General features: G+C 41.6%; 50 protein-coding genes and 1 other RNA gene (1 of these 51 running past the window's edge). 28 read left to right on the top strand and 23 right to left on the bottom strand.

The genetic code is table 11. The annotated features are described in order from the left end of the window. Positions 1-316: the 5' portion of a ribosome silencing factor gene (rsfS, locus tag G4D82_RS13585; protein WP_166337841.1), read on the bottom strand. The gene continues 56 nt to the left of window position 1, outside the view; only the first 316 of its 372 coding nucleotides appear in the window; it begins with the start codon at positions 314-316; its stop codon lies beyond the left edge, outside the window. A gap of 48 nt (positions 317-364) precedes the next feature. Here rsfS and G4D82_RS13580 point away from each other — a divergent pair, with 48 nt between their 5' ends. Next, positions 365-1,138 (top strand): biotin--[acetyl-CoA-carboxylase] ligase, encoded by a 774-nt coding sequence (locus G4D82_RS13580; protein WP_317167579.1) that lies wholly within the window; start codon positions 365-367, stop codon positions 1,136-1,138. On the opposite strand, the gene G4D82_RS13575 is transcribed toward G4D82_RS13580, so the two are convergent. From G4D82_RS13575 to pyrE, 6 genes are all read right to left on the bottom strand, one after another. Then, positions 1,135-3,123 carry an O-antigen ligase family protein gene (locus G4D82_RS13575; RefSeq protein ID WP_166337840.1) on the bottom strand — a complete coding sequence of 663 codons (1,989 nt, stop codon included), beginning with the start codon at positions 3,121-3,123 and terminating at the stop codon, positions 1,135-1,137. The two genes, G4D82_RS13580 and G4D82_RS13575, sit on opposite strands and share 4 nt — an antisense overlap. A 55-nt stretch (positions 3,124-3,178) precedes the next feature. Further along, positions 3,179-4,504 (bottom strand): TolC family protein, encoded by a 1,326-nt coding sequence (locus G4D82_RS13570; RefSeq protein ID WP_166337839.1) that lies wholly within the window; start codon positions 4,502-4,504, stop codon positions 3,179-3,181. 4 nt (positions 4,505-4,508) lie between these two features. Then, on the bottom strand, positions 4,509-5,738 hold the full coding sequence (locus G4D82_RS13565; RefSeq protein ID WP_166337838.1) for an HlyD family efflux transporter periplasmic adaptor subunit: 1,230 nt from the start codon (positions 5,736-5,738) through the stop codon (positions 4,509-4,511). Beyond that, positions 5,692-8,106, bottom strand: coding sequence for an ABC transporter transmembrane domain-containing protein (locus G4D82_RS13560; RefSeq protein ID WP_166337837.1), 2,415 nt, complete (start codon positions 8,104-8,106; stop codon positions 5,692-5,694). The genes G4D82_RS13565 and G4D82_RS13560 overlap by 47 nt, the downstream gene beginning before the upstream one ends. Before the next feature lie 231 nt (positions 8,107-8,337). After that, positions 8,338-8,730: an SRPBCC family protein gene (locus tag G4D82_RS13555; protein ID WP_166337836.1), complete on the bottom strand. Its 393-nt coding sequence runs from the start codon at positions 8,728-8,730 to the stop codon at positions 8,338-8,340. 50 nt (positions 8,731-8,780) lie between these two features. After that, a complete protein-coding gene (pyrE, locus tag G4D82_RS13550; RefSeq protein ID WP_166337835.1) occupies positions 8,781-9,428 on the bottom strand; it encodes an orotate phosphoribosyltransferase in 648 nt (215 codons plus the stop codon). An 8-nt stretch (positions 9,429-9,436) separates the two neighbouring features. Between pyrE and G4D82_RS13545 the strand changes: the two genes are divergently transcribed. Next, positions 9,437-10,045 (top strand): NUDIX hydrolase, encoded by a 609-nt coding sequence (locus G4D82_RS13545; protein WP_166337834.1) that lies wholly within the window; start codon positions 9,437-9,439, stop codon positions 10,043-10,045. A 1-nt stretch (position 10,046) separates the two neighbouring features. On the opposite strand, the gene coaD is transcribed toward G4D82_RS13545, so the two are convergent. Together coaD and G4D82_RS13535 are read right to left on the bottom strand one after the other, a co-directional pair. Then, positions 10,047-10,502, bottom strand: coding sequence for a pantetheine-phosphate adenylyltransferase (gene coaD, locus G4D82_RS13540; RefSeq protein WP_166337833.1), 456 nt, complete (start codon positions 10,500-10,502; stop codon positions 10,047-10,049). A 390-nt stretch (positions 10,503-10,892) separates the two neighbouring features. Beyond that, positions 10,893-11,870 carry a D-alanine--D-alanine ligase gene (locus G4D82_RS13535; protein WP_166337832.1) on the bottom strand — a complete coding sequence of 326 codons (978 nt, stop codon included), beginning with the start codon at positions 11,868-11,870 and terminating at the stop codon, positions 10,893-10,895. A gap of 430 nt (positions 11,871-12,300) precedes the next feature. Between G4D82_RS13535 and G4D82_RS13530 the strand changes: the two genes are divergently transcribed. Next, on the top strand, positions 12,301-12,915 hold the full coding sequence (locus tag G4D82_RS13530; protein ID WP_166337831.1) for a PASTA domain-containing protein: 615 nt from the start codon (positions 12,301-12,303) through the stop codon (positions 12,913-12,915). Further along, positions 12,902-13,945 (top strand): RluA family pseudouridine synthase, encoded by a 1,044-nt coding sequence (locus G4D82_RS13525; RefSeq protein ID WP_166337830.1) that lies wholly within the window; start codon positions 12,902-12,904, stop codon positions 13,943-13,945. The genes G4D82_RS13530 and G4D82_RS13525 overlap by 14 nt, the downstream gene beginning before the upstream one ends. On the opposite strand, the gene ypfJ is transcribed toward G4D82_RS13525, so the two are convergent. The 7 genes from ypfJ to panB form a co-directional block, all read right to left on the bottom strand. Continuing rightward, positions 13,942-14,802 (bottom strand): KPN_02809 family neutral zinc metallopeptidase, encoded by an 861-nt coding sequence (gene ypfJ / locus G4D82_RS13520; RefSeq protein ID WP_166337829.1) that lies wholly within the window; start codon positions 14,800-14,802, stop codon positions 13,942-13,944. The genes G4D82_RS13525 and ypfJ overlap by 4 nt on opposite strands. A gap of 31 nt (positions 14,803-14,833) precedes the next feature. Next, on the bottom strand, positions 14,834-18,883 hold the full coding sequence (locus G4D82_RS13515; RefSeq protein ID WP_166337828.1) for a PAS domain S-box protein: 4,050 nt from the start codon (positions 18,881-18,883) through the stop codon (positions 14,834-14,836). Positions 18,884-19,011: 128 nt separating this feature from the next. Continuing rightward, the gene (locus tag G4D82_RS13510; RefSeq protein ID WP_166337827.1) at positions 19,012-19,791 is read right to left on the bottom strand and encodes a DUF2189 domain-containing protein; all 780 of its coding nucleotides are present in this window, start codon (positions 19,789-19,791) and stop codon (positions 19,012-19,014) included. Between the two features lie 45 nt (positions 19,792-19,836). Next, a complete protein-coding gene (locus G4D82_RS13505; protein WP_166337826.1) occupies positions 19,837-21,165 on the bottom strand; it encodes an aldehyde dehydrogenase in 1,329 nt (442 codons plus the stop codon). 100 nt (positions 21,166-21,265) lie between these two features. Beyond that, a complete protein-coding gene (locus G4D82_RS13500) occupies positions 21,266-22,636 on the bottom strand; it encodes a DUF5723 family protein (protein ID WP_166337825.1) in 1,371 nt (456 codons plus the stop codon). 74 nt (positions 22,637-22,710) lie between these two features. Beyond that, positions 22,711-23,403: an RluA family pseudouridine synthase gene (locus G4D82_RS13495; RefSeq protein ID WP_166337824.1), complete on the bottom strand. Its 693-nt coding sequence runs from the start codon at positions 23,401-23,403 to the stop codon at positions 22,711-22,713. 109 nt (positions 23,404-23,512) lie between these two features. Then, positions 23,513-24,331, bottom strand: coding sequence for a 3-methyl-2-oxobutanoate hydroxymethyltransferase (gene panB, locus G4D82_RS13490; protein ID WP_166337823.1), 819 nt, complete (start codon positions 24,329-24,331; stop codon positions 23,513-23,515). A 91-nt stretch (positions 24,332-24,422) separates the two neighbouring features. Here panB and G4D82_RS13485 point away from each other — a divergent pair, with 91 nt between their 5' ends. Beyond that, positions 24,423-24,863 carry a nuclear transport factor 2 family protein gene (locus tag G4D82_RS13485; RefSeq protein ID WP_166337822.1) on the top strand — a complete coding sequence of 147 codons (441 nt, stop codon included), beginning with the start codon at positions 24,423-24,425 and terminating at the stop codon, positions 24,861-24,863. A 263-nt stretch (positions 24,864-25,126) separates the two neighbouring features. On the opposite strand, the gene G4D82_RS13480 is transcribed toward G4D82_RS13485, so the two are convergent. After that, a complete protein-coding gene (locus tag G4D82_RS13480; protein ID WP_166337821.1) occupies positions 25,127-26,218 on the bottom strand; it encodes a serine hydrolase domain-containing protein in 1,092 nt (363 codons plus the stop codon). A gap of 174 nt (positions 26,219-26,392) precedes the next feature. On the opposite strand from G4D82_RS13480, the gene G4D82_RS13475 reads away from it, so the two are divergent. From G4D82_RS13475 to G4D82_RS13455, 5 genes are all read left to right on the top strand, one after another. Continuing rightward, the gene (locus tag G4D82_RS13475) at positions 26,393-27,505 is read left to right on the top strand and encodes a sensor histidine kinase (protein WP_166337820.1); all 1,113 of its coding nucleotides are present in this window, start codon (positions 26,393-26,395) and stop codon (positions 27,503-27,505) included. After that, positions 27,498-28,184 carry a response regulator gene (locus G4D82_RS13470; RefSeq protein WP_166337819.1) on the top strand — a complete coding sequence of 229 codons (687 nt, stop codon included), beginning with the start codon at positions 27,498-27,500 and terminating at the stop codon, positions 28,182-28,184. The genes G4D82_RS13475 and G4D82_RS13470 overlap by 8 nt, the downstream gene beginning before the upstream one ends. 93 nt (positions 28,185-28,277) lie before the next feature. Beyond that, positions 28,278-30,215, top strand: a complete 1,938-nt coding sequence (locus tag G4D82_RS13465; RefSeq protein ID WP_166337818.1) for a KUP/HAK/KT family potassium transporter — start codon at positions 28,278-28,280, stop codon at positions 30,213-30,215. A gap of 11 nt (positions 30,216-30,226) precedes the next feature. After that, complete coding sequence (locus G4D82_RS13460; RefSeq protein WP_166337817.1) at positions 30,227-31,582, top strand: outer membrane beta-barrel protein; 1,356 nt, start codon at positions 30,227-30,229, stop codon at positions 31,580-31,582. Positions 31,583-31,635: 53 nt separating this feature from the next. Continuing rightward, on the top strand, positions 31,636-31,989 hold the full coding sequence (locus tag G4D82_RS13455; RefSeq protein ID WP_166337816.1) for a DUF2200 domain-containing protein: 354 nt from the start codon (positions 31,636-31,638) through the stop codon (positions 31,987-31,989). A 336-nt stretch (positions 31,990-32,325) separates the two neighbouring features. Here G4D82_RS13455 and G4D82_RS13450 read toward each other — a convergent pair whose 3' ends face one another. Both G4D82_RS13450 and G4D82_RS13445 read right to left on the bottom strand, forming a co-directional pair. Beyond that, positions 32,326-32,685 (bottom strand): ribosomal maturation YjgA family protein, encoded by a 360-nt coding sequence (locus tag G4D82_RS13450; RefSeq protein WP_166337815.1) that lies wholly within the window; start codon positions 32,683-32,685, stop codon positions 32,326-32,328. Between the two features lie 54 nt (positions 32,686-32,739). Continuing rightward, positions 32,740-34,167, bottom strand: coding sequence for an L-serine ammonia-lyase (locus tag G4D82_RS13445; protein WP_166337814.1), 1,428 nt, complete (start codon positions 34,165-34,167; stop codon positions 32,740-32,742). 125 nt (positions 34,168-34,292) lie between these two features. Between G4D82_RS13445 and G4D82_RS13440 the strand changes: the two genes are divergently transcribed. The 3 genes from G4D82_RS13440 to G4D82_RS13430 all read left to right on the top strand — a co-directional run bounded on the left by G4D82_RS13440 (position 34,293) and on the right by G4D82_RS13430 (position 38,179). Beyond that, positions 34,293-35,177, top strand: coding sequence for an EamA family transporter (locus G4D82_RS13440; protein ID WP_166337813.1), 885 nt, complete (start codon positions 34,293-34,295; stop codon positions 35,175-35,177). Positions 35,178-35,525: 348 nt separating this feature from the next. Continuing rightward, the gene (dnaK, locus tag G4D82_RS13435; RefSeq protein WP_166337812.1) at positions 35,526-37,412 is read left to right on the top strand and encodes a molecular chaperone DnaK; all 1,887 of its coding nucleotides are present in this window, start codon (positions 35,526-35,528) and stop codon (positions 37,410-37,412) included. A gap of 176 nt (positions 37,413-37,588) precedes the next feature. Further along, a complete protein-coding gene (locus G4D82_RS13430; protein WP_166337811.1) occupies positions 37,589-38,179 on the top strand; it encodes a hypothetical protein in 591 nt (196 codons plus the stop codon). Between the two features lie 430 nt (positions 38,180-38,609). On the opposite strand, the gene G4D82_RS13425 is transcribed toward G4D82_RS13430, so the two are convergent. After that, a complete protein-coding gene (locus G4D82_RS13425) occupies positions 38,610-39,653 on the bottom strand; it encodes a glutaminyl-peptide cyclotransferase (RefSeq protein WP_166337810.1) in 1,044 nt (347 codons plus the stop codon). Positions 39,654-39,740: 87 nt separating this feature from the next. On the opposite strand from G4D82_RS13425, the gene ffs reads away from it, so the two are divergent. From ffs to fsa, 5 genes are all read left to right on the top strand, one after another. Further along, positions 39,741-39,839, top strand: an RNA gene (gene ffs / locus G4D82_RS13420) — signal recognition particle sRNA small type. Positions 39,840-40,160: 321 nt separating this feature from the next. After that, on the top strand, positions 40,161-40,562 hold the full coding sequence (locus G4D82_RS13415) for a hypothetical protein (RefSeq protein WP_166337809.1): 402 nt from the start codon (positions 40,161-40,163) through the stop codon (positions 40,560-40,562). Positions 40,563-40,829: 267 nt separating this feature from the next. Continuing rightward, complete coding sequence (locus G4D82_RS13410; RefSeq protein WP_166337808.1) at positions 40,830-41,633, top strand: SDR family oxidoreductase; 804 nt, start codon at positions 40,830-40,832, stop codon at positions 41,631-41,633. 372 nt (positions 41,634-42,005) lie between these two features. Then, on the top strand, positions 42,006-42,494 hold the full coding sequence (locus G4D82_RS13405) for a hypothetical protein (protein WP_166337807.1): 489 nt from the start codon (positions 42,006-42,008) through the stop codon (positions 42,492-42,494). A gap of 322 nt (positions 42,495-42,816) precedes the next feature. Beyond that, a complete protein-coding gene (gene fsa, locus G4D82_RS13400; protein ID WP_166337806.1) occupies positions 42,817-43,473 on the top strand; it encodes a fructose-6-phosphate aldolase in 657 nt (218 codons plus the stop codon). A gap of 107 nt (positions 43,474-43,580) precedes the next feature. Here the strand turns inward: fsa and G4D82_RS13395 are convergent, their stop codons facing one another. Continuing rightward, on the bottom strand, positions 43,581-44,987 hold the full coding sequence (locus G4D82_RS13395) for a TlpA family protein disulfide reductase (RefSeq protein WP_166337805.1): 1,407 nt from the start codon (positions 44,985-44,987) through the stop codon (positions 43,581-43,583). A gap of 152 nt (positions 44,988-45,139) precedes the next feature. Between G4D82_RS13395 and G4D82_RS13390 the strand changes: the two genes are divergently transcribed. The 9 genes from G4D82_RS13390 (at position 45,140) to G4D82_RS13350 (ending at position 54,231) form a co-directional block, all read left to right on the top strand. Next, entirely contained in the window at positions 45,140-46,756 is a 1,617-nt protein-coding gene (locus tag G4D82_RS13390; protein WP_166337804.1) for an ABC-F family ATP-binding cassette domain-containing protein, read from the top strand. A 287-nt stretch (positions 46,757-47,043) separates the two neighbouring features. Further along, entirely contained in the window at positions 47,044-47,610 is a 567-nt protein-coding gene (gene pyrR, locus G4D82_RS13385) for a bifunctional pyr operon transcriptional regulator/uracil phosphoribosyltransferase PyrR (protein ID WP_166337803.1), read from the top strand. Next, on the top strand, positions 47,607-48,533 hold the full coding sequence (locus G4D82_RS13380) for an aspartate carbamoyltransferase catalytic subunit (RefSeq protein WP_166337802.1): 927 nt from the start codon (positions 47,607-47,609) through the stop codon (positions 48,531-48,533). The genes pyrR and G4D82_RS13380 overlap by 4 nt, the downstream gene beginning before the upstream one ends. A 57-nt stretch (positions 48,534-48,590) precedes the next feature. After that, a complete protein-coding gene (locus tag G4D82_RS13375; RefSeq protein WP_166337801.1) occupies positions 48,591-48,923 on the top strand; it encodes a ribonuclease Z in 333 nt (110 codons plus the stop codon). A 131-nt stretch (positions 48,924-49,054) separates the two neighbouring features. Continuing rightward, entirely contained in the window at positions 49,055-49,960 is a 906-nt protein-coding gene (locus G4D82_RS13370) for a ribonuclease Z (protein ID WP_166337800.1), read from the top strand. Between the two features lie 42 nt (positions 49,961-50,002). Further along, positions 50,003-50,647: a pyridoxamine 5'-phosphate oxidase gene (pdxH, locus tag G4D82_RS13365; protein WP_166337799.1), complete on the top strand. Its 645-nt coding sequence runs from the start codon at positions 50,003-50,005 to the stop codon at positions 50,645-50,647. Between the two features lie 287 nt (positions 50,648-50,934). Further along, entirely contained in the window at positions 50,935-51,435 is a 501-nt protein-coding gene (locus G4D82_RS13360) for a CAP domain-containing protein (RefSeq protein WP_166337798.1), read from the top strand. Positions 51,436-51,779: 344 nt separating this feature from the next. Next, positions 51,780-52,280 (top strand): CAP domain-containing protein, encoded by a 501-nt coding sequence (locus G4D82_RS13355; protein ID WP_166337797.1) that lies wholly within the window; start codon positions 51,780-51,782, stop codon positions 52,278-52,280. 97 nt (positions 52,281-52,377) lie between these two features. After that, complete coding sequence (locus G4D82_RS13350) at positions 52,378-54,231, top strand: BamA/TamA family outer membrane protein (RefSeq protein ID WP_166337796.1); 1,854 nt, start codon at positions 52,378-52,380, stop codon at positions 54,229-54,231. Between the two features lie 8 nt (positions 54,232-54,239). On the opposite strand, the gene G4D82_RS13345 is transcribed toward G4D82_RS13350, so the two are convergent. Continuing rightward, positions 54,240-56,039, bottom strand: a complete 1,800-nt coding sequence (locus G4D82_RS13345; RefSeq protein WP_166337795.1) for a gliding motility-associated C-terminal domain-containing protein — start codon at positions 56,037-56,039, stop codon at positions 54,240-54,242. A 135-nt stretch (positions 56,040-56,174) separates the two neighbouring features. On the opposite strand from G4D82_RS13345, the gene G4D82_RS13340 reads away from it, so the two are divergent. Beyond that, positions 56,175-57,449, top strand: coding sequence for an O-antigen translocase (locus G4D82_RS13340; protein WP_235924361.1), 1,275 nt, complete (start codon positions 56,175-56,177; stop codon positions 57,447-57,449). Positions 57,450-57,501: 52 nt separating this feature from the next. On the opposite strand, the gene G4D82_RS14580 is transcribed toward G4D82_RS13340, so the two are convergent. After that, positions 57,502-57,671: OmpA family protein (locus G4D82_RS14580; RefSeq protein WP_394352293.1), on the bottom strand; the 170-nt coding region annotated here is incomplete at its 5' end.

The following is a 57,671-nucleotide window of genomic DNA, read 5'->3' as shown; positions in this document are numbered from 1 at the left end:
TGTAGTATTCACGAATGTGTTTCTGGAAAACATGCACCACAATATTGACATAATCCATAAGCACCCACTCGGCATTGTCTGTGCCTTCAACGTGCCACGGTTTGTCTTTGATTGCTTTTGAAACTGTTTTTTGGATGGAGTTAACAATTGCGTTAACCTGAGTATTTGAATTTCCGTTGCAGATAATGAAATAGTCACATGCGGAATTATCTATTTCTCTTAGATCTAAAATGTCAATATCGTTTCCTTTTACTTCCTCGATTCCTTTGATGATGTTTGCTAGTAACACATCGTTATTACTCGTCTTTTTCGCCATTTATTATTTTATATATGTGTGCAAAGGTATCATTTTTTGTCATTAAATTTGAACCTTAACATAAGATTAAATTCCTATTTTCAATTCATTGCGATGCGGCTTGTCAAACTCGATGCCATAGATTCTACAAACGATTTCCTGAAGTATTTTTCACGTCGGGAAAATCTGGAGAATTTTACAGTAGTCACCACTGAAAATCAAACCAATGGGCGTGGTCAAATGGGCTCGGTTTGGAATTCTCAGGTTGGTAAAAACCTTATAATGAGTGTTTTGATTAAAGATTTTATACCTGACGCTAGTTTAGTTTTCAACTTGAACATTGCAGTATCTTTAGCCGTAATTCAAAGCCTTCAAAAGCTCGAAATACCTGAGTTGTGCATCAAATGGCCCAACGACATTATGTCAGGGAATAAAAAAATTGGCGGAATTTTAATCGAGAATAGTTTCAAATCAGACCAAGCAATAGATTCAATTGTAGGCATTGGCATTAACGTCAACCAAACTGAATTTGAAAATTTGCCGCAAGCTTCTTCGCTGATTTTGCAAACGGGCGTCAGTTTCAATAAAGATGAATTGCTTTTGGGTATCATACAGGAACTAAAAGCCATTGTCGAAAATTGGTCCAAAGCATCAGAAGACTACAAAATACACTATGATAATCTGTTGTTCAAAAAAGGCGAGCCAATGATTTTTCAAAAACCAGATCAATCAAACTTTGTAGGAGAAATTATAGGGGTAAATGCTAGTGGACGGCTACAAATTCTTAACGAAAATAGCCATATTGAAGACTTTGATCTTAAAGAAATAAAACTGCTTTTTTAAAGCACAATATCCTTATCTTTCATTGATAATACCATGGTTTTAAAGCTCACTTTTTGTTGTTTTGACAGATAGTAAAGCCGGAAAATATGATAGCTGTTGGTGATTTTTTTAGCTACTTTTTTGTACAGAACAGGATCGTTATTTCGGGTAAGTATCAGATTTATTTCTTTCTGAAGAATGGGCATTATGTATAATTTATATTTTTTATTGGTGTTAATGACCTGCATTTTATCAATGGTTTCAAAAGCCAAATCATATTGTTTGTTGTTGTAATACACTGCCGCTAAGTTCAGCCTTGCCTCTTCAAAATTACTCGATATTTTCAAAGCTTTTTGATAACATTCAATTGCTTTTTGTCTTTGATTATAATTTTCGTAGGCGGTTCCTAAACTCAGGATTACCTGAATTTGATAGGGCGCTTGGGCATAAGCACTTTCAAAATAACGAACACTTTGACCAAAATCGTTCTTATGGAAACAAGCCGTTCCTTTGTACCAATCTATGGGCATACTGGTCGGGTCGATACTATAAAAACGATTCTCAGCATTTTGAGCGTGAAGCAGTGTTTTTTCCCAAAGTTCGTTGTCTTTGGCGCGATACATTTTGACAGTTTCTATTTCGCCTTTAAAACGGGAAACACCTACAATCAGAGCAAATAGACCAATAGTTGCGGTACTGTATATTAAAATTTTACACTCAAGTTGCGAGGTAGGATTTTCTTTTTTAAAGGTGTAATATTCTGTTGTTGTTATTGCAAAAAGCAACATCAGAAAGATTTGATGCTCGATACGTTCCAGAGGGAAATCAAAGAGAGCAATGACAAAATATCCAGCAATGACGCCGAAGATTAGCACGAATTTGAATTGTTGCGATGAATCACTTTTTCGAATTAAAAAGATGAGTTGATAAAAAATAATCCCGAAAATCACTAAATAGGTGAGAAGTCCGATCAATCCATTTTCGCACAATATGGTCAAGAAGTCATTGTGGGCGCGTTGAACGGTTTGCCAACCATTGGTAATACTCATTTCATCAAAGTGGTCGAGTCCATATTTCGGAAATTCCACTTGCCAATTTCCGGCACCAACACCGAGCCAAGGGTTTTCTTGCCACATTTGAATAGAATTCTCCCAAAGTTGCATTCTTGAGGTTAAAGTTTTGTTGTTGCTCACACGCTGAATGTATCTTTCTATGCCTTTGAGAGGTATAGTCGATTCATTTGATTTCGATGAAATGCCCCAAATTGCAGCTACCAATATTAGAATTAATAAAGTCGAAATCGCTAGAATCAAAGTTGTTCTTCTGATGCTCAGGCGTTTGCTGAGAAAGTAGCCCAGCAGAATTATTCCGAAAACTCCTAGTGCCAGAAAAACAGTTCTTGTGCCCAAAATCATCAATACTGGGAATGTGCCTATTAGCGCAACTAAAGCCAATATGCGCCATGGTTTTGATTGTTTTAAACCCATCACCAAAAAGGGAAGACACAAGAATAGGAAAGAAGCCAACAGGTTTTTATTGGCAAAAAAGCTATCGATTGTCGTGGCTTTGTTCCATAAATCTTCAGCAGAATAACATTCGTAAAAAGCACCTAACAAGGCAATTGTACTAACGCCGATGCAGGCTTTTACAATCGTTCCAACGTTTAGCAAACCTTGATCAAGCGCGTAAATGCTCAAAGCCAAAAACGCAAAAAGCAACAATTGTTTCGATAAGGTATAATAGCTTTCGGAGTTGAATCCGCTGTAGAACGAACCCAATGCCATGAAAAGGAAATAACCAGCAAAACTCAGAAATAAAGAGTTTTTCAGAGGAATTGAACCCAGAGTATCATTTCTAACTAAAAGCCCAATACTCAACACTAGAACAAAAACCGAAAGATATACTTGGCGCGGAACCAAAACCGGATCCACGGTATTTGAAAAGTGAACCAACGGCAACAGCAGCAAAAAAAATAAATAACTTCTTTCGATGATTTTGGCTTTCATTCTAATGACTTTGAGCCAAAGATATTAAAAGACTGCTGATTTTTCCCGACTAATTTTACAGCGAAAAAGCTTCGCCCAAATAAAACTTAATCAGCGCATTGTTGTAGAGCAATTCGTATTTAGACTGAATGAGTTGCGCTTGCGAATTATTGTAGTTGGCTTTGGTGACATTGAGTTCGTTGGTATTGATTTTACCCAATTCGAATTTCAACAAATCGGCCTCAAAACTCTTTTGTGAAAACTCGAAAGCTTTCGCCGAAGCTTCATTTTTCTTGAGCGAGGTTTTGGTATCGGTAATCGCTTTCAAAACGGTTTTAGAAAGTTCGTTTTGTTTAATTTGCGTATCGATTTTAGATTGTTTGTATAGAATTCTCGAAGTCTTGATCTTAGAGCGGTTGTCAAATTGGCTGAAAATAGGAACAATTAAGTTGAACCTGAGAATGTTGACTTCATTGTTACGAATTTGCTCGCGGAAATCCAGTAAATCTTCTTCGTTGTCTTCATAATCGGTTTTGGTGTATTGCGTACCGTATTGCGCGCGCATGGACAGTACCGGATATCTCGAAGCTCTAGCCAAGGCCAATGCTGCTCTGGCTTTCTTTTCACGGAATTTACTCATTGTAATCGCCGGATTCAAATCGAGTGCTTGTTTGATGATGCCATATTGATCTTCCACGTTCACATTTGAGTCGAGTTGCAAAATCGGTTTGACCAAAGTGATTTCTTTTTCCAACGGCAAGTTCATGAGTTGTTTGAGGCTGACCATATTGTCGATCAGGTTATTTTGGTGGGTAATCAAATTCAGCTCTTCAGAAGCTTTTTGCGATTTGATTTTAAACACTTCACCTTCGGGAATCGAACCGGCTTCGAATTTCAGTTGGGCCAATTCGAGTTGCTTCTGGCTGGCTTCAATCTGTTTTTCGTTGGCAGCGATAATTTCTTGCAGATACAGAATTGTGATGAACTTTTCGGCCAGATCAATCGTAATTTCGTTCTGCACTTTTTGCACGTTGGATTGGTTGATGCGGTATTCCTGTTTGTTCAATCGAATCGTGTTTAGCGTAGTAAATCCGGCGAAAAGGTTATAAGTCGCATTGATGTATCCTACATAATTCTTGATATCGGTATTGATGAACAAGTTCGAATTCGGATCAATATCACGGCCCCAAGAGTTTTTATTCTCCGCTGTTCCGTAAAGGTTGGGCGCCAATTTTCCGTAGCTCGAACGGTATTGTGTTTTGGCAATTTGTTCTTGGTTGAGTGCAGTTTTAAGATCGAGGTTGTTCTTCATGGCCAATTCCAGACAATCCTTAAAAGTCATCAGGTCTTGGGCTAGGCACAGTTGGGGCAGTATTAGCAGTAGAAGTAGGTGTTTTTTCATTGTATCAATTCATATTATTGTCAATCTTGTTGAACAATTTTTTCATGATATATTGGTAAAGCTGCATGCGTTCGATAATGACTTCACCTTTAAGTTTGTAACCGGCCTTGAGGTTGATGTTCGGATTGTATTTGCGAATGTCAGCCAAACAGTAAAAAGTTTTTTCTACATCTGAAGGAGAAACATAAGTGATTTTACCTTTAATCGCTCCGTAACGATAGTAATTGTAAGCATCAAGTTTCAGGTTGATTTCTTGTCCGTTTTTGACATAAGCCAAATCCTTTTCGTCCAAAATCACCTTGGCGTAGAACTTCTCTTTTTTCGGAGCCAATATACCAAGCAATTCGCCTTTACCGAGCAATTCTAAGTTTTGACGGGCGTTAAACAGGTTCGAAATGGTTCCGTCAACCGAACTGGTAATCACGAGTTTGTTAAGTTCGTCGGCGATATAGGTCAGGTTGTGTTTTCCGTCTTTGATTTGGGTTTCGAGTTCCACTAAATCGTTCTTGTAGCCTTGTAGTTCGTTATCTGCCTCAATGATGCTGCGCTGCAAATCGTTTCTCGACCGTTTGTAATTGTTGGTCAGGTTCTCAAAATCGTAATTCTTCATGCCGTAAGTCGATTTCACATCCACCTGCGATTTCTTGACATCGATGTTGCGGTTCTTGGTATCGGTCATCTCGTAACGCGAAATAGCACCTTTGGCATACAGCAGCGAATCGGTCTTGAACTTGTCATTCAGGATCGAGCCTTGCTGTGAAGAAAGGTTCAACTTGTTATTAAGTGCTTCAATTTCGATAGCCGTTTTCTTGCGGTCGGTTTTGTAAATACCCGACTGGATTTTAAGCAATCGCACCAACGAAGCTTTACGCTCTGTAGTGTTGGCAATAAGTTTCTTGATGATTTCGATTTTGTGCGTTTTCGATTCCAAATCCGTGTTCAATACGTCGTAATCAGAACGGGTTTTCTTGTTCTCCAGAACGAAAAGCGTGTCGCCTTTTTTTACTTCCTGACCTTCGCGAACCGCCACTTTCAAAACCTTGACATCGTTCGGAGCGTTGATCTTCATTTGTGGGGTATCAGAATAAATCTGGCCTTCCTTAAAAGTCACAGTATCGTTTAACCGCAAGGCAAAAATCAATACTACGACAACAATCAGGAACGCTACAAGAATCTTATTAAGTATCTTAATAAAATTGATCGACCTCGTGTTGTAATAGGTAGAGTTCTCCATTGGTTATTTTATATTTTTTCGTGAAGTTAATATTTTTGATTGGTTCGTGAGAAATGATAATGAACGTCTTGTCATTGTCATTGTCGATAAGCGATTCTACTTTGTTGCGCGACTCGATGTCCATGCCCGAAAGCACTTCGTCTAGAATGACGATTTCGGTCACAGCGAACAATGCTCTAAGCAAAAGAATTTTCTTGCGTTGGCCGGTAGAAAGGTTTTTCCCGTTCTCGTTGATGATAAAATCCAGGCCGTCTTCTTTTGAGGCAATAAAATCGTAGAAGTTGATTTCCTTGGCCTTGTCGAGAATTTCGGTGAATTCAATGTTTTTGCCCAGTGCGATGTTGTTGTAAATCGTATCGTTGAACAAAATGTCTTCGTTGGTCACCAACAGGATTTTCTCGCGCATTTTCTCTTGATCGTAAAACTTGTTGTCGCGGTTGTTGATCATGATGGTGCCTGCTTCGGGCTGATAAAGCGTCGTGAGTATTTTACTGAACGTTGATTTTCCGGAACCGTTCTGGCCTTCAATCTTGATTTTTTCGCCTTTTTTAATCTTGATGTTGATGTCTTTCAACACATATTCGTTCGGCATATAACTGTAGTGAATGCCTTGGAATTCAATTTTGTCGATGGTGAAATCTTTGATGCCTTTGCTGTTGCGCACTTTGGTGTCTTCGTCAAAATCGAGGTATCGTCTAAGAATTACTTCGTTTTCCTGCAGCGTCATGTTGTCGTCGAGAATGCCTTTCAGCGATGAGAAAATCTTAGAAGACAAAGCAATGAAAGTTACAATTTGCCCCAAAGTGATGATTTGAGTTTCAATCGCCGATTTGGTCAAGAATACAGTAATGAGTACCGATGAGAGAATAATAATCAGCGCCACCACGACTTTGTTGATAATGTCGATATGGCCGTTGCGCAACTGGATTCTAAGGTAATCGTTGATACTCGAATAAATTTTGTTCGAATGGAAACGCTCGATTTTGAAGCTTTTAATGACTTGGATACCTTCGACTTTTTCCATCATTTTAGAGATGAAATCGGCTTTTCTGATGTAGCGCAATCTTTCGTTTTGTTTCAAATAAGGCGTGATGAATTTGAACCAGAAAACAAACAGAATCATTACTCCGAGTACAATCAAGGTCAGTTTCGCATCGATGAAGAACAGAATCATCAACGAATACACCGATACGCTCAAATCCACCAGAATTCCGGTGAAGAATTTCATGAAGAACGTTTTGAGTTTCATCGAGTCGCTCACACGTTCCATCAAATCTCCTTTTTTATACGAGTGAATGTAAGCCAACGAAGAGTTGTTGATTTTTTCATCAAACGAGAACAAGAAGTAACGGTCTAGCGCATTGCCCAAGTGGATGCTTACGTAATTTTTGTACAAGGTCGTGAACAAATCGAAAATCTTGTATATTCCTAAACCAATCGCGAAAAGAATGAGCGTGTTCAGGTTGTAAGTCGGCAATACGTTGTCGATTAAGATTTGGTTGGTAAAAACCGCAATTTGCGCCGTGGTAGCCGAGAACAAAGCAGCAAAAATATAGACGTACCAAAGTTGTTTGTAATCGCCCAATTGCTTGAATAGCTGCCAGTACAAACTTCTTTTGTCTTCCGACGGATAGCTCACTTCGGCTTCTTTCTGCTCATTGGATTGAATGGAAAGAATCAGCGGCGCTTTGTTTTTGATTTTGCCTTTGTCGAGTTCGAGTGTTTTGAAATTGTTCGGAATACTCGAAATTTCTTGGTTTTTCAGTAAATCTGACAGGAAGTTTTTCTCGGCATCGAAATCTTTGAAACCAAAACTTTCTTTGAGGTATTTAAAATAGGTCAGTTTGTTGAATACTGCGGCGTGACCATTTTCAGTAATTACCTGATCGATATTGATTTTGTATTCTTGGAGTTCTTCGTTGCAAATCGCGACGATTTTATCTTCGGTTTGGGCGAAATCCCAGTCGGTTTTGTTTTGCACCGCGCGGTTTTTCATTTCCTGAAGCGTCAAGAAATACTGGCTGCCTTTGCTCGGATCGTATACTTTAAACTTTTTTCCTTTGAGTTCGCTCACCACAATGTAGCGCGAACCGCTTTTGTGCTTGACCGGCATAATAAAAGGAAATAGTTCTTTGATGTTGGCTTCGTTGCCCACGATGTAATTCACATCGAGCAGTTTGAACGAAGCATCGAAACCGTTGGCATCGAGGAAGGTTTTTAAATCGGCGAGGCGAGAACCTTTCTGGTCTAGCGGAATGTTCTCTTCAATATAGTTCCGGGAAATGCTCTTCTCGAATATATTGAACACCGTTTTAATCGCACTGATTCCGCAATCATTGCTTTTGAGTTGTTGGTCTGTTTTTGGCATAGATTTGGGGTTTATCTTATCCAATGTTGATGTATTATTTTAATGCTATCAAATTGTTAATCAAATAATTCTTAGCAAGATTAATTATATTTATTTACTTGGCACAAAATTTTCCTTTGATTAACCGAAAAAAACGATGAAACGTTAAAATGTGCCGGTATTTCCAAAATTATTAAAATGAAAAAGCCTCCGAGGGTTGTCGAAGGCTTTTTTGTTATTTTTTTATTAACGTTAAAGCTTGTGCATATTACCAGCCAAGGTTTCAAGGAACTTTCCGATAGGACCTTTAATCATCATGGCCATCATGGCGTTGAATTCTCCTTCAAAGAACAATTGCACCTCTGATTTTTTCTCGCCAACCGAATCGATTTTAGCCGTTAATGTGAAAGGCAATTTGTCACTGGCAGCGCCCAAAACTAGTTTGTTTGCTGGTGTTTTCTCTTTCATTTTGAGCTTGATTTCAGGCATTCCGTTGAGGCCGAAAACAAACATATCGTCTGTGAGTACTTCAAATTTGGCGATGTTTTCCGGCATTAGTTTTTCGAAATTCTTGACATCAGATAACGAATCGAAAAGATGCTGAGCCGATTGGTCAACGCTTACTTTAGGGCTTTCTAAATTCATAGGAGTTTTGTTTATTTTGATAGATCCAGTATAGATAGGATGGACTTTATTTACACTTCAATTCCCCAAGAGTCTGGTGCCACACTCCATTCTTTGAGTGCGCTTTGTTCTTCTTCGGTAATGTATTTTTTAGTAACAGCTAAATTCAATAAATGTTGGTAATTGCTCAGCGTATACAAATCCACTTTTGCATTTTTGAAGTTTTCCTCAGCGATTTCAAAACCATAAGTAAAGATCGCGACCATGCCTTTCACGTTAACGTTGGCTTCTCGTAAGGCTTCCACCGCGAGCAAACTACTTTTCCCGGTACTGATTAAATCTTCAACTACGACAACGTTTTGTCCTTTTTGCAGGAAACCTTCTACTTGATTCTGACGACCGTGCTTTTTGGGTTCCGGGCGAATGTAAACAAACGGCAAGCCCATGTATTCCGCAACGAGCATTCCGATGCCAATTGCTCCGGTAGCCACACCAGCGATTACGTCTGGTTTTCCAAATTGTTTTTCGATATTTTTTGAAAACTCTTCGCGGATATAATTTCTAATCGCCGGAAAAGACAACGTGAGCCTATTGTCACAGTAAATAGGCGATTTCCAACCCGAAGCCCAAGTAAAAGGATTTTTCGGATTCAATTTAATTGCATTTATTTGCAAAAGCAATTCGGCGGTTTTCTCGGCGGTGTCTTTATTAAAAATCATAAGCACAAATGTATAAAGTTTTTGTCAACGATAAACCATTTTTTTTGACCAATCAGATTGTTAAAGAGACTGATTTCAAAATGTTTTTACTCGAAAGTACTGACATTAAAAAACTTGTCATCAAGATGTATAACAACAAGATCAAAAAGTGCTATCTGTATTATCCCGACGAAAAAGTGATGTTCCAGAAACTCAAGGAGAAAATCCCGATGCAACGCGCCGCCGGTGGTTTGGTCTACAACAAAAACGGCGAAGTGCTTTTCATCTTCCGCAACGGAAAGTGGGATTTGCCCAAAGGCGGCAAAGAGAAACGCGAAAAGATGAAACTCGCGGCGATGCGTGAAGTAGAAGAAGAAACCGGAGTAACAGGTTTGAAAGTCACCAAAAAACTCCAGAAAACCTACCATATCTTCAAACGCAACGGCATCTACAAATTAAAAATCACGCGTTGGTATGAAATGCGCACTGACTTTGAAGGCATTCCAGTTGGTCAAGCCGAAGAAGGTATCGAAAAAGTAGCATGGCTTAATCCGGAACAAATTCAGGAAGCGCTTCAGAATTCCTACGAAAACATCAAATTGCTTTTTGAGGCGGAACAGCAAAAGGTCTTAAAGTAAATTATTTCACCACCACCGATTCCGGCACCAAAACCGTATAATCGCCGCCGTTTCTAATCACATCACGCACAATGCTCGAACTGATGTAAGAAGTTTTCGCTGCGGTCAAAAGAAAAACCGTCTCAATTTTCGAGAGTTTGCGGTTCGTGTGGGCAATGGCTTTCTCGAATTCGAAATCAGCAGGGTTGCGCAAGCCGCGCAGGATAAAGTCGGCTTTGAGTTTGCGACACAAATCAATCGTCAGGCCTTCATAAGTCACTACTGAAACTTTTGGCTCGTCTTTAAAGGCTTCTTCGATAAACCGTTTTCTTTCCTGAAGCGGAAACATGTATTTCTTATCGGCATTCACACCAATGGCCACGATGACTTCATCGAACAGCGAAACGCCGCGTTTGATAATATCGAAATGCCCAAGAGTTATAGGGTCGAACGAACCGGGGAAGATGGCTTTTTTCATTTTTTTTGGAGTGCCTTAGTGCCTGAGTAGCTGAGTGCCTTAGTATTTTGAACGGCTAAGATAAGGAGTTTTGAAGTGCTGGAGTAGCTCAGTGGCTGACTTTTTTTCAGAAGCCGGGAACCTGCTGTACGCTATATCTTTTTTGTTCGTTCCTCTCAAAAAAGGATGCCGCTTCCATCAGGGCTAGGAAGTGCCTGAGTACCTTAGTGCCTGAGCTTTTTTTGGTGCCAAGAAGTAGTGTACGGAAACTGAAGTAGGTAAGTACTTTAAAAGTTCTTTTTTATATAACAGTTAAATGCTACGGAATCAAGTTAGGTTACTTCCCTGTGCCATAAATGCTAAACATCAGTCAGTTCAACTTTCCGAGTTTAAACTCAGGCACTCAGCAGCTTAGGCACTTCCCAGAGCCAACTCAATCGCATTAGTAAACAAATCTTCCAGAGAAATCCCGGCGGCGCGTGCTTGTTGCGGAATCAAACTTTCGGTGGTCAGGCCCGGAATGGTGTTCATCTCAAGCATATAAGGTTCGTCATTCACGATGATGAATTCACTTCTGGAAAAGCCTTTCATTTTCAAAATTTCGTAGGCGCGTTTGGCTACGGCGTTGACTTTTTCGGTGAGTTCGGGTGAGATTCTCGCGGGTGTGATTTCTTGTGATTTGCCCAGATATTTGGCTTCGTAATCGAAGAAGTCGTTCTCGGAAACAATTTCGGTCATGGGCAAAACGGTGATTTTTCCCTGATAATTAATTACACCGACTGAAACTTCAGTGCCATCGAGGAAACTTTCGATGATGATTTCGCTGTCTTCTTTGTAAGCGACTTCAATCGCGATGGGCAATTCGGCTTCGGTTTTTACTTTAGAAATTCCGAAACTAGAACCCGATTTGTTGGGTTTTACAAAGCAAGGCAAACCGACTTTTTTGACAATCGCAGCAGTATCGATGTGTTCGCCTTTGTTGAGGTAGAACGATTCGGCGCATTTGATTCCGTAGGGTTTCAAGACTGAAAGCAAATCACGTTTGTTGAAAGTGAGTGCAGCCTGATAATAATCGCAGGAAGATTGCGGCAAACCAATCAAATCGAAATAGGCTTGCATGAGTCCGTCTTCCCCGGGCGTGCCGTGAATCGCGTTGAACACCGCGTCGAATTTGATTTTCTCGCCATTTACGGTGATTGAAAAATCGTTTTTGTCGATCGGGAATTCGTTGTTGTTGTCATCGACATAAACCCATTTTTCTCTGAAGATGTGGATGCGGAACCCGCGGTATTTGTTTTTGTCTAAATATTGGTAAACGACGTTTCCGCTTTTGAGCGAAATCTCGAATTCGGAGGAATAGCCGCCCATGATGATGGCAATGTTTTTCATTGAAGGGATTTTAAGATTTTTGGATTTTAAGACTGTAGGATTTTAGGATTGTAAGATTAGGTCTTACAGTCTTACGATCTTATCGTCTCATTGCCGACAGCCCTAGCCCCGATTACCTCACTTTACTCTTATTTTTTATAGGAGTTCGGTGAACACTACGTGTTTGTAGTGGAAATCCTTTTGCGCCGGGGTTCGGCGTGAAAGATTGCAACGGATAGCGGGAATCAGCTTCTGCTAAAAAATTTAAACAAAATTATCATTTTTTTTGAAACGTAAATGAGCGCTACCAAGACATTCCAACATTAAATGAAATCATCGAAACGCGAATTACATTTGACCTTAGAAAAACAATGAAAAAGACAAATGAAACCTTTATCTTTGCCGTGCTTGGGCCATGAGGCTTAACCCACCGAAGTTAACGATTTTTACTATGGAATTGAAGGAATATCTGAAAAGCCGGGTGTTTTTTACTCAGGTTTTTATTGGCTTGGCGATTATTGCCGTGCTGAGTTACCTGTTTTTTCACTGGCTGACCTTTACCACCGATCACGGCAACGAGATTACGGTTCCGGATTTGCGCAAACTCAGTGAACTACAAGTAGAGGAGAAGCTAGACGAATTAGACCTCGAGTATGTGTTGCTCGATAGCGTCGATTTCAACAAAGATTTCCCAAAACACAGCGTGGTGGAACAAGATCCGATTGCCGGTTCGAAAGTCAAGAAGCACCGGAAAATTTATATCAAAATCAATTCTTCAGGTTTTACTATGGTCAAAATCCCGAATTTGATTGAGAAAACCTATCGTCAAGCGGTTCCGACCTTAAAATCTTTAGGACTTGAAGAAGGCACCGTAACTTATAAACCGTATCTCGGCAAAGACATGGTCTTGGAAATGCGCTGGAACGGCAAGAAACTCAATCCGGGCGACAAGGTTTTCAAGTCTTCGAAAATCGATTTAGTGCTCGGTGACGGCAAGGTTGGTTTTGATGAAACCGAGCTGGATACGATTCCTGTAACTGAAACTCCGGTAGATGCAACAGAATGATGAAAGTCCGGAATTAGAGGACGAATTGTATGAGCATTTCCGAGTAGAAGTGCCCAAAGGCCAGGATTTGTTGCGTATTGATAAATTTCTGATGCATTTCATTGCGAACTCGAGCCGCAACAAAATCCAGACGGCAGCCGACAATGGCGATATTTACGTGAACGATGTACCGGTGAAATCCAATTATCGTGTGAAGCCGTTTGATGTAGTGCGAATTCTTTTGGCGCATCCGCCTTTCGAGAACCGCGTCGATCCTGAGAATATTCCTTTAGATATTGTATACGAAGACGAAGCTTTGCTGGTCATTAATAAACCGCCGGGTTTGGTAGTGCATCCGGGTCACGGCAATTATACCGGAACTTTGGTGAATGCCTTGGCTTACCATTTTGAGAACTTACCGATGAACTCCAGCGAGCGTCCAGGCTTGGTGCACCGCATAGACAAAGATACTTCAGGCCTTTTGGTGATTGCTAAAACCGAAGCCGCGATGACACATTTGGCCAAACAGTTCGAAGCCAAAACTTCTGAGCGTGAATATGTTGCTATCGTTTGGGGCAACCTTAAAGAAGACGAAGGCACGATTGAAGGCAACATTGCCCGCCATTTAAAAGACCGCATGCAAATGGCCGTTTTCGCCGATCCGAACGTGGGCAAACCGGCAGTAACGCACTATAAAGTTTTAGAGCGTTTTGGTTATGTGACGATGGTTTCTTGTGTTTTAGAAACCGGACGAACGCATCAAATTCGCGTGCACATGAAACACATCGGCCATCCGCTGTTCAATGATGCGCGTTATGGAGGCGATTTGATTTTGAAAGGAACGACTTTTACCAAATACAAACAGTTCATCGACAACTGTTTCAAAATTCTACCACGCCAAGCGCTTCACGCCAAGACTTTAGGTTTTGTGCATCCGACCACGGGCGAAATGATGCGTTTCGATACCGAACTTCCAGACGATATGCAACAACTTATCGAGAAGTGGCGGGCTTATGCCAAATCGAATACGGCTGGTGAAGACGAAGATTAATTCAGTTCTCCTTTAAAAGTATCGCCTTGCCCGATGTCACCTGATTTGAAACCACGGTTGAACCAATGCATCCGCTGTTCTGAAGTACCGTGCGTGAAACTGTCAGGCTCAACGTGGCCTTGCATTCGTTTTTGGATGGCATCATCACCTACGGCATTTGCGGCACTGAGCGCTTCTTCGATGTCGCCGGGTTCGAGTACTTGGTTCATCTGTTGGTTGTAATGTGTCCACAATCCGGCGTAGAAATCGGCTTGAAGTTCTAGGTTGACCGAGAGTTTATTGGCTTCGGCTTCTGATTTTCCTTGTTGCATTTGACGCATTCTGGTTGAGGTTCCTAGCAAATTCTGAACGTGATGCCCGACTTCGTGCGCGATGACATAAGCAATAGCGAAATCACCGCCTTCTGCTCCGAAACGCGATTTGAGTTCTTCGAAAAATGCCAAATCCATATAGACTTTTTTGTCGGCCGGACAATAGAATGGCCCTGAAGCTGAAGTCGCTGAGCCACAGCCCGTGTCGACGTTGCTGGTAAACAAAACCATTTTGGGTTTTTCATAAGTGAGCCCGTTTTCGGCAAATATTTTCGTCCAGACATCTTCGGTATCGGCAAGAATGGTTGCGCAGAATTCGCCCATTTTCTGATCTTCGGCAGAAAGTTGTTGCGTTGTTTGTTCGGTAGTTTGGCCTTGCTGCAATTGCTGGAGCATCGGAGTAAGTTGTTGGGCATTTTCACCGCCAAAAATATTGACCAGTAAAATAATAATTCCGATAAGCCCACCGCCGAGCGCTACTTTTCCGCCCGACATGCCACGGCGGTCTTCCATATTATCGCTTTGTCTTCTGCCGATCCATTTCATGAGATTAGATTTTTAGAGTTTGAATATAGAGTTAAACCTTCATCCACTTGGCAATAATCATTTCTAAAGTGTCTTTAATAATCGGCTTTGAGGCGTAATCGTCCATGCCGACTTCGATGCATTTTTCACGTTCACCCACTACAGTTCCTGCCGTAAGGGCAATAATCGGCACGTGGCTTTTCTGGATTTCCCTGATTTTCTGCGTCGCTACATAACCGTTCATAACCGGCATTTGCACGTCCATAAATATAATATCGACTTCGTTTTGCTGGAATTTCCCCACGGCATCTTGGCCATCTACTGCTTCAATTAAAGTGGCGTTGGGCAGAATTTGCTTAATGAGTGTTTTGGCCAGCAGCATGTTGATTTTGTTGTCTTCGACGATGAGCACTGTAGCCGGAATCACCAAATCGTTAGTTGCGGTAGATTCAGACACGCTTTCAGTAGCGGTATCTTGACCTGTTTTCATCGCTTGGTCGTGTGCGATTTTCAACTCTACATCGAAGAAAAACTCGCTGCCTTGACCATAAGCACTGATGAGTTGCAAGTGGCTTTGCATTAAATTGAGTAGTTGGTTGCAAATCGAAAGCCCGAGCCCGGTGCCGCCGAATTTTTTAGTAGTCGACGTATCTTCTTGGGCAAATGCCTCGAAAATCTTTTCTTGATTGCTTTTCTTAATACCGATACCGGTGTCTTTAACCGAAAAACGGAACATGGCGGTATGCGCGGTTTTGCGAATCACCAGAATACTGAATTCAATTTTTCCTTTTTCGGTGAATTTTACCGCGTTGCTCAAAAGGTTGATTAAAACTTGTTTGAGTCGGATGTAATCAATGTAAATGTATTGCGGAACGGCTTCGTCGATATCGACTACCAATTCGATGTGCTTGAGGTTCGAGTCGTATTTGATAAGTTCAATGACTTGGTGTGATAAATCGACGATGTTGTATTTCTCTATGTTGAGCTCCAATTTTCCGGATTCGATTTTAGAAAAATCCAAAATGTTGCTAATGACTTCCATGAGCAAGTTGGCCGATTGGTTGATTGTGTTCATGTACTGCTTCTGGAATTCCTCGAGCTTGGTTTTCATCAACAAATCTGTGAAGCCGATAATACCGTTGAGCGGCGTACGGATTTCGTGGCTCATATTGGCCAGGAACTCTGATTTGGCTTTGTTCGCGGCCTCGGCGATTTCCTTTTCTTTGAGGATATTCTCGGCGAGTTTGCGTTCGGTGATGTCGATAAAAATTCCGCCGACGAATTGGATTTCTCCGTCTTTAAGAATTGGTTCGCCAAACTCTTCGACCCAAACGGTATGGCCGTCTTTGTGGATGATGCGGTAGGTCAGGTGGATTTTCTTTCTTTCATTGAACAGCTTTCGCGCCACGGAAAGAAATTCATCTTTGTCTTCAGGATGCACTAAATCAATATAGAACCGCTTGTTTTCTAAAAACTCTCGTTTAGGATGACCGGTAAGTTTTTCAATTTCGTCGTTGAGGTAAATCTTTGACCATTTCTCATCGTAGTTTGAAAGGTAAACCGTGCCGGGAATGTTATCGGCGAGCAAACGGAATTTTTCTTCACTTTGCTGGATTTCTTCCTCATTCTCGAGTCGTTCCATTGCCGAGATGATGTTGTTGGTCAGAATTTGCAGTAAGTTGATTTCGTCTTCAGACCAGTTTCGTTCCTCTCCAATGACGTCTAAGCCAATGAATCCGGTATACTTATCTTTAACATATAAAGGAAAAATCAGTACCGATTTGATTAAATTGTCGGCCAACAGTTTTTTAAGTACGCCTTCTTCAAGTTTTCTGGTGTGGGCTTTGAAAAACTTGCGCTGTTTGCCTTTGCTAACAATCTCGTGGAAATCTTCATGCGAAAAATACCGCAGTGGCGTAATTTGCAATTCCACATGATTCTGGCCCCATTTGTATTTTTGTCGGAAGAGTTGTGTGTTCGGGTCGTTTTCGTAATAATACAAATGATCAACTTGGGTGACTTTACCAATAATAGGAAAAGCTTCCTGAAAAATCTGGATTTTCTCTTTGGTCTTGATGAATTTATCGGTGAACATTAACATGGCCGAGAGCAATTCACTTTTGTAAACCAATTTTTTTTCAGCTTCCAGACGGAGTTTAGATTCGAGTGCTACCACAATCAAATCACTAACTGATCGGGAAAAGGCTACGTCTTGATTGTCCCAGTTTTTCAGTTTACCGACGGTTTCGAAGCACAGAATACCGTGTAACTCACCGTTTACGAAAATAGGAGTGTCAAGCAACGAACGGATTTGATTTTTGGGGATATAATCGGCGCAGAGTTCTTGGGTGATAGGATTCGAATTTACATCCGAAGCAATAATCTGCATCTCATTTTCTATGGTCTGAAAGTAATTCGGATAGTCGTCACGTTTGAGCACAAAACCTTTTTCGAACTTATTTTTGTTTACTTCATACAAATTCTCACAACGAATTTTATCAGGGTGAAAATTCCAGAAACTCGCACGATCGATTTCCAGAGTCATAGATGCTGTTTCCAAAATTTCTCTCAGAATGCTATCAAAATCTTCGTGCCCGGAATAACTTTTGGCCATAAATTTCTTGAGCGTTTCGTTGAATTTTGTCAGTTTTTCTTGGGTCTTGATTTTGTCTGTTTCGATATTTTTAATCGCGGTAATATCGCGGGCAATGGCTGAGTATCCGATGATTTTACCGGCGCTGTCCTTCTTGGCATTGATTTTCTGTGAAACCCAGTATTCCTCACCGTTTTTCTTTAGCCCGGGGAATTCGATGATTTCGTTGTCGTTTACTTGAAAATTCGCATTCTTGATAAATTGTACCACACTGCTGACATAATCTTCGCGAATGTATTTTGTAAAATGACTGCCGATGACTTCTTGCGAATCATAGCCAAGTGTGCGTTGGCAGAATTCGTTGATAAAGGTAAAACGGCCATCGAGATCGGTTTCAAAAATAATGTCGTTGGCCGAATGGATTAGGTTTTTGTATTGGTCTTTTACCTGAACTTGCTCGGTCACATCTTGTCCGGTACCGATAACGAGATTTTCGTCGAATTTTTTATCTTTCCATTGGATGTACTTATATTCACCGTTTTTGCATTTAAGTTTGCGAGTGTGCAAGCGGTTATCAATATATTCTTCGTGGTAATCCTCGCCGATGAAGTCTGGATCTTCGGTTAAAATCCAAAATCCAAAACCGAGCATTTCTTGTGGTGTATACCCTAAAATTTCAGTTACTGATTCACTGCAAAATAGCACTTCGCCTTTTTTGTTTGTTGCGATAGTAAGTGAATTTCCTTTGTTGACGATTTCATGTGTGAACCGAAATTTGTCTTGTGTATTGAGCCATGAAATGTGTTGGATGTAATGAATGAACATCATCAAAAAGCAATAATTCAGCAAGATGAGGGTTAGGCGCAACGGCAACCAATGCATCGCTACCGACAGGCACAGAAAACCAATCACCAAGCCGGTAAAAATCCAATAATATTTTATCGGTTTGAAAACGTGAAACGAAAAGAAGAAACTCACCGCAAAACCCAAAATCGGTATCAAATCAGGTTGGTGCGCGACCAAATTATGAGCAATAAAACCGAAGTAGAACAGGAAAAATACCATGAAAACCGCGTGGTTGTTCCGGTTAAAAAACGCATTTTTCTTGGTCAGGAAATACAATGAAATCAATATTGTCCCTACGAAAAAGCTTGAGACCAGTAAGCTTTTTGGACGAACAGAATAAATTTCAAAAATGATTTCGAAAATTGGCAACAAAATGCCCAGAAACAAAAAATATAACTGATATTCCTTATCAAACGACTCTAATTTCATGTAATCTTGAGTCTGTTTGTGGAAAAAGCGGTTGTTGACCTTGAAGAAATTGAAAGCCAAGACACCCAACAAAAAAAGCAGTAGTGGAAGGATTACCCAAAAAAACGCACTGCTTTTGGCTATTAATTCTGAAAAACTAATACCTTGGAATAAATCATTACTGCCAATCAAAGAAGTGGTAACCTTCATTGATAAATTGGCTAGAATGCCGACATCAAGTGGTATCAATTGCATTATTTATTCGCTTTCAGTAGCAATCAGTAGTTGCTGTTTTTTCGATTAGAAATATAGGAAAAAAAGTTAAAGGCAATAACAAATCAGCGAATCAATCTATTGTTTTTTTTCATGTATTTATCAACACACTATAAGGTCGTGAGTGTATCATTTGTATCGGTTTGTGGATGGTCTGTAAAAATTTCACGATAGATGATATAATACATCGAATACATAAAAGGCATCGTGAAGAAAATTCCGACACAGAACCCAATGAATCCAAGCATGACAAAAATAAAACCTACAATCAGTAAGGCAAACAATAACAAGAATTGCTTGGAAACAGCGACAATGCTTCCTTCAATAGCTTCCATAGCATTTAAGTTGCCAAAAATGATGAGTGGTAAAGTCAGAAAAGTTAAAATTGACACCGAGAAACTAATCAGCATTCCCAAAATCGGAAAGCCAACCCATTGCAAGCCCATCGATAAAGTTGTCGAGAAAAAAGTAATCACGACTGTTGCCATGACAATTTCTTTAAAATATGGTCCACGGTAGTAATCGAAAATTGTCAAGACCGAAAAGGCTTCTCCGTGTTGCGCCGAGCGGGCCATTTTAATCAATCCGGCATTGATTGGGCTGGCTAAAATGCAAAGCACCATGATAAAAAACAAATATCCGACAAACCAAATCGGGGAAAGATTTTCTACTTTAAAATCGGCCATGGTTTCAGCAGAAATGGCCAGTCCAAAAACACCAACAGCCAAAATTCCGAAGAAGAAACAAAATAGAATCGTTAGCAAAATCATGGCAAGCCCAGAATTTAATGCAATTTTTTTATAGTTTTCGAAAGTTTGGTTAAATACAGCGCTAAAATCTAACGGATATCCATTGGTTTTAATTTGTTGAATAGTGTCCTTGGTGTTCATGGGTTTCATTTTAAGGTTAACTCAATAATACGATTTATTTTAATACTAAAACCAGTCAAGTAATTTTCTGATCAGACCGATTTTGTTTTGATATGGCGCATACCGAAAGGGCAAATCGAGCCAATTGTATTTCCTGACGATGGCTTTCCGATGGGTAAAAGTTTCAAAACCCCAACGCCCGTGATAAGCGCCAATTCCTGAATGCCCGACACCGCCAAAAGGCAATTTTTTATTGGCAAACTGCACTACCGTATCGTTAATAGCGCCACCGCCAAAGGCAAAATTCGTCAGGATTTTTTGGATGAATGTTGGGTTGTTCGAAAACACATAAAGCGACAAAGGTTTTTCGTATTGCTGAATGATTTCGGCCAGCTCATTTTCGTTTTTGTAGCTTAAAATTGGAAGAATAGGGCCGAAAATTTCTGCTGTCATTAAACTGCTGTTTCGGTCGGGTTGATCGATTAAGGTCGGCGCTAGGTAAAGCTCTTCTTCGATGAATTGCCCACCATAAAGGATATTTTGTCCGTGTAAGGAACCTGTGAGCCTTTGCCAATTTTTGAAGTTGATGATACGGCAAAAATCTGAGGAATTGTGCGGATTTTCGCCATAGGCTACTTGAATTTCTCGAATCAAGTATTTGACTAAATCAGCTTTTACTTTTTCATGCACTAACAGATAATCTGGGGCGATGCACGTTTGACCGGCATTGAGGAATTTTCCCCAAACAATGCGTTTGGCGGCCAGTTCCAAAGAAGCAGTATTATCGATGATGCAAGGGTTTTTTCCGCCGAGTTCTAAAGTGGTCGGCGTGAGATTTTTTGCTGCAGCTTCGGCTACTATTTTGCCGACACCAACACTTCCGGTAAAGAAAATATAATCCCAACGCCGGGAAAGTAATTCTTGTGCTACGATTGAATCTCCTTGAACAACTTGCGCTTGATGGGTTTCAAAAACTTGCGATATTATTTCAGTGATTATCCCGGCGGTATGCGGCGTGAGCTCTGAAGGTTTTAATACAACTTGATTTCCGGCCGCAACGGCTGATATTAGCGGCACCATAGCCAACTGAAAAGGATAATTCCACGGCGCAATAATCAGTACTTTTCCGTAGGGCTCGCGGTAAATATAATCGCGCGACGGAAAGTTCAATAAAGACGGCCACACTGGCTGCGGTTTTGCCCAACGATTCAGGTTTTTAATAGCCAATTTCAACTCCGATGTCACCAAACCGGTTTCAGTCATCACGCCTTCAAAAAACGGCTTTTTAAAATCGTTGTGCAAGGCTTGAAGAATGGCTTGTTCGCGCTTTTCGATTTCGGTTAACAACCGGATTAATCCGATTTTGCGTTTTTCAATATTGGTTTTATAGTCCATCGGATAAAGCTACAAATTTTGTTTCGGAACTTTTGAAAAGTAACGGCCCAAAAAAAGCAGCCTCATTCGAAACTGCTTTTAAAATAATTTTTGTGACTGCCTATTCCACAAACGCCCAACGGAAGCCAAAGTTCAAATCAAACTGTTTGGCATCGTTGCTTATGGCAGTGATTAGGGAAGACGACGACAAATAAAACCCGCCTACTCTAAATCCTAGACCAAAGTTGCTTCCGGAAATTTCGTTTTGCGAATAAGGTAAGAAAGCTTCAAAATATCCTAAACTTACTCTAGGGATAATACTGAAATTGTTTTGAGCGGTCACTTGGTTGTTGCCTTCATTGTCGCTCAACTTCTGCTGCAATTGGCCGGTAATAAAGAACTTACCATATATTTTGAAATCGCTGTACAAAGAGAACGTAGCGGGTAATTTTACGTTGAAATCAGTACTTTTCTCCTCAGTAGTCAAATAACCGCTATTGACCAAAACCTCTTCGACATCTTTCAGACTTTCTAAGTTGCTGAACTGTTCTAGGTTGAGTTGTTGGCCTTGCGGAACATTTAGCCGATAAGAATTTGACGCATTTTTACTGTCTTTGAAAGACATGCTTCCGATATTGCGCAGTGCCATTCCCACATTGATTTTGTATTTTTTGACATCGTTGGGATCTTTCCACTGATAATTGGCTCCGATATCAGTGCCAAAGCCGCCTAATTTTCCGAAAATAGATTGGGTGTAATCACTTTGATTGGTGAAGCTGTCAGACAAATCACCGGAATAAGCGAAGTTAAGTGAAGCACTTGCATTAGTGAGATAAGCAGTACTATTGCTAGGATTGTTGGCATCATAAACCGATACAATTGAACCTCTAAAAGCATCTACTCCGGCGTTGGAATAGGAACCGGGGAACAATAATTTCAGGGTGAGCCCGGCGCTGAACGAATGTTGGTCATTTTCGAATACATTTCGCGCGGCAGACAAACCGACTTCGCCCCAAGAAATCCCATTGAAACGTTGGTTGTTCTTGTTATTGATAAGTGCCGTTCCGGTTTCTGTGATATCGGTGGTGTTGAAAAGCGATTGCCCTAAATCAGGATCTACATCAACCAGTACGAACTTCACATTTCCTTTGGTGGTTAAACCGAATCCCCATTTATGCCACTTCATGGCGAATCCGGGTCCGAGAATTTCGGCATCGATATTCATATTCACTGTTTTACCGCTTTTGAATATCAGTTCCTCAAAATCAGTATCGGAATTTAAATCGCTCATGCTTAATATGTTGTTCGATACATTGACGCTAAGTCCGTTGATGTTCACTTCGTATTTTTTAGACAAGTTGGTCAATTCTGCGGGGTTCAAATAAGTATTGAGCAAACCCGTTCGGCTAGAAGTACTGACACCGATAAAATGGTCTTGGGCAAAGCCGTAACCTGAAGCCAGTAAGCAGATATAAATGATTGCTTTTTTCATAACATAGTATTTTTTGGTTGTTTAGTTTGAACGTTGTACCCAGTGCGGTAGTATGTAAAAATATCAATTAAAACTTATAAGGCCGCGTTCCAGAGCGAATTTTCTGGCAAAGGTGCAACAATTTCGAGTTTTTCTTTGGCCACCGGATGGACGAAGACCAATTTTCTGGCGTGCAAATGAATGCCTCCGTCGGGGTTACTGCGGTCGAAGCCGTATTTCAAATCACCTTTAATAGGACAACCAATGGCGGCCAATTGCGCCCGTATTTGATGGTGGCGTCCGGTATGCAAATCAACTTCCAGCACAAAATAAGAATCTAAAACCTTGATGATTTGGTAATCCAGTTTGGCGATTTTGCTTCCTGGAACTTCTTTCGCGTGCGCTTTCGAGGTATTGTTTTTCTCGTTTCTGGTCAGATAATGAACTAACATATCATTAGTTTTTGGCGGTTGGTTTTTCACCACGGCCCAGTAGGTTTTCTCGGTTTCGCGCTTGCTGAACATTTCGTTGAGCCTGGCCAGCGCTTTACTGGTGCGCGCAAAAACCACAATGCCGGTCGTGGGCCGATCCAGCCGATGTACGACGCCCAGGAATACTTCGCCGGGTTTGTTGTATTTGTCTTTGAGGTATTCTTTGACGATTTCCGACAAAGGTTTGTCGCCGGTTTTGTCGCCTTGTACAATATCGCCGACGCGTTTGTTGACGATGATCAAGTGATTGTCTTCGTGAAGAATTTGGAGGTTATTTTTTGTGGAGAGTACTTTCATGCCGGAAAGTCCGCGTTAGGGATTGCAGCAAAGTGCCGTGCACTGCGGAAAGCCCGACCCTTGTGGTAACGCCCCATTATTAATTATTAACGATTAATTATTAATTGAACTAATATTGCTCTTTCTCATTCGGAAAATCCTTAGACTTCACATCAGTCACATACTGGCCAATCGCGCCGGTCATGGCTTCGTATAAATTCAGGTAACGCCTTAAGAATCTTGGGCTGAATTCATTGTTCATCCCGAGCATGTCGTGTATCACCAACACTTGGCCATCTACGCCGCCGCCCGCTCCGATACCAATCACGGGAATCGAAATACTTTTGGCTACTTTTTCGGCCAGATGTGCCGGAATTTTCTCTAAAACAATCGCAAAACAACCTAAGCTCTCAAGGAGTTTTGCGTCTTCTACGAGTTGTTCGGCCTCGGCTTCTTCTTTGGCGCGCACGGTGTAAGTCCCAAATTTATATATCGATTGTGGAGTCAAGCCTAAATGGCCCATGACCGGAATTCCGGCGTTGAGGATTTTCTTGATGCTGTCTTTGATTTCTGCGCCACCTTCCATTTTTACGGCATGCGCACCGCTTTCTTTCATAATCCGGATGGCAGAGCGCAACGCTTCTTTAGAATCTGATTGGTAACTACCAAAAGGCAAGTCGACCACAACTAAAGCACGGTTCACGCCGCGAATCACACTCGAGGCATGATAAATCATCTGATCGAGCGTGATGGGCAAAGTGGTTTCGTGGCCGGCCATTACGTTACTGGCAGAATCGCCCACCAAAATCACATCGACTCCGGCTACATCGACAATATGTGCCATGGTGAAATCGTAGGCGGTGAGCATCGAGATTTTCTCGCCGTTTTCTTTCATTTCGATCAGCGATTTGGTCGTGATTCTTTTATAATCTTTTTTAGCAACAGACATAGGTTGAGGTTTAGTGGTTGTAAAAGTAGTAAAATCATACGGTAGTTAACCGGCGGTTGTTTTTATATTTGTAGCACAAAACCAGCATTTTATGAAAAAGCTATTTTTTGCCTTGTCGTTTTTATGGCTGTGTAAAGCCCAGGCCCAAGATTTCCAGAAAGAAGAAATCAAAAACACCATCCAAACTTTTTTTGAAGGTTTCCACCACCGCGACACCGTTTTGTTGCGTCAAGTATGCGCCGATAAGATGATTTTGCAATCGATCGAGGAAAATGCCAATGGCAACCAACTCACCGAAGAACCGCAGGCATTTTTTTACCGCTCTATTGCCTCGATGCCGCAAACGCTCAAATACCGCGAACAAATCTTGAGCTACACCATTCAAGTAGACGGTTCTATGGGCCACGCCTGGACGCCGTATGAGTTTTATCTCAACGGAGCGCTGAGCCACAAAGGCGTGAATGCTTTTACGCTGTTCAAGGAAAAAGACCGCTGGAAGATTGTTTACATTATTGATACTAGACGGAAGTAGTTTTAGTTTTTGAAGCCGGGAACCTGCTGTGCGCTATATCTTTTTAAACCTACTAGGTTTCCAAAACCTAGTAGGTTTAAAAAGGATGCCGCTTCCATCAGGGCTATGGTTTTAGTGCAAATCAAGAACAATTGTTTTAAAGTGAAAAATTGGCCTTGTACCTGAAGTCCTCAGGACTTCCTCCTTTTAATTTCAAATATCAGGGCTATAGCCACCGATTCTTATTGGCGTGTTTTCTAAAAAGCCACCGATACATCTTTAGATTACCTTTTGCTCAAGCTTTCCAACGCTAATTTGGCTATATTTTGCACCAGTTGGGTAGGCGAGAGGCCATCGCAATTGGTGAGTCCGACCACATAAATATCCGATTCAGGTAAGTACACAGCCATGCTTTTGTATCCGAAAATGCTTCCGCCGTGTTCTCTGCTGGTTTTTCCATTGATTTCGCGAAGGTGCCAACCGTATCCATAAGTAAATTCTTTTCCATCGTTGAGCTTGTATTTGGTAAATGCCTTACGGCTATTTTCAGCTTTAAGCAATTGGTTTTCGTTCAGTGCTTTTTGCCAACGCAACAAGTCTTCTAAGTTCGACATCAAAGCTCCGGAAGCAAAAGGAACACTGTAATTAATGAGTGTTTTGTTCACATAACCAGTTTCCTTTTTTTGGTAACCATATGCCCTTTTGGGAATAATTTTACGGTCAGAGTTATAACACGAATGGCTCATGCCAGCCTTTTCAAAAATATTTTTCTGGATAAAGTCTTCATAAGAACTACCCGAGGCGACTTCTATAATATGCCCTAACAACACATAGCCAGAATTGTTGTAGTCGAACTTTTCGCCGGGCGCAAAATCTACCGGTTCATTTTTAAAGAAATCGACCATCATTTGAGCACTCATTTCTTTTTGGGCAATTTCTTTGAGCTGTTTCATTTTAGTAAAATCTCTAATGCCTGAAGTATGTGTCAGCAAATGGTGTAGGGTAATATTTTGGCCATTTGGAAAATCTGCAACATATTTTGACACCGGATCTTGGGTTTGCAGTAAACCTTTTTCTTCTAGAATTAATATCGCAATGGATGTAAATTGTTTGGTCATCGAGCCCAGTTGAAAAATAGACTCCGGAGTAAGTTTCACATCGAGTTCTAAATTGGCTTTTCCGAAAGCTTTGCTGTAAATGGGTTTTCCTTTTTGGGCCACCATAAATACACCGCCGGGGCCATTTTCATCTTTTATTTCTGCACGGACCAATTCGTCGATGGAGCGGTTCAGGTCTTGTGCTTGGAGTGGTTGAAGATTCAGCAATAGAAAGCCTAAAATAAAGGCAAGACAGACAATGGGTTTTGATTGATTCATTTTTTGATTGATTTTGATTGATTTTGCCATTGGTTCATTAAAGAGGGAGATAGTTACACAACGCGGTATTTTTCTGACACCATCTTTATAAAATCTTTATGCGACCAGTCTTTTATCTTATAAAATAATTACAATTCTTGGCCTAACTTTGCCCCGTTGTTTAAAGAAAAAACAATGAGCAGATTTATCAAACGCGCCCAATCGAAAAACCAATACCTGATCAGCTTTTTCTCGGTAGCTTTAGTTGCGTTATTGGGTTTGTTGGCTCGCGATTACGTCGATTATAAAGTGATTGGTTATTTGCTTTTGGTTGTGGTATCGTTGTTGGCCATTTTTTTAGAGATTTATCCGGTGTTGTTTGCCGCGATGTTTAGTGCGCTATTGCTCGATTTTTTGTTTATCCATCCGTATTACACGCTGCACATCAACAACACGGAGGATTTTCTTTTACTGTTGCTGTTCTTTTTAATTGCCTTGATTAATGCGGTGCTTACTTTCAAAATCCGCAAAGCCGAGCAACTCGCCAGAATCCGCGAAACCCGGCTCAATACGATGAAACTATACAACACATTGCTCGATTCGCTTTCGCACGAACTCAGAACGCCCATCGCAACTATCATGGGCGGCATCGGCATGTTACAAGAGCAAAGTGGCCGGATTACACAGGAGAACAAAACCAAGTTGCTTTCAGAAATGGACAAAGCTTCCTTGCGCTTGAACCATCAAGTCGAGAACTTGCTCAATATGTCGCGGTTGGAATCGGGTTATATCCAGCCACATTACGACTGGTGCGATTTGAGCGAGTTGATTTACAACGTACTTGACAGCCTTAAAGACGATTTGCAATTTCATCGCGTGCAAGTCAAAAAAAACGATTATTTACCCCTTTTCAAACTCGATTATGGTTTAACCGAGCAAATTCTGTATAACTTGATTTACAATGCCTTGCTTTACACGCCCAAAGGAGCCGAGATCCAAATTGCTATCGATTTTATGCCTGAAGCCGATTTTGAGTACCATCACAATCATCCGATGACTTGCCAAATTACTATTGCTGATGATGGCCCAGGTTTTCAGCCCGATGAAATGGTACACGCTTTCGATAAATTCTATCGTCCGGAAAATTCAAAAACAGGTGGCACCGGGCTCGGATTATCGATTGTGCGCGGTTTCACAGAAGCCCAAAACGGAACGATTACTTTGCAAAATGCAGAAGCCGGCGGAGCGGTTTTCAGTGTACAGTTTCCTGCGGCGGTAATGCATTTAAAAGACATCAGCCATGAGTAACAAGGCGCTTATATTGGTCATAGATGACGAGCCGCAAATTCGCAAGCTGCTTGAAATTACCTTAGAATCGGAAGGTTATAAAACGATGATGGCTGCTTCCGCCCAAGAAGGAATGGCTCTGGCTGCTGGGCACCAACCGGATATGATTCTGCTCGATTTGGGTCTGCCGGATTCAGACGGACAAGAAGTATTGGTTCGGTTGCGCGAATGGTACCCCCATCCCATTATTATTCTAACGGTAAAAAACACTGAATCTGAAATTGTCTCTGCTTTAGATCACGGCGCGAATGACTATATGACCAAGCCCTTTCGCACGCAAGAACTTCTGGCCAGAATCCGGACTAGTTTACGCAATGTAGTAGCCAAAACGGCCCAACCGCTAATTAATTTTGGTGATTGCTCAATTGATTTGCAAGCACGAGTCGTTAAGAAATCCGAACAGATTATTAAACTAACCGCAACCGAATATTCACTATTGGTGTTGCTTGCCCAAAACGAAGGCCGTGTGCTCACCCATCAGTATTTGCTCAAAGAAGTTTGGGGCCATGCCTATGCTGACCAAACCCAATATTTACGTGTGTTTCTAGCCCAGTTGCGCAAAAAGCTCGAAACCGATCCCAATCACCCGAAACACCTGATTACCGAATCGGGCATCGGCTACCGCTTCCACACCGGATAATTCCTTAGAAACTTTTTTGTACAATCTTGACGAGTTGCCTGAAAAATAGGCGACGTAGATTCTTGTTACCTATTATTTCCTAAAACTCTTAACATGAAATCACCTGATTTATCTAAAATTACTGCCGCTTCGTTACTTGTGGCACTTGGCATTATCTATGGCGACATTGGCACCAGCCCACTGTATGTAATGAAAGCCATTGTAGGCGATCGCCCAATCACCGAATTGTTGGTCTACGGTGGCGTTTCGTGCGTATTCTGGACGCTCACTTTTCAGACAACATTTAAGTACATTTTCTTGACACTTTCCGCAGACAATCATGGCGAAGGTGGCGTGTTCTCGCTTTATGCACTGGTGAAACGCTTCGGCAAAGGCAGACTGGTCATCCCAACGATTCTCGGAGCCACTACGTTATTGGCCGACGGCATTATAACCCCACCGATTTCAGTAGCTTCGGCAGTGGAAGGCCTTGAAGTTTTGGTTCCGAACCTGCCTACGATTCCGATTGTTATCGCCATTCTTTCCGGGCTGTTTTTCTTTCAACGTTTCGGCACGCAAAAAGTAGGTTCCTTCTTCGGGCCGGTGATGGCGCTTTGGTTCGGGATGTTGATTGTTTTAGGTCTGTCGCAGATCATTCACCATCCGGAGATTTTTAAAGCGCTCAACCCAGTTTATGCGTATGAGTTGCTTACACAATATCCGAAAGGATTCTGGCTCTTGGGCGCAGTTTTTCTTTGCACTACCGGAGCCGAAGCTTTGTATTCTGATTTAGGGCACTGTGGCAAGCAGAACATTCGCATCACTTGGATTTTCGTGAAAGTTGCCCTCGTGGTCAATTATCTTGGGCAAGCGGCTTGGCTCATGACACAGGGCAATCCCTTACTCAATAATAGAAATCCGTTTTATGAAATCATGCCACAATGGTTTTTGCTCAGCGGAATTGTCATTGCTACGATGGCGGCCATTATTGCTTCTCAGGCTCTGATTAGCGGCTCATACACCTTAATCAACGAAGCCATTTCACTGAATTTCTGGCCGAGGGTTGCACTGAAAAACCCAACAGACCTTAAAGGGCAAATCTACATTCCGTCGATTAATACCATTCTTTGGATCGGTTGCGTGCTGATGATTTTGTACTTCAAAAACTCTACGCATATGGAAGCGGCTTACGGTTTCTCGATTACTATTGCCATGATGATGACCAGCTTGCTTTTGGGCTACTACCTAGTGTTTATCAAGAAGATGAAAGTGCCGTGGGTTTTGCTGATTATGATCGTTTTCTGTGTCATCGAAGTGTCTTTTTTTGCTGCCAACATCGTCAAAATCAAAGAACGTTGGATGTTCCTATTTTTTGAACTGTTCATTTTTATGGTTATGTACGTTTGGTATTACGCGCGCAAGATCAACAACCGACTGATCAAATTCATCAACCTGGCCGAGCAAGTTCCGCTGTTGGAACAACTCAGTCAAGACAAACAGATTCCGCTCTTTGCCTCGCATTTGATCTATTTATCTAAGGCCGACAAAAACTACGAAATCGAAGACAAAATCATCAAATCGATTTTAGCCAAAAAGCCCAAGCGAGCCGATGTGTATTGGTTTTTCCACATCAATCGCATCAATGAGCCTTTCGCGCTGAACTACGAAATAATCGAACTTTCAGGCCGTGTGATTAAAATTGTGCTCAACATTGGTTTCCGGGTGCAACCGCGCGTAGAATTGTATTTCAAGAAAATTGTTACCCAGTGGTCGGCAGAGCGCGAACAACCGTTTACACCTTCGGTCGATGCAGCCTCACGCTATCATTGCCAGGCTGATTATCAGTTTGTCATTCTGGAGAAATTCCTCTCGGTCGAGAATGAATTTTCCGTTCGCGACGGTTTGCTGCTTCGCGCTTATTACTGGCTCAAGGAATTGTCAATCTCAGACCGCAAAGCCTTCGGCCTTAACAAAAGCGATGTCACTATCGAAGAACTTCCCATAGTTTATCAACCCATTACGCAACTTCCGCTCGAGAGAAAATTAAACTAATCCCAACATTTATGAAACGTATTTTTATTTTAACCCTAGCTGTATTTTCTTTAACTGCTTGGGCACAAACTGACTCTACTGCTGTTAAAGTTCCTTTTGAAGGACAAGACCAAACCTGGCAAAACGGTTCCGACCGACGCACTTCGCCACCAGTTTTATCCACAAAATATTTTACCGGCAGCGTGATGCTCGATATCAATTACACGCATTCGTTCAATAACCCGAACGATAATACAGTCGTGGGTTCTACCGCTTTGGCGCGTAACAACGAATTCCAAGTCTCGAGCGCGAACCTTGGTGGAGATTTCAATTACCAGAATGCGCGCGGCAGGATTATGCTGCAATTCGGAACGCGTTCTACAGTAGTTCCCCGAAACGATTACAGCGTTTATCGCGGGCAATACCAGCTTGATAATGTTTATCGGGACTTGTCTGAAGCTTATGCCGGTTATCACTTCGATAAATGGTACGGCATCAATGTCGATGCAGGTATGTTCATGTCGTATATCGGTTTGAACTCGTATTATCAGGTAGAAAATTGGGAGTACCAAGCTTCGTTTACCTCCGACAATACGCCTTGGTTTTTCAACGGGTTGCGCGTGCAGGTTTTTCCAAACAAACACCTGAAACTCGAAGGCTGGCTCATCAACGGTTGGCAGAGTTACGGCAAGTTCAACAGCATGCCGGGCTTGGGCGGAAATGTTACCTGGTGCCCGAACGAAGCAGTGAAATTGCTCACCAACGACTACTACGGAACCGATGCCGCCGGATTGAAAAACCGCGTCCGTTTCCATTCCGACAACAGTTTGCTCGTGCGTTATTTCAACCAACCGACGGCTAAAGGAATCAGCCGTGCCGCTTTTTCGAGTACTTTCGATTTTGGTTTTGAAACTGGCGATGGCGTGGGCGGATTCAACGGCAACAGCGAAAAGCCTTCGCAATATTTCCTCAGTGGCATGGTCTACAACCGCGTTTGGTTTAACCAAAACCGAATGGCTTGGACCATCGGCGGCGGTTACATGACCAATCCCGGAAGGTACTTGGTTTTGTACCCAACTGGCGATGCGAGCCCATTGCCTAATCCGTCGAACCCGACACAAACCGCGGGCACGCATCCATTTTCGGCCAATCCGGGCGACGAGTTCAAAGGTTGGGATTGTTCGACGAACTTCGATTTCATGCCCAACCAAAGTGTCACTTTCCGTCTGGAATTCATTCATCGCGAAGCCAGCGTTCCTTATTTTGCGGGCAGCGGCGGTGTGACTTCGCCCACAGGTTATACGACCACGCCGTTGCCTTCAGATTGGCAACCTGATTTGGTCAAAATGGAGAACCGGATAGTTTTCGCGCTTTTGTTCCGCATTTAAAGTTGGATGGTTTCGAACTTTAGCCTTATTTTTAGCACACTAAATGGCAAGCTATGAATACCAATAATGCGAGAATTTATAAAATGTTATTCTCGAGCGTCTATCCGCTATACGTGCAGAAAGTCCAGAAGAAAGGCCGCACCCAAACCGAAGTCGATGAGGTCATTACTTGGCTCACAGGTTACGATCAAGCTGCGATTCAAAAACAAATTGACGCTAAAGTTGATTTTGAAACCTTTTTTGCAGCGGCAAAATTAAATCCAGAAGCGCCCAAAATCACCGGCGTGATCTGCGGTTACCGAATCGAGGAAATTGAAGACGAGCTGGTTCGAAAGGTGCGTTACCTCGACAAACTCGTCGACGAACTCGCCAAAGGCCGCCCGATGGAAAAGATTTTGAGGAAATAGTTTTAGTAGCTGTTCCGGCTGTTCCTTTCAAAAAAACCGTGCCGCGCTAACAACGTTATGGCTGGGCAAGAGCTTCCGCTGGTCGCTTTGCCCAACCACCTTTTGTAAAGCGCGGCACGGTTTTGTTTTTCAGTGCCATCCGGGCTAGGGCATTAGTGGTGAGTTGACATTTCGGTTTATGGTGTCAATTTTGTGGTAATTAGTTTTGGCTGTCAGCGGCCAGCTTTTAGCTTTTAGCTTTTAGCGATCAGCAGTCAGCGGTCAGATTGTTTGCGAATTGCCCAAGCTATCGAGCTTTGATTTAGCTAACAGCTGATGGCTAACAGCTGACAGCTATCAGTTATTAGCTGTATCGATAAAAAACGCAATGACAATTCCCATAGCATAACAAACCAAATCGCTCCAGAGAAATCCTTGACCTAGAACATAATGACCTAAAGTTGTATTTCGCAGCGACACGAGCCACTCAGCGTTCCAGAGTTGTTGCAGTTCAATTAAAACGCAAAAAAGTAAAGGCAGGGCAATTTTAAAGAATCGGTTGGAATGAACGAAAATTATCCTGAAACCAAAGTACACCATCACAGCATACAAAACATCGCCAATAAATAACGGAACTACTACAATTTTTCGGGACAAAATCCCAAGAAGAACCACTGTTAAAGTAATGATGAAATAGAAACTTCGGTTTTGCCTCATTATTTGTCTCGCTCTTTTTGGAAGCTATCAGCTGTCAGCTTTTAGCTAATCGCTTTAACAATCCGCCATATTCACCGCCACGGCCAATCCGCCTTCGGAAGTTTCTTTGTACTTCGAGTTCATGTCTTTTGCCGTTTGCCACATCGTATCGACCACTTTATCGAGTGGCACTTTCGCGTTTTTGGCATCGGTTTCTAGTGCAAGTTCCGCGGCATTGATGGCTTTGATCGCGCCCATCGTATTTCTCTCAATACAAGGAATCTGCACCAATCCGCCAATTGGGTCGCAGGTCAATCCTAAATGGTGTTCCATTGCGATTTCTGCGGCCATCAAAACCTGGTCAGGTGTTCCGCCCATGACTTCGCACAAAGCTGCTGCGGCCATTGCTGACGAAACACCGATTTCCGCCTGGCATCCACCCATGGCTGCCGAAATGGTAGAACCTTTCTTGAAAATACTGCCAATTTCGCCAGCTACCATAAGGAATTGTTTGATTTCTTTTTCGCCAGCGTTGTGGTTTTCGATTACTAGATAATACATCAAAACTGCAGGAATCACGCCAGCACTACCGTTGGTCGGAGCAGTAACCACGCGGCCTAAAGCGGCATTGACTTCGTTCACAGCGAGTGCAAAACAAGAAACCCATTTCAAGATTTGGCGGAACTTAACTTCCGTTTTTCTGATTTGTTCGAGCCATTCTTGTGGCGTGTTGTAATTCGATAATCCGATGAGGTTCTGGTGCATGTCGAAAGCGCGTCGGCGTACGTTCAGGCCTCCAGGCAAAATCCCTTCGGAATGGCAGCCGATGTACATACATTCGAGCATGGTGTTCCAGATGCGCATCAGTTCGTGGTGGATTTCGGCTTCGGTGCGCATCGATTTTTCGTTCTCGTAAACAATTTCGGAAATCGATTTTTGTTGCGCGATGGTATAGTTCAGCAGCTCTTCCGCATTCTGAATCGGAAACGGAAAAGCGCACTTAATTTGGTGTTTTTTTTTCGCGTTCGGACGGTCTTCTTTCACGACAAAACCGCCGCCGATAGAGTAGAAGGTCGCGGCATACTGGGTATCGTCATCCAAATAAGCGGTAAATTTTAAAGCGTTGGCATGGAACGGTAGAAAGTTTTTGTTGAACACGATATCCATCAAAAACGAAAACGGAATCAGTTTTTCATTGCCGAGGTTGATTTGGTTTTTGTCTTCGATTTCTTTGATAATACCGGAAATATGCTGCACCGGAATGTACTCTGGATCTTGCCCGCTAAGCCCAAGCATCACAGCCAAATCAGTAGCGTGTCCTTTGCCGGTAAGTGATAAAGAACCATACAGATCAACTTTGACCTGAACGGTTTTCTGCAAGAGATTTTCAGTTCGCAACTCGCCCAGAAAACGTTCTGCGGCGCGCCAAGGACCAAGTGTGTGTGAGCTCGACGGCCCGACACCGATTTTTAGCATATCAAAAACGGAAATGCATTCTTCCATAGCAAAAGGTTTGGGGCAAATATAAACGAATGATTCGTTGGTTGGCACTAATGGAATATTAAATGCCGCGTTAATTTTAATCTACGCCGGAAGCGGATTATTTACCTTTGGCGCAAAATTTACCGATGCGATTCAATAAATACTACCTTTCTGCCTTAGCTTCTTTTGTAATCTGGGGTTTTTTCAGCCTCGCGCTCAAGCCGCTGCACGATTATGCGTCACTCGATATATTGTTCTATCGGATTTTCCTGGCGACCGTCCTGCTTTTGGGAATCAACTTGTTGTTCAGGAAGAAAGAAGTTCAGCAAGACTGGACCGTTTTTAAACAACTCGACAAGCCAACAAGACAACGAATTGTTTTTCTGACTGTAGCCGGCGGTTTCCTTTTGGTATTGAATTGGTTTCTGTTTATCTACGCGATCAACCACGTGAGTTTGCAATCGGCTTCGTTTGCTTATATGATTTGCCCGATTATTACCACGGTATTGGCGTTTTTTCTGCTGCGTGAAAAGTTGAGTTTTTGGCAATGGTTTTCCGTGGGGCTTTGTGTGTTGAGTTGCGCGATTTTGTCTTACGGTCACATTACGGATTTGATTTACAGTTTGGTGATTGCGTTCAGCTTTGCGTTGTACCTAATTAGCCAGCGCAAGAATAACCAATTCGACCGGTTTGTGGTGTTGACCGTTCAGATGCTCATCGCTTCTTTAGTAATCATTCCGTTTTTTCCGAGTTATAGCCAAGCGGTGCCACAGGAAAGTTTGTTCTATTTGTTGCTGGTGGTGATTGTGATTGTGTTTACAATCATTCCGTTGTATTTGAATTTGTATGCGCTAAAAGGCATGAATTCTTCGGCGGTAGGGATTCTGATGTACACCAATCCGTTGATTCATTTTTTCTTGGCCGTGTTTTATTTTAAGGAAGCGGTGAATGTAAACCAGATTGTGGCTTATGCGCTGATTGTGGTTTCGATTGTGGTTTTTAATGAAAGGTTGATTTTTGGGAGGAAGTGATTTTAGTTTACGGTTTACAGTTCACGGTTTACAGTTTTTGTTGTGGAATTGACGGCAGGCAATATATTTAGCTAAAAGCTGTTAGCTGTCAGCTTAAAAACTACTGTTAACTTTCCGTAAATGAACCGTAAACTGTTAACTGTAAACTATCACCTAGCCCGGATGGCAGCGGCATCCTCGTAGCGCAGCGAAGAGATATAGCGTACAGCCGGAAAAGCTTCTAAAAAATGACATCCTGTCAGCCCATATTTCCAGTTACTGACAAATCCCATGACCTTTTTTGGTTGGCACAGTGATTGACTAAGGCGCCGCGAGTTTGAATTCATTATAAAACTAAAATATATAAAAATGGGTAAAATAATTGGAATCGATTTGGGAACCACGAACTCTTGCGTGTCTGTTATGGAAGGTAGCGAAGCAGTGGTAATCCCGAATTCAGAAGGAAAAAGAACCACACCGTCGATCATCGGATTTGTTGAAGGCGGTGAAATTAAAGTAGGAGATCCGGCCAAGAGACAGGCGGTGACCAACCCTACGAAAACGATTGCTTCGATCAAGCGTTTCATGGGACACACCTATGACGAGACTACCGGCGAAGCGAAAAGAGTACCTTATAAAGTAGTCAAAGGCGACAACAATACACCACGTGTGGATATTGACGGTCGTTTGTATACTGCTCAAGAATTGTCTGCGATGACACTTCAGAAAATGAAGAAAACTGCCGAAGATTATTTAGGGCAAACCGTTTCTGAAGCGGTGATTACTGTTCCGGCTTACTTCAACGATGCGCAACGTCAGGCTACTAAAGAAGCTGGAGAAATTGCAGGTTTGAAAGTAATGCGTATCATCAACGAGCCGACTGCTGCGGCACTAGCTTACGGATTGGACAAAAAAGGAAAAGATCAGAAAATTGCCGTTTACGATTTGGGTGGTGGTACTTTCGATATCTCGATCCTGGAATTGGGTGACGGTGTTTTCGAAGTATTGTCGACTAACGGTGACACGCACTTAGGTGGTGACGATTTTGACCAAACCATCATTGACTGGTTGGCCGACGAGTTCAAAGCAGAGGAAGGAATCGATTTGCGCCAAGATCCGATGTCGTTGCAAAGAATCAAAGAAGCGGCTGAGAAAGCGAAAATTGAATTGTCATCATCGGCTGAAACTGAAATCAACTTGCCTTATATCACTGCTACGGCTTCAGGACCAAAACACTTGGTGAAAAAGTTAAGCCGTGCGAAATTCGAGCAACTTTCAGATTCGTTGATCAAACGTTCGATGGAGCCGGTGGCCAAAGCGTTGAAAGATGCCGGTTTATCGACTTCAGACATTGATGAAATCATCTTGGTAGGTGGTTCTACACGTATGCCGAGAATCGCTGATGAAGTAGAGAAATTCTTCGGAAAGAAAGCGTCAAAAGGAGTAAACCCTGACGAAGTAGTAGCCATTGGTGCTGCCATTCAAGGTGGTGTACTTTCTGGAGATGTGAAAGATGTATTGTTGCTTGACGTAACGCCACTTTCTTTAGGAATTGAAACCATGGGCGGTGTGATGACCAAATTGATTGAGGCCAACACGACTATTCCGACCAAAAAATCGCAAGTGTTCTCCACAGCTGCCGATTCTCAGCCTTCAGTGGAAATCCACGTGTTGCAAGGCGAAAGAGCGATGGCTAGCGATAACAAAACAATCGGCCGTTTCCACTTAGATGGTATTCCACCAGCGCCAAGAGGTGTTCCGCAGATTGAAGTAACTTTCGACATCGACGCGAACGGAATCATCAAAGTATCGGCTACTGATAAAGGAACAGGAAAATCTCACGATATCCGCATCGAAGCTTCTTCAGGCTTGACTCAGGAAGAAATCGAAAGAATGAAAAAAGACGCTGAAGCCAATGCCGATAGCGACAGAATAGCCAAAGAAAGAGCCGAAAAACTCAACGAGGCAGACAGCATGATTTTCCAAACTGAAAACCAGTTGAAAGAATTGGGCGAGAAACTTTCTGACGAGCACAAATCGGCCATCGAAGCGGCGCTTACAGAACTCAAAGCAGCTCACCAAAGCCAAGATTTAGCAGCCATCCAGACTGGTCTTGACAAGGTAAACACTGCATGGAAAACTGCCACTGAAGCAATGTATGCTCAAGGCGAGCAAGGCCCAGCGCAAGAAGCACAACCTCAGGCAGATGCGCAAGGTGATCAAGTTCAGGATGTAGATTATGAAGAGGTTAAGTAAATAAACTAAGCAAACAACTTTTTCATTAGAGGCCGGATTAGCAATAATCCGGCTTTTTTGTGCGTTGTAGGTATACCTTTTAGTTTTTAACCACATAGAGGCAAAGCACATTTTCTCGCTCGTGTTTCTATGTGGTTATTTTTATTTGTAATTTTCGCTCAATCAAAATTCAGTTTATGAAAAAGTATTTTCTTATTGCCGCGCTTATTTTGACCGCGACCACTTTTGCCCAGAAAAAGAAGGCGACCAAACCTGCAGCCACTTCATCAGCCCTGGCGAAATCGGGAAACCTTTCGATGGAACTCGTCAAAAACAACCTCTATCTTTTTATTGCCAACAAACCTAAAAAAGACACTATTCTGCTCAAAACCTTCACAGGAGCTACAATGCCAACCGACTGTAAAATCACACCTTTCACCGCCAAAGGAACCGCATTGAATCTAATCAACTGGACGGAAAGCTCACTGACCGAAACCAAAGAAAAAACCGAAAATAAAGTGCAAATCTACTCCGAAGTTTGGAATACTGCCACCAAAACCAAACCGGTTTCGAACATCCAAGGCATTACCAACATTAAGGAAATCCAATGGCTCGACAAAGGCAAGAACGCTTCGCAAACGGTCGAGAAAAAACGCAACGAAGGCTATGAATTTATTCTGACCAAGGAAGGCGATGTGAAGCTCAAGAACAAACAAGGCGAAACGACCATGATTTATAACCCGAGCAGTAATGTGTATCAGAATGCGAAGGATTTGAAGAAGAAGTAGTTGACGGTTGACGGTCGTCAGTCATCAGTCGTCTGTTTTCGGTTGTGAGTTGTTGTATTTGTGCAGTGGAATTAGCTGTCAGCTTTTAGCTATTAGCGGTTAGCTCGAATAGTGGAATTAACGGTGGTTGGTCGTCGGGAGTCAGTCGTTGGTCTTCGGTTGTTGGGTGTTGAATTTGTACCTTGGAATTAAAAGACTTTTCAGTTGTTGGTTGCTGGTTGTTGGATTGTACCGTTGAATTAAAGGTCTAGACGCAATGAATTCTAAAAATTGGATTTTGAAAACTACTGTACAAGTTTCCGTAAATAAAACTGAGAACCGACGACCGATGACTGACGACCGACGACCGCCAAAAAAAAAAAAACGGCTCCCAACTGAAAACCGTTTTCCCAATTCTATCAAGTCGCAACCGACGACCGACGACCGCCGACTACTTCACTCTAATCTCAAACATCTTATCCCAATTTTTTCCCGTTACGAAAATCGTTTTGGTTTTGGGATTGTAAGCGATTCCGTTTAAAACTTCAGCGGTTGCATTTTTTACTTGTTTTCTTAAATCAGCTAAATTCAACACGCCTTCGACTGCTCCGGTTGCTGGGTTGATGACTGCGATGGCGTCTTTCTGCCAGATGTTGCCGTAGATTTTTCCGTCAATCCACTCGAGTTCGTTGATGCTTTTGATTTTACTTGAATTCGTATAAACGTTGATGTAGTTGGTCATTTTTTGGGTTTCCGGATCCATGGTCCAGATTTTTTCCGTGCCGTCAGATTGGTAAATGTTCTTGCCATCGTTGGTCATTCCCCAACCTTCGATTTTCTTGTCGTAGGGGAACGTTTTTAATTTCTTCAATGAATTCGCATCATACACAAAGCCCACATTCGATTGCCAAGTGAGCTGGTAAATTTTGTTGTTAATAACCGTGATGCCTTCTCCGAAATATTCATTCTCCAGGTTCACTTGCTTGAATATTTTGCCGGTTTTATAATCGTATTTCCGGAAATGCGAAAGTCCTTTCTGTCCGGTACTTTCAATCAAGGTATCGCGGAAAAACTCGAAACCTTCCGTAAAAGCAAGCGTATCATGCGGGAAAGAATTCACTACGGTATAGTTCAGAAATTTCGGTTCGGTAGTCGGGAATACTTCAATACGTGCTGTGATTTCGGTGTTTTCTCCTTCATAATAGACTAGTGCTTTTAGATTCTGATACCCTAGTTTTTTATCCGCTAGGGGCAATAGTAATTTTTCAGCACCTTTTTTGGCCCCGACTTTCTCATCGTTCACGTAGTAAATAATACTGTCGATGACTTTGTTTTGCGGATTCTGGATTTCCAAATTCACCGATTCCTCCGGATGCATCATCTCGCGGAACGCACTGGTATTGAAACTGAACAGGTTTTCGTCATTTTTTTTGTCAACGCAGGCCACCAACAAAGAAGTTAAAACAATGGCCGATAAGAGGTTACGTTTTTTCATCAATCAAAATTTAAAGCCGCAAGATACAATAGTAATTTATATGTTCAAATGCGCTTGCGAAAATACAAAAACATCGTATATTTGCGCCGGCAAGTCCTACACGACCAGCTCCTGCAAAATCCTCCAGGATGGGAACATAGCAAAGGTATGCGGTTGTAGCGGTGCGATGTAGGTCGCTTGCCATTTTTTTCTTCTTTCAGGTGGTCTTCTTCGGAAGGCTTTTTTTGTTTTTAGCAGAAGCCGGGAACCTGCTGTACGCTATATCTTTTTTGTTCGTTCCTCTCAAAAAAGGATGCCGCTGCCATCAGGGCTAGGGCTTTGTCCTCAGTTTGAGCTGTTTTGGCCGTTTAAGCTGACAGCTGACCGCTTTTAGCTAAAAATATCTTGCCTGCCGTAATTCCACAACAAAAACTGTCCACTGTCAACCGTAAACTCAAAAATATTATCTTTACGCTCCTAATCCTAAAGTCTTAAAATCTTATAGTCTTACCCTCTAAAAATCAACCTATGAAATCTATCGCTTTCGCACTCTTATTTGTCACCACCTTCACTTTCGCGCAAACCGCTGACAAAGCTGCCTTTCCAGAATTCAAAAAAGAATTTGAAGCTTACCGCGACAATCCTGAAGTAGCCTCTGAAAACAGTACGATAAAACCGGGGCCTTGTGGGCAATACAATTTGCAATACATGATTACTTCGCGTGGTGCTGATGAACTCGTCAATACGCCACCGCCTAAAAAGTTGTGTGCCGATATGATGCGTTTCGACAAAGCCAAAAACCCAAATGCATCCGCTGATTGGGAATATGAAATCAAACCGGTAGGCAGTAAATATTACACCATTACCGCAACCAAAAAAGGAGGCGAAGGCAAAGAGGTTTATTATTATATCCGGAAGGAAACGAAATAGTTAGTGTAGACAGTTGTAGGTTAATATTAAGGAAAGTTGAATTTTAGAATCACTTCGTTTAGACCGCTGCGCTGCTAGAATATAGACCGCTTCGCTTCGGAAAGTTGAACTGTAGTATTAGAATCCAATATCTTAGAATAAAGTACTTTTTTTGCGTTTATGCTGATAGCTGACAGCTTTTAGCTTTTAACTACTATCTTGCCTGCCTTTAATTCCACAATGCAAATCCAATAACCAACAACCATCTACCAACAACTATCAACCCAAATGAACAAAGTCATCCTCATCACCGGCGCATCATCGGGCATTGGTAAAGCCATCGGCGAATTTTTGCACCAAAAAGGTTTTACGGTTTATGGTACGAGCCGAAATCCTGAGAAAATTTCTAACTCTGTTTTTCCGTTGTTGGCACTTGATGTTAGGAATGTCGAAAGTATTAAGGCCGCGGTGGCCGAAGTCATTAAGCTTTCTGGCCGCATCGATGTTTTGGTCAATAACGCCGGAGTCGGTATTACCGGCCCGCTCGAAGAAATCCCGACCGAGGAAATCAAAGCGAATTTTGAGACTAATTTCTTTGGTCCGATTGAAGTCATGAAAGCTGTTTTGCCTCACATGCGCGAGCAAAAATCAGGTTTGGTTATCAATATCACTTCAATTGCAGGTTATATGGGTTTGCCGTATCGCTCGGTTTATTCGGCTTCCAAAGGGGCGCTTTCCATTATCACCGAAGCTTTGAGAATGGAAGTCAAATCGTTCGGCATTGAAATTACCGATATTGCCCCTGGAGATTTTGCAACCAATATTGCTGCCGGCCGTTATCATGCGCCGGTGATAGCAGGTTCAGCTTATGAAGTTCCGTATGACAACACTTTGAAAATGATGGACACGCATGTCGATTCAGGCAGCAATCCACAGGAAATGGCGCTTGCGGTTTATGCTATCATTCAAGAGCCGAAGCCCAAAGTGCATTATAAAGTAGGTGCGTTCATGCAGAAATTCTCGATTGTACTCAAACGCATTTTGCCTGATAAGGTTTACGAGCAGTTGTTGATGAATCATTATAAGCTTTAGGTGTGGATTCGTGGATTGGTTTATTTGGTTATTCGATTGAATTTGTCTCAAATTATCGTCCCTGCTTTTAAGGCGGAGTGTTAGGAGCCGGGAACCTGCTGTACGCTCTCAAACTTTGCCACCGAACCCCGGCGCCAAAGGTTTTCCACTTCCATCAGGGCTAGGGCATCGGTAGAAATCAAGAACAATTGTTTTAAAGAGAAAAACTGGCCTTTACCTGAAGTCCACTGGACTTCCTCCTCTTAATATCAAATATCAGGGCTAGGAACTCACGGAGTTTGTTGGTGTCTGGGTTTGTTTTTTGAATCAAAAATGTTTTTGTACCGCGAGATTATTTAGGAACATAAAACACAGTAATATTATTTTGGGCTAATGAAAGTACTAAACATCCACAAAAGAAGAGTCAATCAGCCGAAAGCACAAATCGTTGAATTGTTTCGAACCTTAGCTTCTGAAAATGATTTAATGCTGGCTACCCATAAGTGGTCGCCGATGAAACTGGATCAGGGTTTACAAGTAGGTTCTAAAGGCGGGCATGGCCCAATTAAATACCATGTTGTTGCATTTCATCCGGAAGAAAGAATCGTTTTTCAATTTGACTTAAAAGGTTTTGATGGAACGCATGAATTCAGTATCGCAGCCCTCGATCAGAACAGCACCGAATTGTCTCATGTAATCGATATGAAGACCTCTGGATTTTCTACCTTAAAATGGATTTTTGCCATACGATGGCTACACGATGCTTTTATTGAAGACGCTTTTGATAAAGTAGAAAACTATTTTTCGGCTTCCAAGAAAAGAAGTGAATGGAGTTTTTGGGTGAAATTACTCAGAAGAATCATGAAGCCAAAGAAAAAATAAATGCCCACTATAAAATAGTGTTGTTATTGGTTTGACTTTCTATGGATTACATTTTTTTCAAGATTTAGTTTTACCTTAATAGTGGCATATATGGCTCGTTTTTCTGTTGCTCAATTTGGTTTCGGACTATAAGATAGAAGTCATTTTTGAGTAGTTGGTTTGCATAGAAAATTGCCCAAACTCCCAAAAAAAGTTGTAGTTTTACCCCGCGTTTGCGTGAGGGGTTGCAGTGAAAAGCCCGCAGCCCTGCGAGGACTTGTAACGAAAAACCCGACCCTTGTGGTCACGCCCAAAAAATAATAAATAATCAAATTACCACGATATGAAATTTTTTATAGACACCGCCAACCTCAATGAAATCAAGGAAGCACAGGCACTCGGAATTCTCGATGGCGTAACGACCAACCCGTCGCTGATGGCCAAAGAAGGCATTACCGGAAAGAACAATATTTTGAAACATTACGTCGACATCTGCAATATCGTGGATGGTGATGTAAGTGCCGAAGTGATTGCTACTGATTACGACGGTATGGTGCGCGAAGGTGAAGAATTGGCTGAACTACACGAGCAGATTGTGGTGAAATTGCCGATGACCAAAGAAGGCGTAAAAGCTTGCAAATATTTTACAGACAAAGGCATTCGTACGAATGTAACCTTAGTGTTTTCGGCAGGTCAGGCGTTATTGGCAGCGAAAGCAGGTGCAACATACGTGTCTCCGTTTATCGGGCGTTTGGACGATATATCAACTGATGGTTTGGCGCTGATCGAAGAAATCCGCATGATATACGACAATTATGGTTTTGAAACTGAAATCTTGGCGGCTTCTGTGCGTCATACGATGCATATTGTGAATTGCGCGAAGTTGGGTGCCGATGTCATGACCGGACCGCTTTCGGCAATTTTAGGTTTGCTCAAACATCCGTTAACGGATAATGGTTTGGCGCAGTTTTTAGCCGATTACGCGAAAGGAAACGGTTAGGAAATTAATAATTAACAATGAATAATGAATAATAAAAAAGGCGGATTCAAAGAATCCGCCTTTTTTATACCCTAATTATTAACTATTAATTATTCATTATTAATTAACTAAAGTTCTTTTTCGAAATTCACGTCGAACAAACTCGTGAATGCATTTTTGATTTTTCCGTTGCTGTCTAAAACAATGGTTCGGTGTACTTTCATGATGGCCCAATTGGCTTTCAAGTCTTCGAAATTGGTACAACGAAGTTCCGTAATTCCGGGTGTGTTAAGTTTTTTGAGTTGCGATTTCCAGACGGTTTGGTCTTTGTCTAGGTTGATGCCGATGAATTGATAAGCCGGATATTTTGCCTTGAGCGCTTGTATTTTTTTGTGCGCGGCCATCATGTGCGAAGAAAGGTTGTCGGTCCAGAAAAAAATCACGGTTTTCTTTGGTGTAAAATTGTTGGATGAAATGAGGCGGTCTTCGGCATTGACAAGCTCTACTTTTGGCAGAGCATTACCGACTTTGAGCATCTGAATGGCGTTGCCGATTTTCAGGATTTCGTTTTTCTTGCTTTTGTCGGTAGAATATTTATGGTAGGTTTCTAAAAAAATCTGATTGTTCACCATATTCTGGTCTTCGAGTAAGTAGGTGAAGGCAATGTTGTTTAGGATGGCGTTTTTGACGGTTTTGTTCTTGATTAAACTGTCGGCTATGTTGAGTTTGCTAATGTTTTCTTTCAAAGCCAAATCAACCGGTGTGAAATGGTTGTGGTAATGAATGGTTGCTACGTTGTTGAGCATGTGCGACAAATAGCTCACAAAAGGCGCATAACTGCTAAGTTTCTCGTCATTGTAGTTCACTTCTTTGCGGTAATCGTAATAGTCTTTGGGCAGTTTTTCAAGAATGTCTTCACCGGTGCGCATTTGGTGGGCCATCGGGTAAATTTCCTTTTTTATATAATGGTGGAAATTGAGCGCTGCTTTTGCATAGACGTCGAAATCATCGCTCCATTTGATGGCTTCTTTCTTGGTTTGGTAAAACTTTTCTTTGGCAGCGTAGGCCGAATCGATGTTTTTCACGAAGTCTTTCACATTGTAATCGAAAACGTCGAAAATCTGGCTGCGATCCTCTTCGTTTTTCATGTACATTTCCATCAGAAAGTTGTTCTTCTGGTCGCCGCGTCCGCAGAAAATAATCGAGTTATCGAAATCTTTAGCGTTGATGCGCACCATAATACTGTCGTTCTTGTCGAAATAAACAGACTGGTATTCCGGTTCGTTCTTGAAGGTATACAAGCCGGGCGCTAGGGAATCGAACTTAATAAAGAAGCGGTTTTTTTCGTCAATCTTTACGCTATCGATGACTTCATTGTCTTTGCAGAAAAGCACGTACGGATTGGTCGGATTCATTACTTCGCCTCCAAAGTAAGCTGTGTAGTTATCGCTTTTGAAAGGCTTGTTGCACGAACAGAACAGTGCTGCGGCCGACGATGCTAACAAGAAAAGCTGATGTAATTTGTTGCTAAACATGGATTTGAAAGCTAGGGTACAAAAATATCCAGACGACCTGAGTTATTCTGTTAAGGCATCGTTAAATAACCCGAGCTTATTTTTATTGGGCTGGTCGCAAAAAATGCACTTAAATTTTATACTTTTGCGAACAATTTTTATAAACGCAATTCATGTTAGCAGTCAATAATTTATCGGTACAATTCGGCAAAAGAATTTTGTTTGATGAAGTGAATACCACCTTCACGCATGGCAACATTTACGGAGTCATCGGGGCAAACGGAGCAGGGAAATCAACCTTTTTGAAAATTCTGGCCGGCGATATCGAACCCACTTCCGGTTTGGTGCAATTAGAGCCCGGAAAACGCATGTCGGTCTTGAACCAGAACCACAATATGTTCGATGATCATACCGTGCTGGAAACTGTACTGATGGGCAACAAGATTCTCTTCGCAGTGAAGAAAGAAATGGACGAACTTTACCTAGATTACAACGACGCCAACGCTGACAGAATTGGGGAATTGCAAGTGCAGTTCGAGGAAATGAATGGCTGGAACGCCGATTCAGAAGCCGCTGCATTATTGTCTAACTTGGGTATTAAGGAAGACAACCATTACACCATGATGGCCGATCTAGACGGAAAATTGAAAGTACGCGTACTTTTGGCCCAAGCCTTATTCGGAAATCCGGATGTACTGATCATGGACGAGCCGACCAACGATTTGGATTTTGAAACCATTGCTTGGTTAGAGAATTTCTTGGCCAATTATGACAATACAGTCATTGTGGTTTCGCACGACCGTCACTTTTTGGATGCGGTTTGTACGCACATTTCAGATATCGATTTCGGAAAAATCAACCATTATTCCGGAAACTATACTTTCTGGTACGAATCCTCACAACTGGCCGCCAAACAGCGTGCACAACAGAACAAAAAAGCCGAGGAAAAGAAAGCGGAACTCGAGGAATTCATTCGTCGTTTTAGCGCCAATGTAGCTAAATCTAAACAAGCTACTTCGCGTAAGAAGATGATTAGCAAACTCAATATTGCCGAGATTAAACCTTCGAGCCGCCGTTATCCAGCGATTATTTTCGATCAAGAACGCGAGGCCGGCGACCAGATTTTAAATGTACAGAATTTGAGCGCTTCGATTGAAGGAGAAACTTTGTTTACCAATGTCGATTTGAATATGGCCAAAGGCGACAAAATTGTATTGTTCTCGAAAGATTCACGGGCAACGACCGCTTTTTACGAAATCTTGAACGGCCATCAAAAACCTGATTCGGGAAAGTTTGATTGGGGCGTGACTACCAATCAGGCATATCTTCCGGTAGACAACCACGAATTTTTCGAAAATGATTTGAGCTTGGTAGATTGGTTGCGCCAATGGGCCAAAACTGAAGAAGAACGCGAAGAAGTGAACATTCGTGGGTTTTTGGGCAAAATGATTTTTTCAGGCGAAGAAGCTCTTAAAACAGCAAGGGTTTTATCCGGAGGCGAAAAAGTGCGCTGTATGCTCTCGCGCATGATGATGGAACGCGCCAATGTATTGATGCTCGACGAACCTACGAACCACTTAGATTTGGAGTCGATTACGGCCTTCAACAATTCGCTTAAAAATTATAAAGGCTCGGTGATTTTTACCACTCATGACCACGAATTCGCGCAAACCGTCGGGAATCGGGTAGTGGAGCTCACGCCAAAAGGAGTAATCGATCGATACATGACTTTCGACGATTACCTGGACGATGAAAAAATTCAAGAGTTGAGAACGAAAATGTATTCTTGATTGATATCTAAACCAATAGAAACTCCTGAATTTCGGGAGTTTTTTTATGCTTCAAAAAGACAACCTGATATTTGGGTATATTCTCTTATAGAAGTTAGCATGAAATGGAAATTTATTAAACTCTCACAAATAAACATTTGCAGGTTTAGTTTTGTACCAAACTTTTATTGTTGAAGCCTCTACTAAGCCATGCAATCTTAATATTAGTTAGAATAATTATTTCAAGATTCATTGCCTAAGCTGCTACTTTTTTCTGTACTTTTACGCACCAAAGAACTTGCTTTGATATGAGTCAGAAAGTATTGCTCAACGCTAAGGAAATCAATATCATCTTACATCGTTTGGCTTGTCAGCTCATCGAAAAGCATCTGGATTTTTCAAACACGATTCTTATTGGTATCCAACCTCGCGGCGCCCAATTGGCCAAAAGACTTCAGCAAATATTGGTTTCCGAATACAAGGTGAGCGATATTGCTTTGGGTTACCTCGACATTACTTTTTTCAGAGATGATTTTCGGCGTACCCAAAAGCCCATCGAGGCCAGTGAAACCAAAATGGATTTTATTGTCGAGGACAAACAAGTCATTTTTATTGATGATGTATTATACACTGGACGCAGCATTCGTTCTGCGCTAACAGCCATTCAGTCTTTCGGAAGACCATCTGCTATTGAATTGCTGGTGCTCATTGACCGCCGTTTCAGCCGCCATTTACCGATACAGCCCGATTATCGAGGCCGTCAGGTGGATGCCATCAATCAGGAGAAAGTAAAAGTCTGCTGGAGTGAAAATGATGGTGAAGATGGCGTTTACTTAGTGCCGACCCAAAAACAACCCACAACAGAAAACCGATGAGCGAGTTAAGTGTCAATCATTTGTTAGGAATTAAATACCTGCAACCCGAAGATATTCAATTGATTTTTGAAACGGCTGATCATTTCAAGGAAGTCATTAATCGACCCATCAAGAAAGTGCCTTCTTTGCGCGATATAACCATTGCGAACATATTTTTTGAAAACAGTACGCGTACCAAATTGTCGTTTGAATTGGCCCAGAAACGTTTGTCTGCCGATGTGATTAGTTTCTCGGCGGCGCAATCTTCGGTCAAGAAAGGCGAAACACTCATTGACACCGTGAACAATATCTTGGCAATGAAAGTAGATATGGTAGTCATGCGACATTCTTATGCCGGTGCTGCGGAATTTCTTTCGCAACATGTCAAAGCGAGTATTATTAATGCTGGCGATGGAGCACACGAACACCCGACACAAGGTTTGCTCGACAGTTATTCGATACGCGAGAAATTGGGCGATGTGGCTGGAAAAAAAGTGGTGATTGTAGGCGATATTCTACATTCGAGAGTAGCACTCTCTAATATTTATGCCTTGCAGATGCTAGGTGCCGAAGTGAAAGTCTGCGGCCCGAAAACGCTAATTCCGAAATATGTGGAATCGTTAGGCGTTCAGGTCGAGCCGGATTTGAAAAAAGCCTTGCAATGGTGCGATGTGGCTAATATGCTCCGTGTACAGAACGAACGCATGGAAGTGAATTATTTTCCGTCGACTCGTGAGTATGCACAACGCTATGGTTTGGATAAAACCTTGTTGGATTCGCTCGAAAAAGAAATTGTAATCATGCATCCAGGTCCGATCAATCGTGGTGTTGAAATCACGAGCGAAGTAGCTGATTCTGCCCATTCGGTTATTTTAGACCAAGTAGAAAATGGTGTGGCGGTGAGAATGGCAGTGATTTATCTGTTAGCCTCTAAATTGCAATAAATGTATAGGTTTGTTCGAATGATAATCGTAAATTAGTTGGACTTAAATTTCTTAGTCATGAAAGTGGAACAAAAAGGACATACCGTTACTATTAAAGATACGCAAGGCGATTTGGTTGCTTTTTTAATGAAGGTTACCCACGAATACAAAACCTTCGAGAAACACAACATGATTATCGATATCAGCGCGCACAAGAATTTGACTGTGAAAGACATCAACAGCTTTTTGCCATTGTCTAAAACACACAAGAAAGCCAAAAAATCATTTGTGATTGTTGCTGATGGCATTGATTTTAACGCGGTTTCAGAGCAGTTGCTTGTGGTTCCAACTTTATTGGAAGCACACGACATGATTGAAATGGAAGAAATTGAACGCGATTTGGGATTTTAGATCAATTAATAATTAGTAGTGAATAATTAATAATTGGTGGATGGCCTAGCCCTGATGGCAGCGGCAGCCCGCAGCTTGCGAGGACTATAGCGTACAGCAGGTTCCCGGCTTCAAAAAAGAAAAATGAATAAATGAAATTAACCATTCTCGGTTGTTATGCGGCGACTCCGCGGACGATTACCAGTCCGACTTCACAGGTGTTGGAAATTCGAAACCGCATGTTTCTGATTGATTGTGGCGAAGGAACGCAGGTGCAATTGCGCAAGCAGAAGGTGAAATTTTCGAAGATCAACCACATTTTTATTTCGCATTTACACGGTGACCATTGCTACGGTTTGATTGGTTTGGTGTCTACTTTTATGTTGTTGGGCCGCGTGAATGATTTGCATATTTATGGCCCGAAAGGCATCAAGGAAATCATTACGTTGCAATTGAGGTTGTCGAATTCCTGGACTACGTATGGTTTGTATTTTCACGAGTTGGAATCTGATAGGAGCGAAGTGGTGTATGAAGACGATAAGGTTTTGGTGAAGACGATTCCGCTGAAGCACCGCGTGTATACCAACGGTTTTTTGTTTCAGGAAAAAATTGGCGACCGCAAACTCAACATTGAAGCGGTGAAGCAGTTCGATATTGAGACTTGTTATTATCAGAACATCAAAAATGGTAAAGACATTACCTTGGATGACGGACGCGTGATAGAGAATCATTTGCTGACTTTTGAACCTTTGCCACCTAAAAGTTATGCTTTTTGTTCGGATACCGTTTATGATGAAAGCATATTGGAAGACATTCAAGACGTGACGGTGTTGTATCATGAATCGACTTTTTTGGAATCGGAGAAAGAGTTGGCGCTGAAAACGATGCACAGTACGGCGAAAGAAGCTGCTTTGATCGCCAAGAAAGCGAATGTCGAGCAGTTGGTTTTAGGACATTATTCGACACGTTATGAAAGCATCCAGCGGTTCAAGGAAGAAGCCGAGACAGTTTTTCCAAACATTTTATTGGCCGACGACGGCGCGGATTTCGAATTTTAACTTAGTAACTTAGCCCTCACAACCTAAGCACTTTAAAAGAAAATGAACGATTTAAGCAACTATAGGAAATCTTACGAGAAAAGCGAATTGCTCGAAAGCGCTATTCCAGATGATCCGATGAATTTGTTCCATCGCTGGTTTTGCGAAGTCAAGGAATCCAATACGGTAGATGAAGCTAATGCCATGACCGTAGCCACAGTTGGTGAAGATGGTTTCCCGAAAGCGCGCGTGGTGCTGCTGAAACACTACGACGAAAACGGGTTCGTTTTTTACACCAATTATAATTCTGAAAAAGGAAAGGCCATAATGAATCATCCGAAGGTTGGGTTGTCTTTTTTCTGGCCGGCTCTTGAAAGACAAATTATTATCAAAGGTTTGGCTGAGAAAACTGCGCAGAACATATCAGACAATTATTTTGCGTCACGTCCGCACGGCAGTCAATTGGGTGCCATCGTTTCAGACCAATCTGAAGTAATTCCCAATCGGAAGTTTCTTGAAGACAAGCTCGAATTTTTGGAAAAACAAACGCAGGGCCAAGAGTTACAACGACCAGAACATTGGGGCGGATTTTTGGTAAGACCAGAATCTATTGAGTTCTGGCAAGGTAGGCCCAATCGGCTACACGACCGAATTCGGTATTTGCTGCAGCAAGATTACAGCTGGAAAATGGAAAGATTGTCTCCGTAATTGTGGAGTTACGGGTAAGTTTTAGATCGCTTAGGCGGTCTTTTTTTATGCTCAGATATTAGGGTTGGATTTATTCTTTTTTTGTAAGAAAATTATTTTATATAAATTAAATTTTATGTATTTCATCGATTTTATTTTGCACTTAAACGGTTATTGTAGTAACATTGGCTCAAGAAATAAACGTTCATACAAAAACAACAGAAGTTTTGCCCCACATGACTTCTTGAGTTTTGAAAATATTTAAAGAGTTTGCCCCACAATCTACTTTAAGCTTAACCTACGAAACTATGAAAACAACATTACTCAGAGCATTAGTGCCTATGGCATTGGTGTTCACGATGATATCTTGTTCTTCCAATGACACGGAAGATACTCCGGTGGCCAGACCACAACAAATTCTTGACTATTCCTACAATGCTGATGAATTGCAATTGGCTGACCTGATCAATGCACACCGTGTAAGTTTGGGTTTGAATCCATTGGAATTAATCAATCATGTTTCCTACAAATCAGAAGAACACAATGAATATATGATTGCCAAAAAAGTGGTTAATCACGATTTGTTTCCACAGCGTTCTGAAAATATTATTGAAGTTCTCGGAGCTGTTAAAGTTAATGAGAATGTCGCCTACAATTTTGTTTCCCCCAACTCTGCTTTGAATGCTTGGCTCAACAGCCCAGGACACAAAGCTAATATTGAAGGCAGTTTTACGCACTTCGGAATTTCGATTCGCCAAGACGAAACTACAGGAAAAAAATACTACACCAATATCTTCGTTAAAAAGTAAATTAAAATTGAGTTTAATTTAATTATGTTTTGTTTTGACACTAAAACCACTCGATAGAGTGGTTTTTTTTTTGGTTTGTTTTTAGGTAATGATATAGGACTGATTTTCCATTAAGCTTTGTTGGTAAATCTCTTTTTTTTGTAAGAAAAAATTTTAAATAAAATTAAAAATGTTCATTTTGTCGATTTTATTTGTATTTTAAACGATATTTTGAATAATATTGTTCCAACCAACAAACGTTCATACAAAAAACAACAGAAGTTTTGCCCCACATGACTTCTTGAGTTTTAAAAATATTTAAAGAGTTTGCCCCACAATCTACTTTAAGCTTAACCTACGAAACTATGAAAACAACATTACTCAGAGCAGTGGTGCCTATGGCATTGTTGTTCACCATGATTTCTTGTTCATCGAATGACACTGATGAAGTTGTAGCTGCAAAACCGCAGTTGATTGAATCATACGATTACAGTTCAGACGAGCTTCAATTGGCCGATTTGATAAACGAACACCGCGTCAGTTTGGGTTTGAACCCTTTGCAGTTGATCAATCATGTTTCATATAAGTCAGAAGAGCACAACGAGTACATGATTGCCAGAAGAGTAGTGAATCACGATTTGTTTGCACAGCGTTCGGAGAACATCATCGAAGTGCTGGGCGCGGTAAAAGTAAATGAGAATGTAGCTTATAATTTTGTTTCGTCTCGATCAGCTTTGAATGCTTGGCTCAACAGCGCTGGACACAAAGCCAATATTGAAGGGAATTTTACTCATTTTGGAATTTCGATTCGGGAAGACGAAACAACAGGCAAAAAATATTATACGAATATCTTCGTTAAAAAATAGTGTTTTAGTTTTAATTTAATTTTTTTCATGAATACCACTCAATTGAGTGGTTTTTCTATTTTATGCAATAACTTTACTCACTACTAGTTATTGAAATATGGCCCGACCGAAGGTGAACTACAGCGTCTTAAAATGCTATTGCAGCTTATTACTGTTATTAGTCTGCGGGTTTTCGTTTGCTCAAGTGAATCAGAAAAAGCAAGACACGGCCAAGGTATATCGCGCCATTGAGAATTATTCCAAAAAAAGAAAGTTCACTAACTATCTTCACCGCCTAATTTTCGAACCCATTACTGAGAAAAAGAAAATTTCCACTCCGGTCAAAAAAATCAGGAAGCAGAATTATGCCAAGTTCGAAGGTAAAATTATTCGCAATATTAAAATCACGACACTCGACCCATTCAGCTATTCGGTAACCGACACCACCAAGAAGCCCAGCAAGAAAATGGCTAAAGCAGGGAATGTGCTGCATATGAAAACCCGAAATTTTGCCATCCGCAATATTTTGCTTTTTAAGAAAAACCAACCGCTCGATTCCTTACTGGTTAAAGAATCTGAACGTTTGATTCGCCGGCAGCGTTTTGTTCGGAGTGTAGCCATTACAACAACCTTGGCTTCTAAAAATTCTGATTCGGTTGATGTTTCAATTCGCGTACTTGATTCCTGGAGCTTGGTGCCCGATCTCACGCTTTCGAGTTCTAAATCAACTTTCTTTCTCAAAGAACGCAACTTTCTCGGCACCGGACACGAGTTCACCAATTCGTACACTAAAGAGCTCAACAGTAGTAATAACGGCTTCGGAACGAGTTATACGATTCCGAATATTCGCAATACTTTTATACGGACGAATTTGCGTTACAATATTGATATCGATGGAAATTACGCGAAGTCATTTGACATAGAACGTCCGTTTTTTTCTGCCTATACGCGATGGGCTGGCGGTGTCAACATATCGCAGCAATTTCAAAGAATTCCGCCGGTCGATTCAGCGATAATTGATACTACGGCCAATTCTAAATTCAATTCTCAAGATCTTTGGGCCGGTCATTCGGTTCAGATTTTTAAAGGAAATTCAGAAAATAACCGTTCGACGAACTTCATCACTTCGGCCCGTTTTTTTAACAAAGAATATTCAGACAAGCCGATTTTCGGAGATGACACCCTCGGAGTTTTCTCGAATGAGAAGTTGTATTTGCTGAGTTTGGGAATTTCATCTCGAAAGTACAAGCAAGACAAATACGTTTTTAATTTCGATGTCGTAGAAGATATTGCTTCAGGTTTTGTCTATTCCGTCACGACGGGTTTTCGGAATAAGAACAGTTTCAATCAGGTTTATTTCGGGGCTAAAGTGGCTATAGGCGGCTACTTTGATTTTGGTTATTTGAGTACAGATTTGCAATACGGTACTTTCTTCAACAAAGACAAAACCACACAAAGTGCTTATAACTTGAGCGTGATTTACTTCACGAATCTTATTGATGCCGGGCGATGGAAGTTTCGTCAGTTTATAAAACCGCAAGCCATCATTGGAACAAAACGCATCGAATCAAATACCGATAGGCTTACCCTTAATGGCGATACTGGTATTCCAGGCTTCAATAGCAATGCCCTTTTCGGAACCAAAAAATTGCTACTCACTTTTCAAACGCAGGCATATTCACCGTGGCATTTGGTGGGTTTCAGGCTAAATCCTTACTTGAGTTATACCATGGGAATGCTGGGTCAGCCGCAAACGCATTTTGCAAAGAGTAAACTTTATTCAGAATTGGCTTTAGGAGTAATTATCAGCAATGATTATTGGGTGTTCAGTAACTTTCAGTTTTCATTTTCTTATTTTCCGAATTTGCCTGACGATATTACAAAAGTCTATAAAACCAATTCGCTCAAAACTTACGACTTTGGCTTGCAGGAATTTGAAATCGGAAAACCAACTTTGGTGAATTACCAGTAAAAATAGCCTTATTCGCTTAAATACAAATAACCAAACAAAGGTTCAGGGTAGTCGGCGTCGTTGAGCTCCAGACTATAATAGTAAGTGCCGTCTGTGGTTTGGTTTTCTTCGACAATGAAGCCTTTTTGAGCCAGTCCGTCCCATTCTGCGGTGTTGTTGTTTCCGGTCCAAATGAGTTTTCCCCAACGGTTGTAAACTTCCAATTTGTAATTCAAAAAAACGTCTCGAAGGCCTTTAATCTTGAATACATCGTTCACACCATCAGAATTGCGCGAGATAAAATTATAAACAATCGGTTTGCATTTTTTGGTTCGAAGAAAGAATGACGTTGTGTTGTAACAATTGCCATTGTCGACTTTGACAAAAATTTCCATTGGCGTTGCCGGAGCGACGAAATTCGAAACATCTGCAATTTCGTTTTGCCCTATGTTCAAATCGTTTAACGAAGTATAATAACTCACTTGATCCGTCGGGTTTTGTTTGATTTGATTTTCATAAGACGAAAAATCGAAAGTGCCCACACTATAACCTTCATTACAAGAAATTAAATCCTCTAAAGTTCCAAGCGGTTCAGAAGTGAAAAGGGAAGTTTGCTGTTGCGAAGTATTGTTGTTCTCGCGAAGTTCGACCACGGTGCTTTGCAAGTTTTGGTTTTGGTCTACAACGAGTTGGATTTCAAATGGGCTGACGATGTCCTGGGGCAAATCCAATGCAATAGCGCCACTTTCGCTGCCATCAATCGGAATTTCATTTTGAGTAAACGTGCCCGCAGTATAAACGCCATTTACATATACAGCAATCGGTACTTGGGCTTGCAACGCATTGGTCGCTTCAAAATTGCGAACCGTATAATGCACCATCACTGAATGGCTGTTGCAAGGTGTTGTGATCTGGTCAATGGCAATTACAGCGTCAGGCAATTGCGAATTGAGCTTGGTCACCACCGTGTTGAGCATCACAAAATCTTGCCCGGAACGAATCACGATATTGGCCGACGTATCTCCAATATTAATGTGCGGTTCCAAATCGTAAACGTCGAGATCCATATTGTGTAAGTCACTAGAATTGGTAAAGCTGTTCGTGCCGTTGAAAGCATTTGCTGGCGGATTTAAAGGCAAATTGCTGATGAGGTTGTTGTTGATGGTGAGCGATTCTCCGACGGCAATATCCTGATCGCCTTCCCAAGCCAGAAAACCGATTTTTGATTGGCGGTTATCAATCACATTGAGATTCTGCAAATCAATCGAGATAAAATTCGGAACGCCCTGCAAACCGTCGTACACATTGAGCTGGTTCAGCGGCAATTGGTTGTTTTTGTAGATGATGACGATAGCCCAACCACCAAAATTGGTGCGATTTCCGTAATAATAGCCAATCCACGGGTTGAGGTCAAGTTCTGAAAGGGTATAATTTCCGTTACCTTGGGCCTGGACTATTTGTGTCACATCGGCAAAATAACTGAAATAATCATAAGTGTTCGCTCCGGACAAACGTTGAAAAGTAAAGTTCCTTTGCGGCGTGATGTTTTGTCCGTTAAGTTTTACTTCGCTATCACCCGGCCCGCAGCCCGCCCAATACAAGTATGCATTTTCGATGACATCACCAGAATTTAGATTTAGCGTGGCATTAGAGCTGGTGTTGATTTGCGCAAAAGTCATAAAAGAATTCTCTTGCGGGTTGAGTCCGTTTCCTATAAAAGTAAAGTCATATCGACCATTGTATTGCTGGAACAAACTCACGTCTTGCGCAAGTGAAGTCCACGCGCACCAACAACAAATAAATGTGATGAACCTTAATTTATACTGCACAACATTTTATTTTTAGGAGCTTAAAAGTATAAAAAAAGTAGATTGTTTGTTGTTAAATAAATTTTTCGACGCTACAGGAAGTCGGTTTGAACTTTTAAATAGTAGTTTTGTCACTAGATTCCTAACGCATCATTCTTGAGTTTTTACAAAGCCATATCGCGCACGCCGTTGTTTAAAGCCACTTCTTTGAACAGTATCAACGTTTTGCTCAAAATTCTGACGGGTTTGGCCACGTCTAAAATACTAGCGATTTTTATTGGCCCAGCAGGTATGGCCATTGCAGGGAATTTCAAAAACTTCATGACCTCGGTAGAAAGCATTGCTACCTTAGGTTTTCAGAACGGTATCGTGAAGTATATTGTCGAGAGCAAGAACGATCAAACCCAATTCAAAAAGGTGGTCTCGACGGTTTTTATTAGTTTGTTGGCGGTATCGGTACTGATGAGCGTGGTGCTGTTCAGCTTGGCGTCTTATTGGTCCATTACGGTACTTGACAATACGCCACAATACCGAAATGCTTTCAAAGTATTAGCGCTGGTGCTGCCTTGGTACGCTACTACTGCTTTTTTAATCGTGGTTTTGAACGGTTTGGGAAAATACCGCTCGGTGATCTACACGAACATCATCGGCAACCTTGTAGGTTTGTCATTTTGTCTGGCTGCGGTTTGGTATTTCAAAACGATGGGTGCGCTGCTTTCTATTATCATTCCTCCAGCGCTTATGTTCTTTGTGGTATTTTACTATTTGAACCGGGAAATCCGATTTTTTGAAGTCATTTTTAGTAAAACCTACGACACTCAAGTGCTTCGGAATCTTTCTTCCTATTCACTGATGGCTTTGGTTTCCTCAGTTATTGGTTCGTGGGTAATGCTGGCGATTCGCAAAAACACGATTGCAGTTTTAGGGTTTGAAAAAGCAGGCTATTGGGAAGCCATGTCGCGGATTTCAAATTATTACCTATTGTTCATCTCTACAATTCTTACGGTTTATTTCTTTCCGAAGTTGGCTTTTGCTACCACCAAGAAGGCTACTAAAAATGTGTTCTGGAGCTACTATAAAGGAATTATGCCGTTGTTTTTGGCCGGGCTTTTTGTTATGTTTTTGCTGCGATTTTGGGTAATCCAATTTATTTTCACCAAAGATTTTTATCCCGTGGCCGATTTGTTTCTGTGGCAACTTTTAGGCGATGTGTTCAAGGCTGCCTCTTTAATTTTGGGTTATCAGTTTTTTGCCAAGAAACTGACAGTAGCTTTTATCTCTACTGAACTTTTTTCGCTTTCGATGATGTACGGATTCAGTTATTATTTAGTTACTATTTTCGATATTCAAGGTGTGGTGATGGGCTATGCTTTGGCCTATTTTATCTATTGGTTGACCTTGGTGATTTACTTCCGCAAGTACCTTTTCTAAAATAAAAAAGGGATGCCAAACGAGTGACACCCCAATTTCAAACCAATTCAATCTATAAATCCGTAATAATAAATTCACTTCTTCTGTTGGCCTGGTGTTCTTCTTCCGAACATTTGACGTTATCGGCGCATTTGTTGACCAGTTTTGTCTCGCCGTAACCTTTTGCTGTTAATCTAGCGGCATCTACGCCGTTTTTCACTAGCCAAGCCATGGTCGATTTGG

This window comes from Flavobacterium lotistagni (assembly GCF_011392125.1).
GTDB lineage: Bacteria > Bacteroidota > Bacteroidia > Flavobacteriales > Flavobacteriaceae > Flavobacterium > Flavobacterium lotistagni.
This window is presented reverse-complemented; position numbering and strand designations above follow the sequence as displayed.

Coding starts and splice junctions, on each gene's coding strand:
- G4D82_RS13575 (WP_166337840.1), bottom strand. CDS start 3,123: ATGAAAGCCAAAATCATCGAAAGAAGTTATTTATTTTTTTTGCTGCTG.
- G4D82_RS13570 (WP_166337839.1), bottom strand. CDS start 4,504: ATGAAAAAACACCTACTTCTACTGCTAATACTGCCCCAACTGTGCCTA.
- G4D82_RS13565 (WP_166337838.1), bottom strand. CDS start 5,738: ATGGAGAACTCTACCTATTACAACACGAGGTCGATCAATTTTATTAAG.
- G4D82_RS13560 (WP_166337837.1), bottom strand. CDS start 8,106: ATGCCAAAAACAGACCAACAACTCAAAAGCAATGATTGCGGAATCAGT.
- G4D82_RS13555 (WP_166337836.1), bottom strand. CDS start 8,730: ATGAATTTAGAAAGCCCTAAAGTAAGCGTTGACCAATCGGCTCAGCAT.
- pyrE (WP_166337835.1), bottom strand. CDS start 9,428: ATGATTTTTAATAAAGACACCGCCGAGAAAACCGCCGAATTGCTTTTG.
- G4D82_RS13545 (WP_166337834.1), top strand. CDS start 9,437: ATGTATAAAGTTTTTGTCAACGATAAACCATTTTTTTTGACCAATCAG.
- coaD (WP_166337833.1), bottom strand. CDS start 10,502: ATGAAAAAAGCCATCTTCCCCGGTTCGTTCGACCCTATAACTCTTGGG.
- G4D82_RS13535 (WP_166337832.1), bottom strand. CDS start 11,870: ATGAAAAACATTGCCATCATCATGGGCGGCTATTCCTCCGAATTCGAG.
- G4D82_RS13530 (WP_166337831.1), top strand. CDS start 12,301: ATGGAATTGAAGGAATATCTGAAAAGCCGGGTGTTTTTTACTCAGGTT.
- G4D82_RS13525 (WP_166337830.1), top strand. CDS start 12,902: ATGCAACAGAATGATGAAAGTCCGGAATTAGAGGACGAATTGTATGAG.
- ypfJ (WP_166337829.1), bottom strand. CDS start 14,802: ATGAAATGGATCGGCAGAAGACAAAGCGATAATATGGAAGACCGCCGT.
- G4D82_RS13515 (WP_166337828.1), bottom strand. CDS start 18,883: ATGCAATTGATACCACTTGATGTCGGCATTCTAGCCAATTTATCAATG.
- G4D82_RS13510 (WP_166337827.1), bottom strand. CDS start 19,791: ATGAACACCAAGGACACTATTCAACAAATTAAAACCAATGGATATCCG.
- G4D82_RS13505 (WP_166337826.1), bottom strand. CDS start 21,165: ATGGACTATAAAACCAATATTGAAAAACGCAAAATCGGATTAATCCGG.
- G4D82_RS13500 (WP_166337825.1), bottom strand. CDS start 22,636: ATGAAAAAAGCAATCATTTATATCTGCTTACTGGCTTCAGGTTACGGC.
- G4D82_RS13495 (WP_166337824.1), bottom strand. CDS start 23,403: ATGAAAGTACTCTCCACAAAAAATAACCTCCAAATTCTTCACGAAGAC.
- panB (WP_166337823.1), bottom strand. CDS start 24,331: ATGTCTGTTGCTAAAAAAGATTATAAAAGAATCACGACCAAATCGCTG.
- G4D82_RS13485 (WP_166337822.1), top strand. CDS start 24,423: ATGAAAAAGCTATTTTTTGCCTTGTCGTTTTTATGGCTGTGTAAAGCC.
- G4D82_RS13480 (WP_166337821.1), bottom strand. CDS start 26,218: ATGAATCAATCAAAACCCATTGTCTGTCTTGCCTTTATTTTAGGCTTT.
- G4D82_RS13475 (WP_166337820.1), top strand. CDS start 26,393: ATGAGCAGATTTATCAAACGCGCCCAATCGAAAAACCAATACCTGATC.
- G4D82_RS13470 (WP_166337819.1), top strand. CDS start 27,498: ATGAGTAACAAGGCGCTTATATTGGTCATAGATGACGAGCCGCAAATT.
- G4D82_RS13465 (WP_166337818.1), top strand. CDS start 28,278: ATGAAATCACCTGATTTATCTAAAATTACTGCCGCTTCGTTACTTGTG.
- G4D82_RS13460 (WP_166337817.1), top strand. CDS start 30,227: ATGAAACGTATTTTTATTTTAACCCTAGCTGTATTTTCTTTAACTGCT.
- G4D82_RS13455 (WP_166337816.1), top strand. CDS start 31,636: ATGAATACCAATAATGCGAGAATTTATAAAATGTTATTCTCGAGCGTC.
- G4D82_RS13450 (WP_166337815.1), bottom strand. CDS start 32,685: ATGAGGCAAAACCGAAGTTTCTATTTCATCATTACTTTAACAGTGGTT.
- G4D82_RS13445 (WP_166337814.1), bottom strand. CDS start 34,167: ATGGAAGAATGCATTTCCGTTTTTGATATGCTAAAAATCGGTGTCGGG.
- G4D82_RS13440 (WP_166337813.1), top strand. CDS start 34,293: ATGCGATTCAATAAATACTACCTTTCTGCCTTAGCTTCTTTTGTAATC.
- dnaK (WP_166337812.1), top strand. CDS start 35,526: ATGGGTAAAATAATTGGAATCGATTTGGGAACCACGAACTCTTGCGTG.
- G4D82_RS13430 (WP_166337811.1), top strand. CDS start 37,589: ATGAAAAAGTATTTTCTTATTGCCGCGCTTATTTTGACCGCGACCACT.
- G4D82_RS13425 (WP_166337810.1), bottom strand. CDS start 39,653: ATGAAAAAACGTAACCTCTTATCGGCCATTGTTTTAACTTCTTTGTTG.
- G4D82_RS13415 (WP_166337809.1), top strand. CDS start 40,161: ATGAAATCTATCGCTTTCGCACTCTTATTTGTCACCACCTTCACTTTC.
- G4D82_RS13410 (WP_166337808.1), top strand. CDS start 40,830: ATGAACAAAGTCATCCTCATCACCGGCGCATCATCGGGCATTGGTAAA.
- G4D82_RS13405 (WP_166337807.1), top strand. CDS start 42,006: ATGAAAGTACTAAACATCCACAAAAGAAGAGTCAATCAGCCGAAAGCA.
- fsa (WP_166337806.1), top strand. CDS start 42,817: ATGAAATTTTTTATAGACACCGCCAACCTCAATGAAATCAAGGAAGCA.
- G4D82_RS13395 (WP_166337805.1), bottom strand. CDS start 44,987: ATGTTTAGCAACAAATTACATCAGCTTTTCTTGTTAGCATCGTCGGCC.
- G4D82_RS13390 (WP_166337804.1), top strand. CDS start 45,140: ATGTTAGCAGTCAATAATTTATCGGTACAATTCGGCAAAAGAATTTTG.
- pyrR (WP_166337803.1), top strand. CDS start 47,044: ATGAGTCAGAAAGTATTGCTCAACGCTAAGGAAATCAATATCATCTTA.
- G4D82_RS13380 (WP_166337802.1), top strand. CDS start 47,607: ATGAGCGAGTTAAGTGTCAATCATTTGTTAGGAATTAAATACCTGCAA.
- G4D82_RS13375 (WP_166337801.1), top strand. CDS start 48,591: ATGAAAGTGGAACAAAAAGGACATACCGTTACTATTAAAGATACGCAA.
- G4D82_RS13370 (WP_166337800.1), top strand. CDS start 49,055: ATGAAATTAACCATTCTCGGTTGTTATGCGGCGACTCCGCGGACGATT.
- pdxH (WP_166337799.1), top strand. CDS start 50,003: ATGAACGATTTAAGCAACTATAGGAAATCTTACGAGAAAAGCGAATTG.
- G4D82_RS13360 (WP_166337798.1), top strand. CDS start 50,935: ATGAAAACAACATTACTCAGAGCATTAGTGCCTATGGCATTGGTGTTC.
- G4D82_RS13355 (WP_166337797.1), top strand. CDS start 51,780: ATGAAAACAACATTACTCAGAGCAGTGGTGCCTATGGCATTGTTGTTC.
- G4D82_RS13350 (WP_166337796.1), top strand. CDS start 52,378: ATGGCCCGACCGAAGGTGAACTACAGCGTCTTAAAATGCTATTGCAGC.